48 protein-coding genes (2 of these 48 cut by a window edge) are annotated in these 57,671 nt (G+C 52.7%); 24 read left to right on the forward strand and 24 right to left on the reverse strand.

From position 1 onward, the window contains the following. Positions 1–1,027 carry the 5' portion of a TonB-dependent receptor gene (locus IAD09_05310; GenBank protein HIT81637.1) on the reverse strand. The gene continues 971 nt to the left of window position 1, outside the view, so 1,027 of the gene's 1,998 nt are visible here — the first part of the coding sequence; the start codon lies at positions 1,025–1,027; its stop codon lies off the left edge, out of view. Positions 1,028–1,167: 140 nt separating this feature from the next. Between IAD09_05310 and IAD09_05315 the strand changes: the two genes are divergently transcribed. From IAD09_05315 to IAD09_05335, 5 genes are all read left to right on the forward strand, one after another. After that, entirely contained in the window at positions 1,168–1,671 is a 504-nt protein-coding gene (locus tag IAD09_05315; protein ID HIT81638.1) for a hypothetical protein, read from the forward strand. 44 nt (positions 1,672–1,715) lie between these two features. Further along, a complete protein-coding gene (locus IAD09_05320; protein HIT81639.1) occupies positions 1,716–3,155 on the forward strand; it encodes a tetratricopeptide repeat protein in 1,440 nt (479 codons plus the stop codon). 53 nt (positions 3,156–3,208) lie between these two features. Beyond that, positions 3,209–4,186, forward strand: coding sequence for a flotillin-like protein FloA (gene floA / locus IAD09_05325; GenBank protein HIT81640.1), 978 nt, complete (start codon positions 3,209–3,211; stop codon positions 4,184–4,186). Between the two features lie 232 nt (positions 4,187–4,418). Beyond that, complete coding sequence (locus IAD09_05330) at positions 4,419–6,317, forward strand: Por secretion system protein (protein HIT81641.1); 1,899 nt, start codon at positions 4,419–4,421, stop codon at positions 6,315–6,317. Positions 6,318–6,353: 36 nt separating this feature from the next. Then, a complete protein-coding gene (locus IAD09_05335; protein HIT81642.1) occupies positions 6,354–9,704 on the forward strand; it encodes an Ig-like domain-containing protein in 3,351 nt (1,116 codons plus the stop codon). 91 nt (positions 9,705–9,795) lie between these two features. Here the strand turns inward: IAD09_05335 and pelA are convergent, their stop codons facing one another. The 3 genes from pelA to IAD09_05350 all read right to left on the reverse strand — a co-directional run bounded on the left by pelA (position 9,796) and on the right by IAD09_05350 (position 17,305). Next, entirely contained in the window at positions 9,796–11,919 is a 2,124-nt protein-coding gene (gene pelA, locus IAD09_05340; protein HIT81643.1) for a pectate lyase, read from the reverse strand. 110 nt (positions 11,920–12,029) lie between these two features. After that, positions 12,030–12,878 (reverse strand): glycosyl transferase, encoded by an 849-nt coding sequence (locus tag IAD09_05345; GenBank protein ID HIT81644.1) that lies wholly within the window; start codon positions 12,876–12,878, stop codon positions 12,030–12,032. Beyond that, positions 12,875–17,305 carry a translocation/assembly module TamB domain-containing protein gene (locus tag IAD09_05350; protein HIT81645.1) on the reverse strand — a complete coding sequence of 1,477 codons (4,431 nt, stop codon included), beginning with the start codon at positions 17,303–17,305 and terminating at the stop codon, positions 12,875–12,877. The genes IAD09_05345 and IAD09_05350 overlap by 4 nt, the downstream gene beginning before the upstream one ends. A 139-nt stretch (positions 17,306–17,444) precedes the next feature. Here IAD09_05350 and tsaD point away from each other — a divergent pair, with 139 nt between their 5' ends. The 5 genes from tsaD to IAD09_05375 all read left to right on the forward strand — a co-directional run bounded on the left by tsaD (position 17,445) and on the right by IAD09_05375 (position 20,475). Further along, entirely contained in the window at positions 17,445–18,464 is a 1,020-nt protein-coding gene (tsaD, locus tag IAD09_05355; protein HIT81646.1) for a tRNA (adenosine(37)-N6)-threonylcarbamoyltransferase complex transferase subunit TsaD, read from the forward strand. A gap of 15 nt (positions 18,465–18,479) precedes the next feature. Further along, positions 18,480–19,721: a CinA family nicotinamide mononucleotide deamidase-related protein gene (locus IAD09_05360; protein HIT81647.1), complete on the forward strand. Its 1,242-nt coding sequence runs from the start codon at positions 18,480–18,482 to the stop codon at positions 19,719–19,721. 144 nt (positions 19,722–19,865) lie between these two features. Further along, positions 19,866–20,105, forward strand: a complete 240-nt coding sequence (locus IAD09_05365) for a 50S ribosomal protein L28 (GenBank protein HIT81648.1) — start codon at positions 19,866–19,868, stop codon at positions 20,103–20,105. Between the two features lie 18 nt (positions 20,106–20,123). Continuing rightward, positions 20,124–20,312: a 50S ribosomal protein L33 gene (gene rpmG, locus IAD09_05370; GenBank protein HIT81649.1), complete on the forward strand. Its 189-nt coding sequence runs from the start codon at positions 20,124–20,126 to the stop codon at positions 20,310–20,312. A gap of 10 nt (positions 20,313–20,322) precedes the next feature. Continuing rightward, on the forward strand, positions 20,323–20,475 hold the full coding sequence (locus tag IAD09_05375; protein ID HIT81650.1) for a DUF4295 domain-containing protein: 153 nt from the start codon (positions 20,323–20,325) through the stop codon (positions 20,473–20,475). Positions 20,476–20,817: 342 nt separating this feature from the next. Here IAD09_05375 and IAD09_05380 read toward each other — a convergent pair whose 3' ends face one another. The 3 genes from IAD09_05380 to rsfS all read right to left on the reverse strand — a co-directional run bounded on the left by IAD09_05380 (position 20,818) and on the right by rsfS (position 24,240). Beyond that, entirely contained in the window at positions 20,818–21,660 is an 843-nt protein-coding gene (locus IAD09_05380) for a phosphatidate cytidylyltransferase (GenBank protein HIT81651.1), read from the reverse strand. An 80-nt stretch (positions 21,661–21,740) separates the two neighbouring features. Then, complete coding sequence (gene ftsH, locus IAD09_05385) at positions 21,741–23,822, reverse strand: ATP-dependent zinc metalloprotease FtsH (protein HIT81652.1); 2,082 nt, start codon at positions 23,820–23,822, stop codon at positions 21,741–21,743. Positions 23,823–23,880: 58 nt separating this feature from the next. Then, the gene (gene rsfS / locus IAD09_05390) at positions 23,881–24,240 is read right to left on the reverse strand and encodes a ribosome silencing factor (protein ID HIT81653.1); all 360 of its coding nucleotides are present in this window, start codon (positions 24,238–24,240) and stop codon (positions 23,881–23,883) included. A 192-nt stretch (positions 24,241–24,432) separates the two neighbouring features. Here rsfS and IAD09_05395 point away from each other — a divergent pair, with 192 nt between their 5' ends. Then, on the forward strand, positions 24,433–24,792 hold the full coding sequence (locus IAD09_05395) for a DUF3127 domain-containing protein (GenBank protein HIT81654.1): 360 nt from the start codon (positions 24,433–24,435) through the stop codon (positions 24,790–24,792). A gap of 100 nt (positions 24,793–24,892) precedes the next feature. On the opposite strand, the gene IAD09_05400 is transcribed toward IAD09_05395, so the two are convergent. Beyond that, positions 24,893–25,633, reverse strand: a complete 741-nt coding sequence (locus IAD09_05400) for a hypothetical protein (GenBank protein ID HIT81655.1) — start codon at positions 25,631–25,633, stop codon at positions 24,893–24,895. Positions 25,634–25,955: 322 nt separating this feature from the next. Here IAD09_05400 and IAD09_05405 point away from each other — a divergent pair, with 322 nt between their 5' ends. Next, positions 25,956–26,219, forward strand: a complete 264-nt coding sequence (locus tag IAD09_05405) for a type B 50S ribosomal protein L31 (GenBank protein ID HIT81656.1) — start codon at positions 25,956–25,958, stop codon at positions 26,217–26,219. A gap of 143 nt (positions 26,220–26,362) precedes the next feature. Here IAD09_05405 and IAD09_05410 read toward each other — a convergent pair whose 3' ends face one another. From IAD09_05410 to IAD09_05445, 8 genes are all read right to left on the reverse strand, one after another. Next, the gene (locus IAD09_05410; GenBank protein ID HIT81657.1) at positions 26,363–27,826 is read right to left on the reverse strand and encodes a hypothetical protein; all 1,464 of its coding nucleotides are present in this window, start codon (positions 27,824–27,826) and stop codon (positions 26,363–26,365) included. Between the two features lie 5 nt (positions 27,827–27,831). Continuing rightward, entirely contained in the window at positions 27,832–28,260 is a 429-nt protein-coding gene (locus IAD09_05415; protein HIT81658.1) for a lipocalin-like domain-containing protein, read from the reverse strand. Between the two features lie 167 nt (positions 28,261–28,427). Continuing rightward, positions 28,428–29,123 carry a WecB/TagA/CpsF family glycosyltransferase gene (locus IAD09_05420; GenBank protein ID HIT81659.1) on the reverse strand — a complete coding sequence of 232 codons (696 nt, stop codon included), beginning with the start codon at positions 29,121–29,123 and terminating at the stop codon, positions 28,428–28,430. A gap of 190 nt (positions 29,124–29,313) precedes the next feature. Then, complete coding sequence (locus IAD09_05425; protein ID HIT81660.1) at positions 29,314–30,363, reverse strand: glycosyltransferase family 4 protein; 1,050 nt, start codon at positions 30,361–30,363, stop codon at positions 29,314–29,316. 30 nt (positions 30,364–30,393) lie between these two features. Then, positions 30,394–31,434 carry a glycosyltransferase gene (locus IAD09_05430; protein ID HIT81661.1) on the reverse strand — a complete coding sequence of 347 codons (1,041 nt, stop codon included), beginning with the start codon at positions 31,432–31,434 and terminating at the stop codon, positions 30,394–30,396. Next, positions 31,431–32,876: a hypothetical protein gene (locus tag IAD09_05435; GenBank protein HIT81662.1), complete on the reverse strand. Its 1,446-nt coding sequence runs from the start codon at positions 32,874–32,876 to the stop codon at positions 31,431–31,433. Before IAD09_05435 ends, IAD09_05430 begins: the two co-directional genes overlap by 4 nt. A gap of 163 nt (positions 32,877–33,039) precedes the next feature. Further along, positions 33,040–35,358 (reverse strand): polysaccharide biosynthesis tyrosine autokinase, encoded by a 2,319-nt coding sequence (locus IAD09_05440; GenBank protein HIT81663.1) that lies wholly within the window; start codon positions 35,356–35,358, stop codon positions 33,040–33,042. 30 nt (positions 35,359–35,388) lie between these two features. Further along, on the reverse strand, positions 35,389–36,192 hold the full coding sequence (locus IAD09_05445; GenBank protein ID HIT81664.1) for a polysaccharide biosynthesis/export family protein: 804 nt from the start codon (positions 36,190–36,192) through the stop codon (positions 35,389–35,391). A gap of 254 nt (positions 36,193–36,446) precedes the next feature. Here IAD09_05445 and IAD09_05450 point away from each other — a divergent pair, with 254 nt between their 5' ends. Then, positions 36,447–37,640, forward strand: coding sequence for a glycosyltransferase (locus tag IAD09_05450; protein HIT81665.1), 1,194 nt, complete (start codon positions 36,447–36,449; stop codon positions 37,638–37,640). A gap of 52 nt (positions 37,641–37,692) precedes the next feature. Here IAD09_05450 and IAD09_05455 read toward each other — a convergent pair whose 3' ends face one another. Then, positions 37,693–38,121, reverse strand: a complete 429-nt coding sequence (locus tag IAD09_05455) for an Hsp20/alpha crystallin family protein (GenBank protein ID HIT81666.1) — start codon at positions 38,119–38,121, stop codon at positions 37,693–37,695. Between the two features lie 132 nt (positions 38,122–38,253). Continuing rightward, positions 38,254–38,742, reverse strand: a complete 489-nt coding sequence (locus tag IAD09_05460) for a hypothetical protein (GenBank protein HIT81667.1) — start codon at positions 38,740–38,742, stop codon at positions 38,254–38,256. 271 nt (positions 38,743–39,013) lie between these two features. On the opposite strand from IAD09_05460, the gene IAD09_05465 reads away from it, so the two are divergent. Then, positions 39,014–40,183 carry a DUF1343 domain-containing protein gene (locus IAD09_05465; GenBank protein HIT81668.1) on the forward strand — a complete coding sequence of 390 codons (1,170 nt, stop codon included), beginning with the start codon at positions 39,014–39,016 and terminating at the stop codon, positions 40,181–40,183. Between the two features lie 21 nt (positions 40,184–40,204). Here the strand turns inward: IAD09_05465 and IAD09_05470 are convergent, their stop codons facing one another. The 5 genes from IAD09_05470 to IAD09_05490 all read right to left on the reverse strand — a co-directional run bounded on the left by IAD09_05470 (position 40,205) and on the right by IAD09_05490 (position 45,525). Then, entirely contained in the window at positions 40,205–41,002 is a 798-nt protein-coding gene (locus IAD09_05470; GenBank protein ID HIT81669.1) for a PorT family protein, read from the reverse strand. 31 nt (positions 41,003–41,033) lie between these two features. Continuing rightward, positions 41,034–42,251, reverse strand: coding sequence for a PCMD domain-containing protein (locus tag IAD09_05475; protein ID HIT81670.1), 1,218 nt, complete (start codon positions 42,249–42,251; stop codon positions 41,034–41,036). Between the two features lie 221 nt (positions 42,252–42,472). Then, positions 42,473–43,411, reverse strand: coding sequence for a ribose-phosphate pyrophosphokinase (locus tag IAD09_05480; GenBank protein ID HIT81671.1), 939 nt, complete (start codon positions 43,409–43,411; stop codon positions 42,473–42,475). 62 nt (positions 43,412–43,473) lie between these two features. Continuing rightward, positions 43,474–45,207, reverse strand: a complete 1,734-nt coding sequence (locus IAD09_05485; GenBank protein ID HIT81672.1) for an alpha-amylase — start codon at positions 45,205–45,207, stop codon at positions 43,474–43,476. A gap of 18 nt (positions 45,208–45,225) precedes the next feature. Further along, a complete protein-coding gene (locus IAD09_05490; GenBank protein HIT81673.1) occupies positions 45,226–45,525 on the reverse strand; it encodes a Dabb family protein in 300 nt (99 codons plus the stop codon). A gap of 111 nt (positions 45,526–45,636) precedes the next feature. Between IAD09_05490 and IAD09_05495 the strand changes: the two genes are divergently transcribed. Together IAD09_05495 and IAD09_05500 are read left to right on the forward strand one after the other, a co-directional pair. Further along, on the forward strand, positions 45,637–46,497 hold the full coding sequence (locus tag IAD09_05495; protein HIT81674.1) for an alpha/beta hydrolase: 861 nt from the start codon (positions 45,637–45,639) through the stop codon (positions 46,495–46,497). A 95-nt stretch (positions 46,498–46,592) separates the two neighbouring features. Then, complete coding sequence (locus tag IAD09_05500; GenBank protein HIT81675.1) at positions 46,593–47,120, forward strand: DUF3332 domain-containing protein; 528 nt, start codon at positions 46,593–46,595, stop codon at positions 47,118–47,120. A gap of 207 nt (positions 47,121–47,327) precedes the next feature. Here the strand turns inward: IAD09_05500 and IAD09_05505 are convergent, their stop codons facing one another. Beyond that, positions 47,328–48,362, reverse strand: a complete 1,035-nt coding sequence (locus IAD09_05505; protein HIT81676.1) for an aspartate--ammonia ligase — start codon at positions 48,360–48,362, stop codon at positions 47,328–47,330. A gap of 260 nt (positions 48,363–48,622) precedes the next feature. Here IAD09_05505 and metA point away from each other — a divergent pair, with 260 nt between their 5' ends. The 8 genes from metA to IAD09_05545 form a co-directional block, all read left to right on the forward strand. After that, complete coding sequence (metA, locus tag IAD09_05510; protein ID HIT81677.1) at positions 48,623–49,546, forward strand: homoserine O-succinyltransferase; 924 nt, start codon at positions 48,623–48,625, stop codon at positions 49,544–49,546. Further along, complete coding sequence (locus tag IAD09_05515) at positions 49,543–51,390, forward strand: U32 family peptidase (protein ID HIT81678.1); 1,848 nt, start codon at positions 49,543–49,545, stop codon at positions 51,388–51,390. Before metA ends, IAD09_05515 begins: the two co-directional genes overlap by 4 nt. Before the next feature lie 162 nt (positions 51,391–51,552). Next, positions 51,553–53,076 carry a bifunctional phosphoribosylaminoimidazolecarboxamide formyltransferase/IMP cyclohydrolase gene (gene purH / locus IAD09_05520; GenBank protein HIT81679.1) on the forward strand — a complete coding sequence of 508 codons (1,524 nt, stop codon included), beginning with the start codon at positions 51,553–51,555 and terminating at the stop codon, positions 53,074–53,076. A gap of 23 nt (positions 53,077–53,099) precedes the next feature. Continuing rightward, positions 53,100–54,119 carry a rod shape-determining protein gene (locus IAD09_05525; GenBank protein ID HIT81680.1) on the forward strand — a complete coding sequence of 340 codons (1,020 nt, stop codon included), beginning with the start codon at positions 53,100–53,102 and terminating at the stop codon, positions 54,117–54,119. Between the two features lie 27 nt (positions 54,120–54,146). Beyond that, the gene (gene mreC / locus IAD09_05530) at positions 54,147–54,998 is read left to right on the forward strand and encodes a rod shape-determining protein MreC (protein ID HIT81681.1); all 852 of its coding nucleotides are present in this window, start codon (positions 54,147–54,149) and stop codon (positions 54,996–54,998) included. After that, positions 54,991–55,497: a rod shape-determining protein MreD gene (mreD, locus tag IAD09_05535; protein ID HIT81682.1), complete on the forward strand. Its 507-nt coding sequence runs from the start codon at positions 54,991–54,993 to the stop codon at positions 55,495–55,497. Before mreC ends, mreD begins: the two co-directional genes overlap by 8 nt. 50 nt (positions 55,498–55,547) lie before the next feature. Next, complete coding sequence (locus IAD09_05540; protein HIT81683.1) at positions 55,548–57,371, forward strand: penicillin-binding protein 2; 1,824 nt, start codon at positions 55,548–55,550, stop codon at positions 57,369–57,371. Further along, positions 57,355–57,671: the 5' end (the start) of a rod shape-determining protein RodA gene (locus IAD09_05545; GenBank protein HIT81684.1), read on the forward strand. Its footprint extends 1,135 nt past the window's final position; the window shows 317 of its 1,452 coding nt (coding positions 1–317); the start codon lies at positions 57,355–57,357; the stop codon falls past the right edge of the window. Before IAD09_05540 ends, IAD09_05545 begins: the two co-directional genes overlap by 17 nt.

The raw sequence follows: 57,671 nt of genomic DNA on the forward strand, positions 1-57,671 counted from the left end.
GCCCCAGACGGTCGGTATTGTGGTAATTGTAAGGTACGGTCGAGGGGGAACCCTTTACCAGCTCGAAGCGGTCGAAGTTCTTGCGGTAGCTGATGCTCGACTCTATGAAGAAACGTCCAAAACTTTTTTGCCAACGGAGGGAGGATAGGAAGGTGCGGGTGGCCTCGTATTGGTCGGGATATTTCAGCGAATAGAATCCGTTGGCGCCGAAGTGCCGGGTCTGCCAGCCCGACTGGAAGTCGAAGTAGCCGGCCTGTCGGCTGTCGTATCCGGCCCGCACGAAGGCATTGTAGTTTTGGAAATCGGTGTTGTGGGTATATCCGTCCGAGGCCCGGTAGGACCCGGCGCCAAACAGGGTAAACCGCTCTTTTGTCACGGCTCCCGAGAGGTTGCCATAGGCATAGCCATACTGTCCGCCCGAGGCTTCGGCCCGCACATAGGTGGGGCGCAGCGGTTGGGTGCGGATATTCACGGCTCCGGCAAAAGCGCCGATGCCGGCCGTGCCGTCTTCGATGGCAATGTCCGATACGATGTCGAGGTCGATAGGCAGGGAGTGGCTTTGGTGTCCGGTGCGGGCGTCGGAAAAGTCGATGCCGTTGAGCAGGATGATGGTTTGGTCGAAAGAGCCTCCCCGTATGGAGATGTCGGCTTGTACGCCTTTGCTCCCCCTTTCCCGCAAATCGACAGAAGGGCAGAGCCGCAAGGCAGCCTCGATACTTTGCAGCGGAGCGACCGCCGCCTCGTTTCTGTCGAGAACAGGTATGGGCAACACCGCCGTGCGGGTCGGGGGCAGGATATTCCCCGTCACCACCACTTCGCTGATGTCGAGTTCCTTTACCGAGTCGGTATCGAACTGCTGGGCGAATGTTTCGGTCGGTGTTGAGAGCAAGACGAGCGACATCGAGCAGGAGAGGACTCCGATGACGACCTCCTTGTGGAGGCTCGCAAAGGCGCCGAAGTTTTTTCGGCTCCATCTCCTCCACCGTTGCGGGCAGAGGGCGGGTCTTGATGCAGAATGTTTTTTCATCTTGAAAATATGGATTGTTTAGGTTTGTTACAGTCGGCCGGCGGGCTTGCTCCGCCCCGGCTGTTTCGGGCGCAAAAGTAGGACATATTCTCCGAAAAATCGTTATCTTTACTTCCCCAATGTGAAAACCTGTATCTGTCATGTCTAAGCAAAATATTGTGACGCAGTCGTTTATGATGCCGGCCGGTCTTTATCTGCGCTTGCTGCTCGGCGCGTTCCTGCGCCGTAACTGGGCCTGGGGCATTGTCATCATCTCGTTTTTTGTGGGATTGGGCTATTTTACCGTCAACGCCGTGTATGTGGCCGTGATTCTTTTCTTCGCTCTCATTCCGGCGGTGATATTCCATTTCTTTGTGACACGTCTCACCCGTCCCGACGAGCGGCGTGTCCTGCGGGAGCACACCGCCACTGTCGACGAGGGGGGAATCGTGTTTACCTATCCCGACGGCTTGTCGCTCTACTATCCGTGGGAATCGTTCTCGACCTGCACCTCCAAACGCCATTACTACCTGCTCTCGCTCGGCGACGAAGACCCGCCCTTCCTCTATCTTCCCAAGGGGGCTTTTCCCGATGAGGCCGCCTGCCTGGCCTTTGAGAAACTGGCGCTCTCCATAGAATCCGGCGACGAGAATGGCGAGATTTAAAAAAAAAAGATTAACTTTGTTCCTGAATGTAGCTCCTGTCTGCTATGAAAAGAATCCTCCTTATCGCTTTCCCGTTGCTCTTCTTCTCGCTCTGTGTCGGTGCACAGACCCTCGAAGACGCCCGCAACATGTATCGGGCCGGCCTCTATGCCGAAGCCTTGCCGGTCTTTGAGAAAAACCTCAAAAAGAAGCCCAAGAACCCTTCTCTCAACCAGTGGTACGGTGTGTGCCTGTATGAGACGGGACGCAAGGCCGAAGCCGAGAAATATCTCAAAATTGCCGCCAACGGGAAAATTCCCGAGTCGTATCGATATTTGGCCGGTCTCTGTTTTGAACAATACCGCTTTGTAGAGGCCGTAAATTATTTCACCCGTTATATCGGTTACCTCAATGACCGCAAGGACGATGATGCCGACGGCACCGATTATGAGTTGTTGGCCACGCAGGCCGAGTTGGGCGCCCAGATGCTTGCCAAGGTGCAGTGTGTGCAGGTCTTCGACAGCATGGTGGTGAGCAGGGACGGTTTCTTTTCCCACTACAAACTTTCGTCCGAGGTAGGCTCTTTGCATGATTACGAAGCGTTGCTCGAAGATGAGAATGCCGAAGCAAGTCCGGTTTTCCAAACCCAGCGCCAAGACAAGATTCTCTATGCGGTTCCCGACGAGGAGGCCGGATATGAAATCGTTTCCCGCATTCGCCTGGGCGATGGAAGCTATGGCGAAGAAGAGTCGATTGATGACCTCAACACCTTGTATGACGATAGCTATCCTTTCTTGTTGAGCGATGGAGTCACCTTCTTTTATGCTTCGAACGAGGAAGACCGCACACTGGGAGGATACGATATTTTCATGTCCCGTTACAATATCAATACCGGAGAGTTCACCATACCCGAACAGTTGTCCATGCCTTTCAATTCGCCCTATGACGACTATATGATGGCTATCGATGAAGTGACTCGTGTCGGTTGGTTTGCCAGCAACCGGTATCAGCCCGAAGACTCGGTCTGCATCTATCTTTTCCTCTATGAGACATCGCCCGAGTTTTATGCTCCCGAGGAAGAGGCTTCGCACCTTCGCGTGTTGGCCCGTCTCTCCTCGATAAGAGCGACGTGGAAGGAGGGGGCCGATTATGCTTCTGTGCGGGAGAGAATCGCCCGGATACAGCCACCCGAGAAGAAAGCACCCGTGAAAAATGCCATTGCCTTTGTTGTCACCGACGAGGTCGTCTACACCTCCCTGTCGCAGTTCCGCAGCAAACCGGCTCGTGACCTCTACATCAAGGCGCGGGAGTTGCGTCGGGTCATTGCCGCCAACGAGACCGAACTCCATCGCCTGCGCAAAGACTATGTCGACGGGAAGAACCTCCCCGAGACCGCAGCCCGCATACAGGAGCTCGAAAAACTGTTGCTTACCCTGTATCCTCAACCCGAAGAGTATGAAAAGCAAAGCCGGGAGGCCGAGTTGTCGGTTTGGGATCAGAAGTGACGACTGAACCGGGATAATGCATACGGAACCTTATCATTCTAATATCGCGAAATATGGATTTATTTGTATTGCTCATCGTGGCACTTTGTATCGTGGCTTTGGCCGTGTTTTTCTACTTTGTGCCCTTCTTGTTGTGGATTTCGGCACTCGTTTCGGGGGTGCACATATCCTTGGTCCAACTCTTTCTCATGCGCATTCGCAAGGTGCCGCCCCAAATCATTGTGCGCGCCATGATCGAGGCTCACAAGGCCGGTCTCAAATCGATTACCCGTGACGAGTTGGAGGCTCACTATTTGGCCGGAGGCCGTGTAGAGCGTGTCGTGCATGCTTTGGTGTCGGCCGCCAAAGCCAACATCGACCTCGGTTTCCAGATGGCGACGGCCATCGACTTGGCGGGGCGTGATGTGTTCGAGGCCGTGCAGATGTCGGTCAATCCCAAGGTCATCGATACCCCTCCCGTTGTGGCCGTGGCCAAAGATGGCATACAACTCATCGCCAAGGCCCGTGTGACGGTGCGGGCCAATATCCGACAACTGGTGGGCGGTGCCGGAGAAGATACCGTGCTGGCTCGTGTAGGTGAGGGCATAGTTTCGTCTATCGGTTCGTCCGAGTCGCACAAGTCGGTGCTTGAAAATCCCGATTCCATATCGAAACTCGTTCTCAAAAAAGGTCTCGATTCGGGAACCGCCTTTGAGATTCTCTCCATCGATATTGCCGATATCGACATAGGCAAGAACATCGGTGCCGGTTTGCAAATCGACCAGGCGCAGGCCGACAAGAACATTGCCCAGGCCAAGGCCGAAGAGCGCCGAGCCATGGCCATCGCCCTCGAACAGGAGATGAAAGCCAAAGCACAGGAGGCGCGCGCCAAGGTCATCGAAGCCGAAGCCGAAGTGCCGCGTGCCATGGCCGAAGCCTTCCGCTCCGGGAACTTGGGCATAATGGACTATTATCGCATGAAGAATATCGAGGCCGACACCTCGATGCGTGATGCCATAGCCAAACCGTCGTCCGGCGGTCCGGCCAAGTAAGTTGCTGTTTCCTATCCGATAAAGCAGGCGGCCTTTGGGTCGCCTGCTTCTTTTTTTTGTGCTTGTTCCCATGCTGGTGGATATTTTGTTCGGGGGTGATTTTTTTGAGCGGGGAGAGGTTGAAAATCGTCTTTATTCGGTGGAATTTCTGTTTTTTCTGTTTTTCGTCGGTTACAACAAATCGACAGGAGTTGTAACTTTGGGTAATTCCATTTTAAAAAACAAATACACCATGAAACGCACACACATGATTGTCTCGGCCTTTTGCGCCATCTCCTTGTTGGCGGGTCCTTTATCGGCGAAGACCGTGCACACCATCGGCGATTCGACGATGGCCAACTACGACGAGTCGACTACCGACCAAAGAGGTTGGGCACAGATGTTCCAACAGTTTTTCGACGGGACCATAACGGTCAACAACCGGGGTAAAAGCGGATCGAGCAGCAAAAGTTTTTATGAAGAAAGCGCTTATTGGGCTTCGGTAAAAAAACAGATTGTCGAGGGCGATTATGTCATCATACAGTTTGCCCACAACGATGAGAAAAATAATGGTATGGACGGCGACTCGGTGCGCGCCAAGACCGGCGATTTAACGGTCGATTACCGGGGAACGACGCCACAAGGTTCGTATAAGGAGTATCTGCGACGTTATGTAAACGAGACCCGGGCTTTGGGTGCCACGCCCATACTGGTATCGTCGATGTGCCGCAAATATTTCTCGGGCAACACCATACGCCGCAACGGCCGTCACGACCTCGGCGATTCCTTTTCCATATTGAACGACGATGGTACCATATCGACCGGGAATAAGATTCCCGAGAGCGACCATTCGATGGACTATCCCTATGCCATGAAAGAGGTGGCCGAAGAGATGGACGTGCCCTATATCGACCTTACCACCAAGTCGGCCGAGTTGTTTGCCAGTTACGGGGAAGCCGCTTGTACCGAATTGCTTTTCAGGGAAAACGACGGGACCCACCCCATAGCCTTGGGAGCCACCCTCATGGCCCGCATCGTGGCGCAGGAGATGGCGGCACAAGGTATCCTGGCCGACCATATCCTGCAAAATGCCGATTTGCTGGTCAATCCGACCTCGGTGGATTTCGGGAAAGCCTATACCGGTCAACAGCTGGTGCGCGAAGTCTCCGTTTCGGGTTTCGATTTGACTCCGGCCGACGGGACGGTCACGGTTACGGCCTCGGAGGGTTTCGAGGTGTCGGCCGACAGGGACAATTACCAATCGTCGTTGTCGCTGAGCTATTCGGAGGGCAACCTCGATTATACCCGCATCTATGTCCGCACAACGGTTTCAGGCGCCGGTGAAGTGTCGGGAATGTTGTCGTTCACCAATGGCAATCATACCAAAGACATACCCCTGTCATGCACGGGAATCGAACTCTCCGGGGGAGAAGAGGTCGTTTTGCGGTGGCCGCTCGACAAGGACGACTCCTATATCCTCACCGGGCCGGCAATAGCCGTGCCGCAGAGTTGGAGCGAGATGACGGTGCAGCGATATGCTTCGCCCAATGCCAACACGGTTTGGCCCGACTGGTGCGAGTTTGTAAACGGCCAGCTTACCCAGCGCAACCTTATTGTCGGCGAGGTATGGCCGGCCGGTGAGATAGATGAGGTGTCGACCCGGTACATACAGTTCGGTATTACGGCTTCCGAGGGCACGGTCCTGCATATCGACTCGATCGGTCTCTATGTGTGCGGTGCCGGCGGTAGCGGCATGCGCTGCCGCATCTCATACTCGACACAACCCGACTTCGCCGATGCCACTTCGATAGCCGAGCTCACCTCGGCCATGACGGCCAACACGATGTATGCCATACAATACCAGCCCGTCGTGGAGTTGCAGGCCGGCGAGACGTTGCTCCTCCGGGTTTATCCCTGGTACAGTTCACAGGCTACCGGCAAGACGATATGCCTGAGTCACGTCACTCTGCACGGTGTCGCCTCTTCGGCTTCGGCCATATCCGAGACGACTGTCCCGGGTGCGACTTTGGCGCGGACGCTCTATTATGACATTTGCGGAACCCTTTTGCCTGTCGTCCCTGAGCATGGCATCTATTTCAAGAAAGAGATTTATTCCGACGGGACAAACCTCGTGACCAAACTCATTCGATAACTCCATACAACAAATACACGCTTAAATTTTTACTCCATGAAAAAATGTGCTTTTGGGTGGCAGCTACTTCTGCTGGCTGTCATGACGATGCCCCTTGCGGCATCGGCGGCTTCCGGCGAATGGTATATCCACTGGCCACTCGATGAAGGCGTGGCTGTCCACACGGCTACGCGTAGCGACAAGTCGCTCTTTGCCTATGACATGAATGCTACCGGCAGTAATGTCCCCTATTTTGCCATGCGGGAAACCAACGGCATCAAGTTTACCCAATTCCAGCCGGTGACACAAAGCTCATCGCCCACCGAGAATGATAAGATAACGTTCACGTTCAAACCGCAAGTGGGTGTGACCTTTACCCCGACCCGGGTTTCGCTCGATGGTTGCCGATATGGCACGAGCGGCGGCAAACTCGATATTTATTTGGTATGTGGCGACCAGCGCATCAATTTGGTAAAGGGGGCGAATCCCAATCGCAATGACGACACGTCGACCTATTCCTTCGATGTCTCTTCCATTACCAACACCACCGAGGAGATGACGGTCGAAATTTATCTATACGGTTTGGCGGCCAACAAGCAGGTGGGGTTGGCCAATATCAAGGTCGCCGGGACATTCGAGGGTACCCCCGAAAGTGTGCCGGTATATGGTATCTCGGTGCAAACCAATCTGCCCGATGCCGGAATTATCAGGCAGGCGCCCGTGGGTGATTCCTTCAACGAAAATACCCAGATAGCCCTCGAAGCCGTTGCGAATTTCGGTTACAGGTTCCTCAACTGGACCAATGCTGCGGGCGACGTGGTGGCCGAAACGCCGGCATTTACCCACACGTTGACGGCCGATGCCGCATTCACGGCCAACTTCGAAACGGTAAACATCTATACTCTGGACCTGACCATCGACGGGGCTCCCGATTATATGGTCTCGCTCTCCGACGAAGGGACGATGGTCGATGGCAAGCGCATGTATGAAGAGGGAACAGCGTTGCAATTAAATGCCACGTCGGGCGTGATTTATACCTTTACCAATTGGGAAAATGGCGCGACCTCCTCGACCCGGACCATGAAATTGACCGAAGACGCGAGCCTTACGGCCGTGTATAGCCATGTGCCGTTTATTTGTGGCTGGGATTTTTATAAGGCCGGTTCGGGAAACCGTGCAGGCGACATTTACAACGACTCGCAGAATGCCGGCATGCTTGTCTTGCGCAAAGCCGACGGAACCACCGGAACCTGGCTCGACCGCAGCGCTTTGAGCAGCAATCCTACCTACGAGAACCGCTACGCCATCGTGAATTGGAAACCTCTGGCCGACCGCTACTATTATGAGGCTTCGTTCTCGACGAAAGGATATTACAATATCCATATACAGTCGTCCATGTTGCTTTCGTTCAACGGCTATTCGGTGCAAAAATTGCAGTATTCGCTCGACGGTGAGACCTATAAGGATTTTGGCGAGATAAATATCGTCAATCCCAAAGTCTGGTATGACGACGACAGTGCCTTGCCTGCCGAAGCCGAGAACCAGGAAAAGATCTATGTGCGGTGGATTCCCGATTATGATTCGCCGCTGGTGGGTACCGAAACGACAAGCGACGGAACGGCCATGTCGGGCATCTATGTCCTGGCCGACCAACTCCTCGAAGACGATTCCGTTGCACCGCAACTCCAATCGTCGATTCCCGCTGCCGACGCTGTCGATATTACGGCCGACGGCTCTATCGTGCTCAATTTCGATGAAATCGTGAAAGAAGGCACGGGCAACTGCACCCTCAATGGCCAAGTGCTCGACGATGTCACGTTTAGTGGCGCGACGGTTATTTGCCGGTACCACAATCTCGACTATAACACCCTCTACACGGTGAATATCCCTGCCGGAGCCATTGTCGACCGTTCGGGAAATGCTTTTGCTGGCACCTCTTTCTCTTTCACGACCATGAACCGTCGCCAACCCGAAGCCCGTCTTTTCGATGCCGTGGTGGCACAAGACGGTAGCGGCGATTATGCCACGCCGGCCGAAGCCATCGCTGCGGCACCGGCGGGACGCACTTCGCCCTGGCTCATCTTTATTAAAGAAGGTTATTATAAAGGACACATCGAGATACCTGAAAACAAACCGTATATCTATCTTATCGGGCAGGACAAGGAAAAGGTGACCATCACCGACGATGTGCTGTGTGGGGGCGACAATGCCGTGCACGTCAGTGTGGGGGCGTCGGTAGTATGCCAGGCCTCCGACTTTTACGCCGAGAACATATCGTTTGAGAACGAATACGGTGTCGTGCAGAATAACGGCCCGCAGGCTCTGGCCATGTTCTCTAATAATGACCGTATCTGTTTCTACAACTGTAAGTTGCGCAGTTATCAAGATACCTATCTTACCTCGACCAAGGCTGTCGATGACCGTCACTATCTGAAAGATTGCTTTATCGAAGGCGCCGTGGATTTTATTTATGGTGGAGGTGACGTTTATTTCGACGAGTGTACGCTGAATATCGTGCGCACTTCCGGCGGGTATATCGTGGCGCCTTCGCATTCGCCTGCGACAAAGTGGGGGTATGTGTTCTACCGCAATCGGATTACGGCACCCACCCGTCCCACGACGGCAACCGATGTCTGGTTGGGGCGTCCCTGGCACGACGCATGCAAGACGGTATTCTTGTATACCTGCTCCGAAGTTACCATTCCGGCCACCGGCTGGTACGAAAGCATGGGAACGATTCCGGCCATATTTGCCGATTACAAGACGACCGATGCCGAGGGTAATCTGCTCGACCTGAGCAATCGTCGCGACACATATTATTATGTCGACGACAGCGGGCAGAAAATTTATGGAAAGGCCAAAAATGCGCTTACCGATGAGGAGGCCGCGACATATACCTATGCCAATGTGTTGAACGGCAGTGACTACTGGAATCCTCGGGAACTGATGGAGGCTGTCGATGTTCCCGAGGGGCTCTCCTTCACGGCCGACGACAAGCTCTCCTGGACGGCTGTCGACTATGCCATGTGCTATGTCGTGCACTGCAACGACCGGGTAGTGGGCTTTACCACGGAACCTTCTTATGCGCCTGAACAACTCTCCGATACCGACGTCTATCGCGTGCAGGCCGTCAACGAGTATGGCAGTCTGGGACAACTCTCCGAGCCGCTCTCGAAAAGTTCTTTTTGCGCACCGGCCGTTGCCGATGATGCTTTCTCGATGTTGAGTGTCGAGGGGGGCGTGACTTTCCGGGGTATCCTCCCGGGGGCGCAGGTCGAGGTTTTCACCCCCGGCGGAATGATTCTCCTGTCGCGGGTGGCCACGGCGTCCGACCTTACCGTGCAGCTTCCCTTGCGCGGTGTCTATTATGTGCGTGTAAACGGTCTTACTCGGGCTTTCGTCTATTGAACAGCCTCACGATCTGACATTGAAAAAAGCTCCCACCCTGTCGAGGGTGGGAGCTTTTTGTTTCCTCTCCGGAGCACCGGTTTGGGAACCTTTAATAGGCGAGAATATTCCACAAATCGCGTATGCGCTGTTCGGGGTTCCATTTCCCGTCGAAGGCCCAAGGCGCTGTGATGCCGTGGAAAGCGGGAGCCCCTTCGGCATCTTGCAGGTTGTCGTTCAGCCAGCCGCTGTTTCCCCCTTCACGATAACAGCCATAGTAGTAGGTGCGTTGTCCCCAAGGGCAGGGGTCGAGCACTTTGTCGGTGTAGGCATAACCGATGTTGTTGTCGAGAATCTTGTCCGACATGCGGCAATGTATGAGGAAGAATTGCGAGTCGTGGTGGTAGCGGCCGAGAACGGTGGGCGACTGGGCGTCGAAGTAGGAGTTGGTGATGACCAGTTTCTTGTTTTTGTCGCCTCTGCCGTCGTGCCAGATGATGGCTCTGCCGTCGCCATAAAAGCGGCAACGTGTGGCGTAGCACCAGCCGCGCGGACAGAGAAAATCGACACCGGGACACCGCAGGTAAAGGTCGGCGTGATAGTACATGCCGTCACCGCCCCGGGCCCAAAGGGCGAGGGCGTCGTTGCCGTCGGCCCATACGTTGCAGTTGATGATGATGGTGCGGGTGGCGCGTCCGAAGATGGCCATTTGGTGGGTTGTCGTCTTTTCGACGGTCGTGCCATAGTTGTTATACACGGTCAGCCCGCTGATGACGCAGTCATCGGCGCCTTCCTGCAACACGATGACGCCGTTGCCCACGGGTTTGCCGTTATACTCCTTGATGGTGCGGGTCTGGGCGGTCTCGGCGTAGACGATGACGGTGCTGTCGCGTTGTTCGCCCACCAATACGATGTTGGGGCGGTCGATGATGACTTTCTGGTTATAGGTCCCTTTCCGAATCAGCACCTTGAAAGGAATCGACTCGTCGGCCGGGGCTTTTTCCAGTGCGGCTTGTATGCTTTCGCCCGGATTGACAATGATGTCGAACCGGCTTCTGTCGATGGTCGGCCAGCGGTACATGTCGATGAGGCCGGTTTCGTTGGCGCCCGGTGTGTCGAGGCTCACGGGAACTTTGTTTTGGGGGTCGTTCTTGTCGGCCCAACGGTCGTAGAGCTCATACAGTTCGGCCGGACGACCGTTGTACCAGCTGTATCCCATGCGGCGTTCATACCCTATTTCTTCGAGTCGGCGGCGGGGTATGCCGTCGCGGTCGCATACATAAGGCTCGCTATATATCAGGTCATAGTACCGGGCCCATATCGGAGCGGCTTGCGGGTCCTTGACCAGTTGGGGCGTGCGGCCTTCTGCGTTTCTTCCCCAACGCTCATAACGGAGCCCCGTGAGTTTATAGCTGTCGAACCATCTCATGGCGCCGTGAACGGCTGCCTTTATTCGGGCGTCGGGGTGAGGCAGCGACATGAGCAGGGCCACGATGTGGGCGCTTTCCTGGGCACAGTACGATGGTAATTCGTAGGCGCGGGCCGAGGCGGGTTTCAAGGTCACGTTGTCGTATTGTTGGCACCAGACGGTCGGTTTGCCGTCGACCGTGATTTGCGTGGCAAGAATACACTCTATGCCTTTGTCGAAAGCCTGCTTGATGCGTTTGCGCAGCGATTTGTCGGTCAGCCCCTTGTCATAGGGTTGTTGCTCGGTCATGATGCTGCGCAGCAATTCCAGGGTGTTGACCATGGCGTCGTCGTTGAATGTGATGTGGTATTGATACCCCCGTTTTTCGGGCCAGAATTGCGGCCAGCCGCCGTTTTCATACTGTCCGCTGAGCAGATATTCGACTCCCGCCCTGAAAGCGTCGCGATAACGGGTCTCTTTTGTTTCCCGGTAGAGGCGGGCCAGATAGGTCATTTGCGAGGTCGTGGCGTTGTTGTCGATGGTGGAGTCGTTGCGACGGCTTTTCTCCTTGATGACCGCTGCGAGTTCTTCTTGGCTCATGTCGCGGGTCATGTCGATGTTTTTGGGCCACCCTCCTGTGCATCGTTGGTAGGCGATTATCTGGTCGCCGATGCGGCGGGCTTCTTCGGTCTTGAAAAATGCCGGGTCTTTCTCCCGCAGGGAGATTTTTCTCCCGGGAGGTTGTGCGGTGGCCGGGGCAAATACCAGTAGGGCACACAGCAGATTTACAGCCAGACAAATCTTTTGAATGTTTGAGTGGGGTTTCATGGTAAAAGCGATTTTTATTTCAGCAATTAGATGCCTGTCATGCCCCAAAGTTTAATCGGAGGCATTTTTTTATGTCGTTTTTTGAGGACGGGGGGAGGTGAGGTCGTGTGTCACGATTGCGGCTCTTTGCGCAGAATGGTATGAGGGTGGTCGGTGAGAATGGCGGCCAGGTCGGAAAAAGAGCTGTAATAAGTCCCGTAAAAGCGACGGGTGCGTGCCAGTGTGTATAATTCGACGACTGCCTCCTTCATGCCTTCGACCGAGCGCCGGTCGGCTCGACTTGGCGAGGTAAGTATGCGTGTGCCGAAGTGGGCATGGAGTTGTTCCTTGATGGTCTCACTGTCGGTTGCCAGGTAAAAGTGCGTGTCGGCATCGTTTTGTACCTCTTGCTCCATTTGTTGCAGGAAGAGGGTGGCCGGGCTTTCGGCGATGGCGACGGTGTTGTCGGTGCGGCGAATGTGCAACCCGATGGTGTTGGCGGGGAATGTCGAGCAGCGGCGTTCGATTTCGGCGGCGATTTCATCGGTAGGCACGAATAGCTCCCTGAATAAATGATTGTCGGTTGGGAAGAAGGATAATCCGCTGGCGATGAGTGATTTCCCGCTGGATACGAGCGACACCGTCTCTTCGGGCCGGTCGAGCAGGGCGGGCAAGCAGGTATCGTCGAGCCGAGGGGCAAAATGCCGCCGCTGGTATATCGAGGGGAGATAAAAGTTCCTTTTCAGCGGTACGTTATATTTTACGAGGGCATCGAAGCGACTGCATTCGGTGAGGTTGATGGCGTGGCCCAAGGGGCGAAACAATGCGTGGAAAGGAGCATTCAGGTCTTTGTTTCTCAACCAGATGACATCGAGACCCATTTCCGTGGCCCGAGCCAGAGCATATCCCGCCGCAATGGCACGCATGCGGTTGGCCAATCCTCCCAGCGGGACGAGTGTGATTTTCTTCTCGACGGTCATGGCGTCTTTTTTTCTGTATTGTTTTTGCGGCGGCGCAACCACGAGAACCATTCGCTCCACTTGTTGAACTCCTTGCGGTACATGATACCGACGCCCTGCGTGGTGAGTGCCGATTTCACATAGTAGTTCTTGTCGTTGTAATGGTTGTAGGCTTTGAGCCGAATGTTGCCGCTTTTGTTCAAGAGGTATTCGAGGTCGAAGTCGCCGATGAAGGTGTTGTTGTTGACGTCATTGTCGCGGTAACCGATGTTGCCGTTGATGATGAGCCGGTTGTTGAGCAGCTGGCTCGACAGGGCCACTTCCACTTCCACGTCGGAGAAGTCGCCTTTCTCGCTGCGCAGGTTGGTGCCGATGTTGATGTTTTCGTTGATTTGTCCCAACAGGTTGTTGAGCTGGCTCGAAAGTGCCGACGAGGCCACCGATACCAGTTCGTTGTTGTTGGTCTGTCCCACGTTCATGTAGTCGGGCGTGTAAAATTTGTTGAGGGCGAGCAGGTAGATGATTTGCCGGTTGACCATGTCGTCGGAACTGATAATACTGCGTATCCGGCGGTCGATGTCTTGCGTGACGGTGGGGAAGTCGAGGTCGAACCGGAATTCGGGTTGTTGCAGATTGCCGGTGAGGTAGAGCATGGCCCGCACGGGTATGGTCGTGCGGTTGAGGTCGGGTTCGGTGGCAAAACTTTCGTCAAGGTCTTCGAGGTTGGCCGTGAGGGCATAGTAGGCTTCGATGTTGAGCCCGGCATTTTGCGGGGCGCCCGAGAAAGAGATGCTGCTGCCGGTTTTTATGATAAAGTCCTTGGTGATGAGGTCTTGCAGGCTGAAATTGTAATTTCCCTTGTCGACGGTGTAGGTGCCATACAATTTCATGTCGGAGAAGGTGTTGTATTCGAGCCGTATGTTGCCGCTGCCTGTGGCGTGTATCATGTCGCCGGTTGCGGGGTCCATGAGCAGGTTCATCGACATTTGCGGATTGACGTCGATTTGCAGGTTGAGCGAAAGTAGGTGTGACGATGTCTCGGGCAATACGATCGGTCGGGGCCTCTCTTCTTGGAGCGTGTTTTTGTTGGGGTTCCGGGAGCGGTCGACGAAGGTGATGAATTGGTACTCTTCGGCTTCGGCGTTGTCGGAGAGTACAAACGTGAATTTTGACCGTTCGTTGGTCATCATGTTGATGTCGATACCTGTATATTGCGTGTTCCCTTCGATGCTTACCGAGCCGCTGCCGTAGACTTTTCCGTAGTAGACATCGTTGTCTTTTTCGGTCGTGTTGTAGACCAGCATGTCGTTTATGTCCGATGCATTGAGGACGTATTCGATGTTTTTGAAGTTTTTGTGCCGCATGATGCCGTTTACCCGTCCCAGGTGGTTGTCTTCTCCCGCCAGTGTCATGTTGTCGATGATGATGGCGTCGGGGGTAAGGCGTATCGAGTCGGAGATGTAGAAACGGGTGTTGAGGTAGTCGATGCCGAATCCGAATCGGTCGACATAGGCCGAGCCTTTGACGTTCAGGGCTTTGAAGCGCCCGTAGAAATTGATTTTACCGGTAGCATGGCCGTCCACGTCTTTGAGAATCTTTTCGGTGAACGGATTGAGAAATGCCAAGGAGATGTGCCGGGCATCGAAGTGCAGGTTCAGGGAGTCGCGGGTGGGGAAGATATAGCCGTCGACCCGAGTGTCGGGGTATCCATCTTGTGAGACGGTTCCTTTGAGGAGAATGCCTCGGTTCTCATTGTCCCAGCGGCTGAACAGGTGCAGGTCGCCAAATTCTGCGTGGTTGTAGGAGAAATCCTTGACCGAGAACTCTTTGGTGCTGAGACGGGGCGTGCCGTTGAGCAGGTCGGCAACGACAATGTCGCCGGTGGCTTGCCCGCCGAATACGACGTTTTTCAGATTGAGGGCTTCGAAGATGTAGTCGAGGCTGAGGTCGTTGAGGGAGAGGTTGAGCATGTCCGAAGGCTCTTTCGATACCGTGCCGTCGATATGCAGGTATTGTTCTTTGTGGCGTACTTCGATGCGTCCGATGCGTCCTTTGCCTTCGGCAATGTCGATGGTGGCCGGGAGAATTTGCCATATCGAGTCTCCGATGATGACTTGTGTGGGCAGCACGTCGATGTGGAGTCCGACGGTGTTGTCGCTGTCGAGGAGACGGGCGCAGGTACTTATCTCACCGCAGAATGTGGTGTCGCCGTTGTTGCTCCAATTGATGCGGGACAAGATGTTGTTGCCTTTTATGTCGGTATCGAAGGAGATACCGGTAAACTGCCCCTTTTTGTTGTAGGTCTGTGTGCGCAGGGCAAGACTCATGAGGGAGTCTTTGCTGTCGATGTGTACTTCGTTGTTGTAGAGGTGTTTGGTGTTGAACATGAGATCGGGGGCATCGACGCGTAGTCCCAGCTTTTGGCTCTCCCCGTCGAAAAATCCCGATATTTGCATGGGCTCTTGCAAGGTGACCGGCAATTTCAAGGTCGAGGAGAGTTCAACGCTGTTCTCGACCACGAATCCATAGCGGAAGTTGTTGTTTCCGTCGGACGGTTTCCCTTTTTTGTCGGCCTTTCCGGTGGGTAAGTCGGGCAAGTAACGGGAGAGTAGTCCCATAAACTGTTCTTTGAGTTGTTTGAAAGAATAGTTGCCTTCGATGCCGCCGTTGATGAGGTCGGAGGTGATGTGCAGCCGCTTGATGCTGTCGTTGTTCTCGGCCGTAACGGTGAATTCTCCTGTCGAAAATGTTTCACCCTCGTTTTCGAAACTCAGCGTGTCGATGACGATTTCGCCTTCGATATTGTCGATGTGGTCTCCGTAGAAGTTGCTGGTGACGTTGAAACTGGTGGTCGATTGTGCATATTGCGGGGCCAGATTCAATTCGCCCAGTTTTATGTCTTGTCCCTCGGCAAAGACTCTTATCACGGGGCGGGCGTCGAAGAGGTCGAGCATGCCGATGAGGTGCAATTTGCCGTTAGGGTCGTTGATTGATACGATGCCGTCGTAGTTGGTGTCGTTGTAATTGCCGCTGAGGACAATGTTGTGGTAGGTATATCCTTTGAAATCGACGTGGTCGATATTGCCTTCGATACGACCCCACAAGCTGCCGCCGCGGGTTTGCTGGTTGAGGTTGAGTTTGATGTCGAGGCCGACATTTCCCAAAAGCGGCTCGATGGCAAAAAAACGGCCTATTTCGAAATCGGGTGTTCTCAATTCCCCGTCGAGGGTAAACACGTCGATGCGTCCTTCGGCCAAGATGTCCATGCCGACATGTCCTTGTATCTCTCCCAGTTCACAAGAGAGAGTTCCATTGGCGTTCAGTCCATCAGGACTCTTGTCTATTTCTCCCTCAAATTGCCAATGCCCCATCGGTGTGAAGCGCTGGGCGAGAGCCGGGCGTTCGGGCAGAATCTCTTGCAACAGGCGGGGCAATACGGTGGGGCTTGCCTGCAACTCTTCTATTTTCCCCGAGAAAATAGTCTTCCCGGGTCGGGCGAGATGGCTTGCCGATGCCTCGGCCGAGAGGGTCAGGTCGCCTTTCCCGTAGTTGATGCGCAAATTCCCGGTAAGGTTGTCGGGCGTACCGCGCAAATGGGTCTCTATGGCCATGGCCGTAGAGACGTTTTTCAGCCGGGGTACGAAGGCACCCAGGTCCGAAAGCGTGATGTATGAATCTTGTATCTGTATGTCGATGTTGCTGTTATGGAAAAAGTCGCGTGGCCTGTCATACGACAACAGGTCGGTCGATGTCTTTTCCATCAGTATGTCGGTATGGGGTAGTGTGATTCTGAAATTACTCAGCACGACATTCTCCCTGTTGCCGATGAGTTTGGCTCCGAATTTGCGCAGGGAGAAACCCGATTTCTCCTCGAAACTGATTTTCCGAATGTTTATGTTGATAGAGTCTCTTTCCAACGATTTGAGGGAGACCGTTGCCAGGAAGTCGCTTACAGCGACATGGTTGGGGTCGAAAAGCCCGGCGCCGCGGGGTGCTTCGGAGTGCACGTCGTAGCGCAACGTTCCACGGCGGGCGAGAATGGTGTTGATTTGAGAATGAAGGTCGATGGCCGACGTCCCCTCTTTTTTGAATCGGTCGAGAATAAATTGCAGGTTGAGGGGGGCGTCGGGCGTCTCGCGTTGCAGCGAAACCTCAAAATCATAGAGTTGTACGGTCGTGAAGACAAGCCGCCTTTGCAACAATTCCTGCAACGCCACGCCTGCGATAAGCCGTTGGGCATGGAGCAGCGTGTCGCCTTGGTTGTCGTACAGGCAGAGGTCGGAAAGCTCGATTTTGTTGAACGGGAATACATGGCTGGCACCAATGGTGAGTCGGGTGCCGAGCAGGCTCGATAGCTCGTCTTCGCCCCAGCGGGTTATTTTTTGCTGCACCGAGGGTATGTTCAGCAACAGGTAGGCGGCTGTTACCGAGACGATAAATATTGTCAATAGGCTGACAATAAATATTTTGATGAGCCTAAATAGATATTTCATACACCAATCAAGGACAAATTTATGATTTTTCGCAGAATAAATAAGTATATAATTCTTTTTTATTGTGTAATTTCGCCTCACAAAAAAATAGCGTATGAGTATTACCGTTTTAGGCATAGAATCATCGTGCGATGATACCTCGGCTGCCGTTATCCGCGACGGAGTGATGTTGTCAAACGTCATCGCCTCGCAAGCCGTGCACGAGGCATTCGGCGGAGTGGTTCCCGAGTTGGCGTCGCGTGCCCATCAGCAAAATATAATCCCCGTGGTATCCGAAGCGATTCGCCGGGCGGGAATCGACAAGTCGTCGCTCGATGCCTTGGCCTTCACGCGTGGCCCCGGTCTCATGGGGTCGTTGTTGGTAGGAACCTCCTTTGCCAAGGGGTTTGCTTCGGCCCTCGACATTCCGCTCATCGACGTCAATCACTTGCAGGCCCATGTCATGGCCCATTTCATCGACGTCGAGGGAGAGGAAAACCGTCACCCGGCGTTCCCCTTTATCTGTCTGTTGGTCTCGGGCGGCAATTCGCAAATCATTCGGGTCGACAGCTATAAACAGATGACCGTTTTGGGACAGACCATCGACGACGCTGCCGGCGAGGCATTCGACAAGTGTGCCAAGGTGATGGGACTCGGCTATCCCGGTGGCCCTGTGGTCGACCGCCTGGCCAAGGAGGGTGACCCGAAAGCCTTCCATTTCAGCAAGCCCCATATCCCGGGATATGATTACAGTTTCAGTGGGCTCAAAACCTCGTTTCTCTACCTCCTGCGCGATGAGTTGAAGAATAACCCCGATTTTGTCGAGCAGCGCAAGAATGATTTGTGTGCCTCGTTGCAGACAACCATCGTGGACATTTTGATGGACAAGCTGCGTCGGGCCGTCAAGGATACCGGCATCAAGGAGGTCGCCGTTGCCGGAGGCGTTTCGGCCAATTCGGCGGTCAGAGGCGCTTTCCAGGACCATGCCGCGCGTTATGGGTGGAACGTCTATCTGCCTCGCTTCTCATTTACGACCGACAATGCCGCCATGGTGGCCATTACCGGTTACTACAAATATATCGACAAGGATTTTTGCTCCATCGACCTGCCTCCTTTCGCCCGGGTGGAGCTGTGAAAAACAGAAGATGCCATGCATGTAGAAGTGATTGCCATCGGCGACGAGCTGCTTATCGGTCAAGTAACCGATACCAACTCGGGGTGGATTGCTCGTCAGCTCAACCATGTGGGTTGGGAACTGACCCGGGTTACCTTGGTGCGCGACCGCGGTGACGAAATAAAACAAGCCGTGTCGGCGGCCTTTTCCCGGGTATCGGTCGTGTTGATGACCGGCGGACTGGGCCCGACCAAAGACGATATTACCAAAAAGACCCTCTGTGAACTTTACGGCTGTGCCATGCACCGCGACGAAAAGGTGCAGGCCATGAACGACGAACGGTTTGCACACAAGGGTTTCACGATGAATGCCTTGACTCGTGACCAGGCATGGGTGCCCGATGCTTGCACGGTGATATACAATCCTGTGGGGACGGCTCCCGTCATGTGGTTCGACCGCGACGACAAGGTGCTGGTCTCGATGCCCGGGGTTCCCTCGGAGATGCAGTATGCCGTCACTCATGGCGTGTTGTCGCGCCTGAGAGAACGGTTCTGCGACCATGCCTCGGTGCATCACGCCACCTGTTTGGTAAAAGGGTACACCGAGTCGGGTTTGGCGATTGTCCTCACCGATTTTGAGAACGAATTGCCCGAAACGGTGCATTTGGCCTACCTCCCCAAACCCGGGGTCATACGGCTGCGCCTTACGGCGACTGGCGGTGACGATAAGGAAGTAGCCACCCTTCTCGACGCGCAATTCCAGAAACTCCTGGCCATACTGGGAAGCCATGTCTTTTGCAAGGAAGATGCCTCTTTGGCCGGTGCATTGGGGCTTATCTTGCAGGAACGGAACCTGACCATCGCCACGGCCGAGAGCTGCACCGGCGGCAACATCGCCCACGAGATAACGTTGGTTCCCGGTTCTTCGGCCTATTACAAGGGCAGTGTCGTCTCTTATGCCAATGAGGTGAAGGAGTCGTTGCTGGGAGTCTCGCCGCGAACCATTGAGCAATATGGCGTGGTGAGCCGTCAGGTTGTCGAAGAGATGGCCCGGGGGGTACAACGTCTGTTGCATACCGATTGTGCCATAGCCACATCGGGTATTGCCGGCCCCGACGGCGCCACCCCGGGAAAGCCCGTGGGAACCTTGGCATTGGCTGTGGCCTGCGGCGACAAGGTCGTTTCGACCCGGATAACGGCCGGTACCCAGCGCGAACGCAACATCGAGCGTTTCACGCATACGGCCCTGCTGCACATGGTCGATTTGCTCCACCCCTGACGAGGTGCGAGGGCTCGTTTCGTGGGAGAAAAACAATTTATTTGAAAGAATTTACGAATAAAATTTGGAGGGTATTTTCAAAATCGCTTACTTTGCACTCTGTTTTGTAAACACCCCTCGGAAATAATAAAAATAGATACAGAGATGTCGAAGATTTGTCAAATTACGGGAAAAAAAGCCATGGTTGGCAACAATGTATCCCACTCGAAAAGACGTACCAAAAGAAGATTTAACGTCAACTTATTTACGAAGAAGTTCTATTGGGTAGAACAAGATTGCTGGATCAACTTGCGTATTTCAGCTGCCGGTCTCCGCACCATCAACAAAATCGGTTTGGACGCAGCCCTCAAACAGGCAGCCAGCAAAGGTTATTTGAACGCTTAAATATAAGAGGACCTGAACATGGCAAAGAAAGCAAAAGGTAATAGAGTACAAGTAATTCTCGAATGCACCGAACAGAAAAATAGTGGTCTGCCCGGCATGTCGCGTTATATTACCACCAAAAACAGAAAAAACACCACTGAGCGTTTGGAGTTGAAAAAATACAACCCCATTTTGAGAAGAGTAACCATTCACAAAGAAATCAAATAATTAAGGACCCATGGCAAAGAAAACCGTCGCATCGCTTCAAAAAGGTGAGGGCCGTACCTATTCTAAGGTGATTAAAGTTGTGAAATCGCCCAAGACCGGAGCCTATGTGTTCCAAGAAGAAATGGTGCCCAATGACAAAGTAAACGAAGCTCTCGCCAAATAAGAGAGACTCTCGATAGTTACAGAGAAAAGGCAGCGCAATCGCGCTGCCTTTTCTGTTATCTTGTGGAAGTGAGAGGGGGGCTTCCGGCTATTTACTACCCTGTCGTGGTCGCTGATGAGGTCTGAAATCCACAATCAAGAGCCCATGATAGCTTCCCCATGGGGCTCATATAGCAAAACCGCAATCGATGTGAGAGGCGTTTATGAGTGTCTCATTCTTTGTGGAGACGCATATTGCAACCCCTCTTTCTTTGAATATCATTTGCCGGATAAATAAAAAATCGGATAGGCGCGCGACGGTTGTCGGGGCATATCCGATTCTTATTTTCCCAACCGAAAATAATCAGGCTACGAACAAATAGAGGTAGATGACTGCGGCCGGAGTGGCGAGGAGTACGCTGTCGAGCCGGTCGAGCAGTCCGCCGTGGCCGGGCAGTATTTGCCCCGAGTCTTTTACTTTCAACGTCCGTTTCAGCAACGACTCGCACAGGTCGCCCCATGTCGAGAAGATGGCGACAACGGCACTCAGACCTATCCATTGCGACAAGCTGAGGAATGAGCATTGGGTCGACCATACCCAACCGGCTGCCAAAGTGAAAATTACACCCCCGATAAATCCTTCCCAGGATTTCTTGGGCGAGATGCGCTCAAAGAGACGGTGTTTGCCGAGCAGGCTTCCCACGACGTAAGCCCCGGTGTCGTTGAGCCATATAAACGTGAAGAAGGCGATGACCATCAGCGCGTTGTAGGGCATCAGGAGATATTGCGGTTCGAGGGGCGGGTAGGCGATGTAGCTGAGCAGACCCAAAGGCAATGCCACATAAATCTGTCCCATCAGCGAGAGGCTCAGCGATTTTATGGGGTTCTCTTCTTTGAGGTAGAGCCGCACGATGAATGTGTAGAGCAGGTAGATGATGTAAGGGCTGAACAGGTAGATGCCCGGTATCCCGGGCTGCATGTTGGGCAGGAGAAAGAGTAAGCCAACCAAATAGGTGCCGCCCAATATGTCGGCGTATAGGGTCCAGCGGGAGACATTCCCGTTGACAAGACGGTAAAATTCGAGCAGGCAGAGGATTGTGGTGATGAGAATGAGCCCTCTGAACGATACTTGACTGAACCATGTCGCGCCTAAAATGACGGCGACAAACAAAACTCCGGTAATGGTGCGGGTAATGAGATTTTTCATGGTACCTTGTTTTGTGGGTTTGACGATGATATAAAAACTACCGCAGCACGCCATACATGGGCGTGCTGCGGTAGAGGTGGTTACTGTGCTTTGTCTTCTTCGGGAAGAGTCGTGTCTTCGGCTTTCGTTTCGGTGTGGCTGTCTGCGGCATAGCCGTTGTCGGCTTTCGTTGCCGAAGCAGAAGATTCCTCTTCTTTCTCTTGTGCTTCCTTGTTCTTTTCTTCGATGGCTTTTTGAGCCTCTTCGTTCACTTTGAGAATCTCTTCGCTGCGCGAAGCCCACGGCCGTTTGCCGAAAATCTGCTCTACGTCCTCGGTGAAGATGACTTCGCGTTCGATGAGTACCTGCGCCAGTCGGGCGTGGCCGTCGGCATGTTCGAGCAGAATTTTCTTGGCTCGCTCGTATTGCTCGTTGATGATGCGGCTCACCTCTTTGTCGATGATGCGGGCGGTCTCTTCGCTATATGGTTTGGTGAAGCCATATTCTTGGCCGGTGGAGTCGTAGTAGGAGAGGTTGGGCAGTTCGTTGCTCATGCCGAAGTAGGCAACGATGGCATAGGCTTGCTTGGTCACCCGTTCGAGGTCGTTGGCGGCACCGGTTGAGATGCGGCCGATGAACAATTCTTCGGCGGCGCGACCGCCCAATGTGGCGCACATCTCGTCGAGCATGGCCTCTTTGGGGGTGATTTGCCGTTCCTCGGGCAGGTACCAGGCGGCACCGAGCGCTTTTCCGCGAGGGACGATGGTCACTTTTACCAAGGGGTTGGCATATTGCAGGAACCAGCTCAGGGAAGCATGGCCGGCCTCGTGTATGGCGATGGCGCGTTTCTCTTCGGCCGTGGTGATTTTTGTCCGTTTTTCGAGTCCGCCGATGATGCGGTCCACGGCGTCCATGAAGTCTTGTTTCTGAACCCATTGCTTGTGCTTGCGGGCGGCGATGAGGGCGGCCTCGTTGCACACGTTGGCGATGTCGGCTCCCGAGAATCCGGGAGTTTGGCGGGCGAGCAGGTCGATGTCGACCGAGTTGTCGATTTTTACGCCGCGCAGGTGCACTTTGAATATCTCTTTCCGGTCGTTCAGGTCGGGCAGTTCGACATAGATTTGGCGGTCGAAACGTCCGGCACGCAGCAGGGCTTTGTCGAGAATGTCGGCCCGGTTGGTGGCTGCCAGCACGATGATGCCGCTGTTGGTGCCAAAACCGTCCATCTCGGTCAGGAGTTGGTTCAGGGTGTTTTCCCGTTCGTCGTTCGAGCCCATGTTCGGATTGCGGCCGCGGGCACGTCCCACGGCATCGATTTCGTCGATGAAGATGATGCAAGGGGCTTTTTCTTTGGCTTGGCGGAAGAGGTCGCGCACCCGTGATGCGCCCACGCCGACAAACATCTCGACGAAGTCCGAACCCGACATCGAGAAGAACGGTACGTTGGCTTCTCCGGCCACAGCCTTGGCCAGCAAGGTCTTTCCCGTTCCCGGAGGCCCTACCAGCAAGGCTCCCTTGGGAATTTTTCCTCCCAGTTCGTTGTAGCGTTTGGGGTTGCGCAGGAATTCGACGATTTCTTCGACTTCCTGTTTGGCTTCGGAGAGCCCGGCCACATCTTTGAATGAGACTTTGGTCGCTCCTTCCTTGTCGAAGAGTTGGGCTTTGGCTTTGCCTACGTTGAAGACTCCTCCGCCGCCACCGCCACCGCCGCCCGACATGCGGCGCATGATGATGAACCAGAAGACAAACAGCAAGATGATGGGACCGAACGACCAGAACATGTCGCCGAAGTCGCTGCTCTTTTCATACCTGATTTGCGTGTTGAATCCCGTCTCTTCCTTCCATTTGCTCACCTCCTGGTTGAAGGTGGCGGCATCGGGTATGTTCACATACAGTTTGGGGGTACGACCCAGTTTCTGGGTGTCTTTTGTACCGAATACCTTTTGTGCCGTCGTGTCGGAGAGGAAGGCTTCGAGGTAGTCTTTATTGGTGTAGACGGTGATTTGCTTGATGCCTCCTTCGCGGGCGATTTGCTCAAACTCCGACCAGGTGACCTCTTTCGACGATGAGCCGTCGTTCATGTAATAGACACCTATGAGAGAGAGAGCTATGATGGCATACATCCAGTAGAGGTTAAACCGGAATGTCTTTTTATTTCCTCCTTGGGGGTTGTTGTTTCCCATAAAAAAGTGTGTGTGGGGGTTGGGTTAAAATGTCGTTTTGCTTATTTCAAGACAAAAATCATTCCACGTCGGGCAGTGCTGACAATTTGGCATCGTTCCACAATCCTTCGAGGTTGTAGAAGCGGCGGGGTTCGGGCTGGAACACATGCACATATATGTGCCCGTAATCGATGACAATCCACTGCGAGTTTTTGTAGCCGTCGTAGTTGAACGGTTTCACTCCGATTTTTTCGAGTGTCGTTTCTCTCACCGAGTCGGCGATGGCTGCCACTTGTGCGGGTGAGCCGCCTTGGCAGATGATGAAATACTGGGCCGATGCGGAGTCGATGTTCGTCAGGTCGACGGTAACGATTTGTTTGCCTTTTTTTTCTTGGATTCCTTCGATGATGGTTTGTATCAAATTTTGGTTTTCTTCCATGTAAATAATTATGCAAATTCTTTATTTGCAAAGATAAATCGAATTTCCAAACTGTGAATATCTTTCGCCGATTTAATCGAGATTTTTAGATATATTCTATCTCTTTGTTTATCTTTTTAAGGAAACAGCCGGTATATCTCTGTAAAATATTGTTACCTTTGCCTCACATAAATCATTTAATTCTTATTTCGTATGGAACTGAAAGGCCGTATCATTCAAGTCATGCCGTTGCAGAGCGGCATCGGCCAGGTGAGTGGAAAAGAGTGGAAAAAGCAAGAATATATCTTGGAAACCCAGGAGCAGTATCCGCGTAAGGTATGTTTCCAGTTGAGCGGGAATCGCATCGAGCAATATCCTTTGTCGGTGGGCGAGGAGGTTATTGTCAGTTTCGACCTCGAAAGTCGGGAGGCAAAAGGCCGTTGGTACACCGATGTGAGGGCTTGGAAGGTCGAGAAGGCCCAGCCGGCGGCACCGGCCGCAGGCGGCGACATCGTGCCTCCGCCACCTGTCGATTTTGCGCCCGATGACTCGACGAGCGATATGCCCTTCTGATGCGTTTGCTCGCGGCAGCAAAAAACGCCTCTCCGCATGATGTCGGAGAGGCGTTTTTTTGAGTCGATGGTGCCCGGTTTCGGCGGTTGTCGGGCCTGAACTATTCGGCCAACAGGTCGTTTTGCAGGTCGGGCAGCATCGGGGCGAGCTTCTGATATTCTTTGGTCGACAGCCATGCACTGAGGGCGTTTGCCTGCTCTATGTTGTGCAGGTCGCTGCCCAAAAATTCGATCATGCCGTTCTTGCACAGCCACCACGCCACCTCTTTGGCACCTTTGCCGTAGTAGCCGGCCAGCGAGAGAATATTCACCTGGAAGTGGCACCCGTTGTTGTGCAGGTGTTGATAGACGGCTTTGTCGGCGTGGTAATAGCGGTACCGTTCGGGGTGTGCCAAGACGGGTTGGAACCCTTTGAGCATGAGCTGGAAAAGGATTTCGTCGAGGTCGATGGGCGCCTGCATGAACGAGTTTTCGACCAGAAGGCGCTGCCCCGGCAGCGGAATAAAGGCCGATACGCCTTCTTGGAGCAGTGTCTTGAAATGCTGGTCCATGCGGTACTCGGCCGAGTATCGCATTTCGAGGTCGATACCCTCCTGTCTCAATTTTTCTTGGAGAATGTTGTAGGCGGCATCGATGCTCTCGCGGGTGTTTTCATAAATCTCGTCGATGACGTGCGGGGTGACAAAGATGCGGCTTATGCCCCAGGATTGCAGGGCACGGGCAAGAGCTACCGACGATTCGGGGTCGGGCGACCCGTCATCGATGCCGGGTAATATGTGCGCGTGCAGGTCGGTATGGTAAAACAGCCGGCCGGCTTCTTTCTCTTTATGAAACCATTTCATGAGATAGTCGTTTGGTTTTGGCGTGGGGCAAAGATATGTTATCGACACACTTAACCCCCTGAAATCATATACAAAGGTAATACAAAAGTGGTACCGAAACAAATTCGTGTGGCCGGTGGTGTTTTCTTTTTAAAGCCTTTCGACATGTCGGTTCTACGGCTTGCCAAAGCAATAGTATCAATACATGGGTGGCGGCTTTTCTGTAAAAAGAAGAAAAATATTTTTGTAAATCAAAAGTTATGCGTACATTTGCAAGCCATTATAAAAAATACGCACGTTTTACCACCGTGCTTTGATTTGTAAATATATAAAAAGATATACAATGAAAAAAGGAATTCACCCCGAGAATTATCGTCCGGTAGTATTCAAAGACATGTCGAACGATGAGATTTTTATTACCCGTTCCACGGTAGCTGCCAAAGACACTATCGAGATTGACGGTGTAACCTATCCGTTGGTAAAACTTGAAATCACCAGTTCTTCACACCCCTTCTTCACCGGTAAACAGAAACTGGTCGACACGGCTGGTCGCGTAGACAAGTTTATGAGCCGTTATGCAAAACACATGCAGAACAAAAAGAAATAATCTGTTCTTACCATAAAAACGAAGCGGGGCGAAACCGAAAAGTTTCGCCCCGCTTCGTTTTTCATTGTTGGCCTTTGATGAGAAAGCGTGTGTCCGCTTCTTGGGGGAGTGAAATGTTGCCGGGGTAGACCGGGGGCTCTTTTTCAGAACAGGCGCCCCGACTTGCGTACCCCGATTTGCAAGGCCCAGTTGTTGCCGACCAATGTCCCGCCGTCGGCTGCCGCACTGAGACCAAATCGCCAACCCTTCAATGCCTTTGGCGCATAATGGACTTCGAGCAATCCCGAGAATCCTTTTTCCATTTTTACATAGGGAACATATTGGTTACCCCAACCTCGTTGCAGGGAGGCCAAGAAACGGTAGTTGAACTCTCGGGTTATGTACCCGTCGATGCCGATGTGCAGTGCTTCTACACGGGAGCTCTTGAATCCCAGGTAGCCGTCGCCGTTGTAGCCGGGCGAGAGCAGGAGCGGATTGCCTATCGTGTGGCCGCGGTGTACCCAGCCGTTGTAGACGGCATGCCCATAATACCAGTCGCCGGCACTTACCTGTATAGGTATCTGTTGTGTCTTGTCATACAGGAAAGGCCCGCTTTGGTCGCGGGTTTCGAGAAACTCCACCACCACGCCACCTACAATGGGATAGGCTTGTTTGCTGCGGTACTCGATGCCCCAAAGACCGTCGAACTTGTTGCGGAATATCATGCCCGAGTGGTCGTCGAACGGGTGTTCGTGGTAGATGCGTCCCTCCCAGTTCTTTTGTCGGGTACCCACGGCAAAAAGGTAGGAGCCGAGGTGGTTGCCCGTTACATTCACCTGGTCGATGCCGGGGGAATCTTCACCTCCGGCCAGCGGCACGAATACCTTGAAATATTGTATGATGTCATCGGGGAAATCACAGATTATCTTATTATTTCTATATGTTTTTCCGCCGAACTGGGCGGCCATGTCGATGCCCACGATGCCGTAGTAACGTTTACTCGTTTTCCCGAAACGTAACAACAGGTACTTGCGGTGGTAGAGCAGTCCCCGGGTGTAGTTTTGGCCGGCTCCGTGTGTCTGGTATTGGTATTTGTCATCGACGAAGCGTCCGTAGGCGAGTTCTCCCTTGATTTGTACCGTTCCGTGGGTCCACGGGAAATTGACAAAGTCGGGAATCCCCACACGCACCTGAGGTATGGGGCGGCTGTTTCCGCTCCACACCCAACCGCCGCTGCTCAATGCCTTGTCCCACAGCAGGGAATATTCTTCCTTGCTGCCCACCATGAGGCCGAGTGCCAGAAACCGCAACTCGGCATAAGCCTGTTGCACATAACCCGGTATGTCGTCGTTGTAGGAGGTCATGGCGTCGAGTCCGAATCCATAGGAGAAACGGCGTGAGGTGTCGATGTCCTGAATGACCGCAGCCCGCAGATAACCGGTATTGGGCGTGAACGATACGGTCCCGCCCCGGTTGTTCATGAGGTAGAACGGGGTGTATTCGCCACCGCCGGCTATGATGTTGGCTTCGACACTGTAATCGAGTTTTATCTTTTGAGGCTGTCCGCAAAGCGGGTGGAAGGCGAAAGCCAGGGTCAGCGCGAGAAGGAAAGAACGGAACCGTGTCATGGCGACTAAAATTTATGGAAGAAGTACAGGGTGTCACGGCACGACAAGGTGAGATTGCGGCGTGAGACCTCGTCGATGCGGAATCGCTTTTCGCTTTTCCCGCCGAAGTGATAGGGAGCCTCTTTGAGGTTGAACTGGCTGACCGAGGGGAAGGTTATCGACAGGGAATCGCCCGCAACGGTGTATAGCCCGAACAGCCGGTTGCTGCCGTTGCCGACGTTGCGCTTTTGCAATTCAAACACGCCACGGTCGAAACAGTAATAAATGGAGTCGTTGGTAAAGGTCTCTCCTGTCGGATATTCACAATCCCGGAATTGCCAACGGCCGTAGAGTTTGTCTTCTTCGCTTTTTTGGCAACTCGACAACCCGAGTATCAGCAAGAGCGCACCCAGTATAAACAAAATGTAGGAGGTGAGCTGTTTGTCAAATTTCATATCACACTTCGTTATTTGTGTGCCCGGTGTTTTCTGGGGAGAAGTGGTTCACCCCGTGAGGCACGAAAAACATGAGTCGCTGCAAAGGTAATGATATGTTTCTATACTTCGGTGCAGAATCGTTGCATTCCTGCGGCGAATGTCCCTCATGCGGTGGTCGTGAAGAATTACAAACGGTTGGTGTAGAGGCGCAGGGCAAATCTCACATACGGCCCGATGCGGGTGATGCGGGCCGGTTGGGCGATAAACCGCCACAGCCATTCGCAGTTGATGCGTTGCAGCAGTTTCGGAGCCCGTTTGAAGTGGCCCACATACAAGTCAAAACTACCGCCCAAGCCTTGATAGACGGCCTTGTGCACGTTCAGCATCTCTTCCATGAGATATTCCTGGCGCGGAGAGCCCATCGCCACGAATATGTAGTCGGGTTTCTTCTCCGCGATGAGGTCGAGTAACTGGGCTTTTTCGGCGTCGTCTTTGAAAAAGCCGTTGCGGTATCCGGCGATGTTTATGGCGGGGAAGTCTTTTCGCAATTTGCCGACGGTGGCCTCGATGACTTCGTCGGTCGAGCCTATTAGGTAGATGGTTGCCGACGGGTGGGCGGCGATGATTTTCAGCCACAATTCACAGCCGGGAAGTCTGACGGCCTTTTCAAATCCTTTTTTCTGCGCAGCCTTTACGGCTCCCATTCCGTCGCAGTAGCCGATGTTGCTGTTGATGATTTGTTTCAGGCGGTCAGAGGCTTTGACGACTTTCTCGGCATTGACGGCTACTAAAATGCCTTTGTGGTTGTCGGCGTGAGTTATGAGTTGTTCTTCGGAAACGAAAGGATATACCTCTATTCCGTTCATCGAAAATTTTTCCATTCGTTTGTTTCTCAGTGTGTTTTTATGGTAAAAAGTCCACGGAGCAAGAGCTCCGTTTCATATTTCCAAAGGTAACAAAATTGTTTCGGTGATGCAAGATCGACAGTAGGAAAAATGTCAATGGCAACTTCTGCTTTCTTGCTTTTTTGTTGCATAGTCATTACATGTTGAAAAACACTGCCGACCGCGGTTACAGGTAGCGGGAATAGAGTTCGGTCAGTTCGCGTTCGATGTTTTCAGGGAAATATTTCTTGCTCATTTCTTCGGCTGCGTGAGACATCGTGGCGCGTGCTTCGGGGTGGTCGATAAACCATTGTATCGCAGTGGCAATACCATCGATGTCTCCGGCGTCGATTAGCCGGCCGGTCACTCCCTCGGCGATGATTTCGGGTATCGACCCGACGCGGGAGGCCAATGTGGGCATGCCGTATGACATGGCTTCGAGAATCGATATGGGCATTCCCTCGAAATAGGAGGGGAGCACATATACATCTCCGAACGTGAACAACCGGCATTTTTCTTCGCCTGCCACGAACCCGTGATAGTCGAGCATGTCGGCAATTTGCCATCGCTCGGTTTCTTGCTCGAAGGCTTGCATGTCGCCCAGACCGCCGATATGTAACTTTACTTTTCCCGATAATGAGTCTTTGTGTTTGCCCAAAGCCTGCAACAAATCATAGAACCCTTTTGGTCGGGTGAGGTTTCCCAGGAACACGAGATGCAGCAGCCCGTCGTCTTTTTTTTCGCCCACCTTTTGCGGGGGCAGTATGATGTTGTCGATGATGTCGATGTGGGGACAGCCGAGATTGTGATAAAAATCTTTCCAGGATTCACTCAGCACGATGAGCGAATCGCATTTGAGAAGGGTGCGCCGGATAAACTTCGGGCAGGTGTTGATGAAGTGGACGAAGTGTCCGCTGTGCATGTGGCAGAGAATCTTCACGTCGAAAAGCCGGCAAATGGAAATATAAAGGCTTTTGCGGTAAAACGATTTCCCGCTGGCGCAGTGAAGATGCACGATTTTGACCTGCTTCCGCAGGAGTAAGACGAAGAGTTTCACGGCGGCCGACAATCCCGTGAGTTGCCTTGCCAGAAAATGCTTGCTGTTGCTGGTCGGGATAAACCGGAAGGTCTCGAAAATCTGGGCGTAGGCATGCAGCACTTGTGCGATTCCCCCTTTGGGATTGTGGTAGTCGACGCCCATCGTCAAGATGTGTTTTGCTATGGTATTGGGAATCATGGTAGGAAGGTGTAGGGTAGTTATGGTGTGTCAGGGAGTTTGGTAGGCTTTGATGTAATTCTGTGCCGTGGCGGCGATGTCGAAATGGCTAAGGGCGAATTCCCGGGCCGGATATGTCTTTGCCAAGTATTCGGGATAGTGTTGCATGATTGCGGCTATTTTTTCGGCACACATCTCGGCGTTTCCCGTTTCGAAGGAGGTCCCGTATTTTCCTCCATCGATGATTTCCATGGGGCCCGGTATGTCGGGTATGAGTACGGGAACGCCGGCGCAAACGGCTTCGGCAATGGTGAGCCCGAAACCTTCTTGCCGGGAGGGGTGCACGAGCAGTTGGTACTCATGCAGGTGCCGGTAGATATATTTCCGGTCGCGGGCGCCCAAGAAAGTCACCTGGTTTTCGAGCCCGAGTTCACAGGCAAGACGTTTCAGCTCGTCGGTATCGGGCCCGTCGCCGATGAGGTCGGCCGACCAATCGGTGAGGTGGTGCCGATGTATGAGCAGGTGCAGGGCTCTCAATAAGAGGTCCTGACCCTTTTGGTGCATTTGTTGCCTCCCGATTTGCACCATGCGGAACCTGGGCGTCTCTTCGTTGCCGGTCTTGACCGTGATGTCGGTGGTTTTTATGCCGTTGTATATGACTTCCGACGGTCGATGATAGCGCTGTTGAATGTCTTGCGCTACATATTCCGAGATGGAAAATATCTTGTCGAACCGCTTCTGTTGCATAATGTCGATGCCATTGGTGTGTGCCGTGAAGAAGTATCTGGCTTTTTTCAGCCGGACAAGAGCCGGCATGATGTGGTGGTTGTGTATGTGCACGACATCGGGGCTCAGGCGGTAGAGCAATGCGTTGAGCCGGAAAAAGGGGTATGGGTTTTTGGCTCCCAGTTTCCGACCGATGATGTATTTCTTGATGCGGGAATCGATTGTTTGCAGAAGCCGTGCGTCGTTTTCTCTGTTGATGATGACCAAAGCCACCTCTTCGCTTTCGGCCTGGCGGTTCATGATGTCGATGACCATGGTCTCTGACCCGCCTATGTTGAGGTTGTAAAACAGATGTGCGATTTTCATGACGGGAGATTTGACGTTTCACGTTGGGCATTTTCTTGTTTGGCGGCGAGCAGTATGGCTCCTGTGGCGAGACCCAGTAGCAGCAAACTTTGGTGCGAAATGAGTCCGCCAAAACCACCAACGCCGAAAATCGAAATACTTACCAGCACGATGAGATAGGAGCGACTGCAAGGCAAGGGTTTGAGCACCCAAAAATAGATGGCCAAATAGTAAAAGGCTTGTAACAGGAAACCGATGAGTCCGGCATCGAGAATGGTCTGTATCTGTGTGACTTCGACGCGGGCAACCGATTCTTCGCTTTTTGTGACGTCGGAGTAGAATTCGTTGGTGATAACAAACTGGTTGTTGGTCGTGAGTTCGTCATGTAAGAAACCGAATCCGGTATATTGTTTGCCGCTCGACAGGAGATGGTCGATTTTGGGAAGAATCTGAGCAATTCGTCCCGTTCCGAATTTAATCAGCAATTCGGGGTCATCAGGGTTCTTGAACACCTCGAATTGCTCGACCAACTGTTGTATGCGCAAAGAGCCGCCGATTGCCCGGTCGACATAGAAGCCGGCAATGAATATGAGAATGCCGATGCCTATGTATTTCAAGGTTTTCATTACACTTCCCGTGAAGAACAGGGGTGTGAGTAGAATACCGCCTATGATGGTGAAAGTGCGACAAGAGATGAGCGCGAGGAGAAACACGATGATGTGTTTGAGTTGCAGGGAGTAGTATTTCATCACGGGGAAAATGCACAGGGCCAGCAGGTAAAGTCCCGGGGGATATTTGCGGGGGAAACTGCCCGGGTAGCAATAAAACTTGTAGTAAGTCGAGTAATAACCCGAGTAGGCAAAGGTGCGCGGCACCAGTATATTTCCTCCGAAGATGAGGCCGTCGATGATGTAGAAGATGCAGATGATATAGGCGTAAGTGATGATTTTGCGGTAGAAAATTTTGATGTCGAAATCTTCCCGGGCGAAAATCAGCAGCGGGAACATGAAGTAAATGATACCCCAGTATTCCCGCATGCGGCGTATCTGTATCATGAGTGACTCGCTACTTAGCAGGGCCAGTGCGAAGAGAACGGCAAAATACCCTCCCGTAAAGAGCAGCAACTTGTTCAGCGTTTTGTCGCGACGGTATATCACAATGGTGATTATCGACAGTAGGAGCGCAATGTCCATCCACTTGAACGGGAATGTCTCACTCTCGTCAAAGAACCCATAGCTACCGCACAAAATGGTGAATTGTATGAGAAAGTCGTAGCGGTTGCGCAAAAAGGTAGAGAAAAGCACGACCGGCAACAGCAGGTAGGCGACGGGACATTCCAATCCCAAAAGAGTGAGGGTAATCAAGAAAATGAATGCCGAGAACAACTCTTGGGGAAAGAGCTGCAAGGGCTCTTTCTCCGAATCGTCGCGTTTTACGGTGGGTGTATACAGGTCGGTAATCATTCTTGTTCTGTCTTTCCGAAATTAGGCTAACCTCGTTTCCCCGGCTCTTGTATCGGCGTGCGATATTGTCGAGGGTATATGTGTGCCGCGTTGTCGTCGGCCCTTTCCTTTGAGAAATAGGACGGACAAGTGTGCGACAGGGATAATACCGAAAATTCCGCGTTTATCCTTTTGCCTTTCTTCCGTAGCCGTACCCTTGTTGAGCCTCGGTGCCGTTGAGGATAATCGAGACTTTCCCCAATCGTTTTTCGGCCGCAATGCGGTTGACATAACGGATATATTCTTTCTTGGTGTAGTTGGCGCGGCACACATACACGGTCGTGTCGGCGATGCGGGTGAGGCTGAATGTGTCGGCCACCATGCTCACCGGAGCCGAGTCGATGATGATGTAGTCATAACGTTCGCGCAGCTGCATGAACAGTTCATCGACACGTTTGCTGAGCAGCAATTCTGAGGGGTTGGGCGGAATAGGACCCGCCAAGATGATGTCCAAACCCTTCTGTATGGCGTCGGTAAGGGTGATGTCGGCCAACGAGGTGTGGGTGTCGACCAGGAAGTTGGTCAGCCCTTTGGCGCTGTGCAGGTTGAGATAGGTGCCCAGTTGCGGGTTGCGTATGTCCATACCGATGAGCAAGACCCGCTTGCCCAGCAGAGCCATCGAGACGGCAAGGTTGCTGCTGATAAATGATTTCCCTTCGCCGCTGATGCTCGATGTGACAAGTATGACTTTTTCTTTGCTCTCGCCGTTGAGCATGAATTGTATGTTGTTGCGTATCAACCTGAAAAGCTCTGCAATGGAACTGTTCTCTCCTTCCCGAATGACGATGCGGTCTTTGCTCTTGTGTGTGCAAATTTCTCCGAGGACAGGTAGCGAGGTAAGTGCTTCGAGCTCATTGCGGGTTGAAAATTTGATGCGTAGCAAATCTTTGAGATAGAGATAGACGATGGGAATGATGCCTCCGATGAGAAGCCCGATAAGCAGGGTGATGATTTTGGGCGTGCTGATGGGGTCGGTCATGTTGTAGGCTTCGTTCACGATGGAGCCTTTGGGGGTGGCCATTGACTGTGTCAGTGCATTCTCTTCTCGTTTTTGTAACAGGAAGAGGAAGAGTTCCTGCTTGATGAGCTGTTGCCGTTGCATGTCGATATATTCCCGCTCCTGGGTGGGCATGTTTTTGATGCGTTCGCCGAATTTGTCTTCTTGGGCGAGAAGAGTCTTTTGCGAGATGTTCAAGCTCTCCTTGATTCCGTCGAGGGTGCTCAGCACATTTTCACGGGTGGCATCGATTTGCTCGTTGAGTACGGCCAATGATTTGTTGTCGCCCTTGGCGGCAAGAGCTATTTCCATTCTTTTCAACACCAAGGCGTTGTATTGTTGAATAGCTGCTGCCGAAGATTCGTCGGAGAGGCTGGGGTTGAAAGGTATTAGCGAATAGCGGTTTTTGTCTTGACGGAGGAACTCTTCGATGATTTCGACCATTTGATTTTGGGCTTCGAGTTCGATTTGTTTCTCTTTCAAGGTGGTGTTCTGTTCGAGAATGATTTTGGCTTCGGTCTCTATGTCGGTGAGGCTGTTTTTCTTCTTGTACTCTTCGATTTGTTTCTCGGTTTGGGTCAAGTCTTGCATGACCAGTTCCACGCGTTCGTCGATAAATTGGGCTTTGAGGCCGGCCTCTTGGTTTTTCTCGTCGATACCACGTTCGTTATATACTCTGATGATGGTATTGAGCAGGTCTTTACCCCGGTCGATGTCGGTCTCGTGGGTTTCGAGGTGAATGAGGTTGGAACGTCTTTCGGGTATGGAGATGAAGGTGTTGGTATTTACGTCCTCGGCAGCTTTGTCATAACTGCAAATAGAAATATTGGTAGCCAGTTTCTTGCCGGGAACATAATGTTCGGTGCTGTTGAATACGAAGTTGCCATATCGGGTGGGGACAATCATCGGGAAGCGGTCGCTTTTTACCTCTTTATGGCCTTTGAGAGGTTTGCTGGGCTTTATGACAATGTGTCCGTCTTTGTCGATGCGCACTTTGAATTGTATGGTGGTGCTGAGGGTGTCTTCGACCGATGGGGCCGCATAGATTTCGATGGGATATTCCCGATACAACTCTTCCTTTTCGAGCAGGCTGTGGCGAAGTATGTGTTTCTTGTTCAACCCCAAATCCTTTACCACTTTGCGCAGGGTGGAGTGTGCCGATACCATGTTGATTTCGTCATCGACTTTGCCGCCTCCTCCCACGAGATTGCCAAAGGAGAAACTTTTCAGCATGGCAGTCTGCATGCTGTTCCCTCCGCTTTCTTCGCTGATGAGTATGTCGGCCTTTATCAAGTAGACGTCTTTTTTTATTTTAAGGTAGGCGAACGTGATGGCTCCGCAGACGATGATGGAGATGGCAAACAGATACCAGTTTTTGAGATATTTCTTGATGAGACCCGAGAAATCGAAGTCTATCAGTGCACTGTTTTTATCGAAATTTTCCATGAATATCTTGGGTATATTGAAGCAAGGTGATTACTTGACAAATAATGCGATAATGAGAGAGGCGATAACCGATACGCCACTGATTATGGTCGAAATCATCGACACGTTGAATTGCTTGTTGCTGTTGTATGTTGAGTTGGACTTGCGGTATTCATTGGGCTCGACATACACGACATCGCCTTTTTGCAGATAGAATCCCGGCGAAGAGAATACGTCGGGACTGGTGAGGTCGACCCGTATGCCGGTGAGTTTGCCCTCTTCGGTTTCCCGGGTGATGAGAATGTTGTCGCGGCGGGCGTAGATGGTGAGGTCTTTGGCCAAGCCCAGGGCTTCGAACAGCGACAGTCGTTCGTTGGGTATTTCAAACGTGCCCGGCATGGTCACTTCTCCCAGTACGGTGATGTTATTGGTGAGTATCTGCACTTTTACGATGGGGTCGGTTACAACCGATTCCAATTCGGATTTGATATATCGTTCGAGTTGCGAACGGGTGAGACCGGCCGCTTTTATGCGTCCCAGCGAGGGAAAGTCGATGTACCCGTCGGCGTCGACGAGGTAGTTTTGCAACGAGGGGGTGGAGGAGACCAACGTTTCTCCCGGTTTCAGCGAGTTGGTCACGGGCGGATTGTAGAGGGCTACCGCTTCGGGATTGGCCGCAGAAACGGTGATGAGCAGTGCGTCGTTGGTGTTGATGGTGGTGGCGATTTTCTCGGCCAGTTGGACAACATCGCCCGATTCCAACCCTTGCACATAGGTGATGTCTTTATAGGATTTGCACGAGTGAAAAAAAACGGCTGAGAGTAGCAGCAGCGTAATAGAAACTTTTTTCTTCATGAAGTATCTGTGTTTTCTGTGTTCGGCATGCAAATATAGCCCCTTTGGGTGTTATTTGCAAAATATGGCTTTTATATTTCTAAACGGAGAATTCCTCTTTTTGTTGTCCTGTGTTTTCCCGATATGTGTGAGCCGGCCGGGAATTGTCGTCACCCCATGAGATTCCTTGTCGTGTGTTTTTCAAAAACGCGTGATTCTGCTTGGGCGGCTCGTCGGGATTGAGTATTTTTGTGTCGCCTAAATGCGCATGACCTATGATGTTTGAATCTTTTGTCGATGCCCTTATGCAGCCCGTGAATCCCGGTGTGCTGGTGTGCGGTGTCGTGGCTTTTCTCCTGATGCTTTTCCTGCTCTATGTCGATGTGGCCTATTACGCCCGGGTGCTGCGGGCCAGCCGCTCCGACGCGAATATTCCCGACGAGGGGCAGTTGCCTTCGGTTTCACTGATTGTCTATGCTTGTGACAATGCGGCATCGTTGCGTCGGAACTTGCCCGAGCTTTTCGCCCAGGATTATCCCGATTTCGAAGTGGTGGTGGTCGATGATGCTTCGACCGACGAGACGCGCGACCTGCTTCGTCTCTATGCCGACCGTTTCCCGCGACTCTATTCGACCTATGTTCCCTCCGATGCTTGTGCGTTGAGCCGTAGGAAACTGGCTATTACGTTGGGATTCAAGGCGGTGCGGAATGAGTATGTCGTGCTCCTCGATGCCACTTGTCGTCCGGCCTCACGTTATTGGTTGCGAAACATGATGCGCCGATTTTCCGATGAGGTGGGTATTGTATTGGGTTATACGCGTTTCGAGTCGGAGCATGTGGGGCTTTCTCGTTATGCGGCCTATGACCGTTTGCTTTTTGCGGCGCGCTATCTGTCTTGCGCGTTGCGGGGAAATCCTTACATGGGCGAGGGTACCAATGTCGTCTATCGCAAATCGCTCTTCTTCGACCACAAGGGCTTTTCCCGCACATTGAATCTTCGGTATGGCGATGATGACCTTTTTATCAATGAAGTGGCGACCGGCCAAAATACCCGAGTCGAACTATCTCCCGAGAGTCGGGTCGATGCTGTTACCGATGATGCCGTTACGCTTTGGCGGCATACCAAACTTCGCTATCTCTTCACCGCTCCTTATTTGCATCACAGCCGGCGGGGACTCTTTCTCTTCGAGCAATGGTCGGTGTATCTTTTCTATGCCGCTTTGGGGGGCATGTGGGTCATGCAGCCGTTGCACCCGGTGGTATGGTTTACGACTCTTTTGCTTCTGTTGTGGCGGGCGCTCATGCAGACGCTTTTTTACAAGCGGTTGGCTCGTGCATTGGATATTCCTTGCCTGGGCTTCCGGGTTATGGGCTATGAATGGTTGCGGCCGTTGGTGGGTCTTAAAGAGGCTTTATCGGTGCGTCGTCGTCGGGAGGAGAACCGTACTTGGGGCAGCATGAAAGTGTAAAAAAAGGGACGCCCGTGCGGGCGTCCCTTTTTCTTTATTCCGATGGATTGACTTATTTGATGGCGATTTTCTTGGGCTCGGTGCTCTCGGCCGTTTTCTTTTTGGGAATCGCTATGGCGAGCAATCCGCTTTCATATTTCGCCTCGATTTTCGCCTCGTCGATATTTTCGGGAAGCAGGAGCGTTTGACGGAACTGGGTGCAGGAAAATTCCCGACGGATATATTTCCCTTTTTGTGCTTCGTCCTCTTTTTCCTTCTGTGTGTCGACGGTGATAATCATGTGGCCGTTTTCATCGATGCGCACGTTGATGTCTTCTTTTTTCAATCCGGGTACGGCCACTTCGACATGGTAGGCGTTTTCGTTTTCCATGATATTGACGGCCGGTACCGCCGAACGGTTCTTGGTAATCCATTCGTTGCCGAAAAAGTCATTGAAAATCGACGGTAACCATCCATGCGTTTGGGTTTTGGTAGGTGTCATGTTATTTCCTCCCGATAATTTGGTAAAACAATGAAGTTGATATTCTCCGGCGAGGCGCAAGGTCTTGTCTCGCGTCTCGTTTCTCAGGTAGAACATCTCGGGAAGGGAAAATGTTTGGTTGCCGGTCGTCGGTTACTTGTCGTTTGCCGTCGACGGACTTGTGATGGCAATATCGTAACGCAGCAGGTTGAAGGTAATCTTGAAGGGGTAGCTCGACTCGATGCTCTTTCCCGTGGGCGGGGTCAGGTAGTAGTAATATTGCCGGTTCTCGTCGAAGCTGTCGATGGTAAATTTCTTGGTCATGCCCGGGAGAATCTCTTCGTCGAGGACGATTTCGCGGTAATCGAGCATCTCATCTTGGGGCGTTTTATACACGAGGCGCAGTATGATGCGGGTGACCGTTTCCCGGGTTCGGTTTTGCACGATAAGCGATTCCTTTTTCGACGCGAGGGGTTTTTCAAATCCCAGTATCATGATGGCCTGGTCAAATGGAATTTTCCTTTTTCCGGCCGATTGCTCTATGGGAACAAGAGTGTTGCCCGAAGTCGATGTTTCGAGCGGTTGACCAATGACAATGGCGCTCCATAGGAGGGAGAGGGTGAGAATGGCGGTGCTTTTCATACGAGACAGACAAAAGGTCGGGTTGGTAATAAAGATTCTTTTTCGATGTGGTCGGAGCAAAGATAGTGAAAGGCGAGAGCCGAAACAAACGGAACAGGAAGTTTTCGTGTCTGTCTATGTCGGGTTGTCATCTCCCTTCTTCGAAAAGACCGGAAAATCCGGTGGCGGTAAAGATGCTTGTCTTTGCGCTTGGCGTGACGCGCGTATTCTTTGGGCGAAAAGCCGCCGAATATCTTTTTATCATTATCTTTACGACATCAAACCACTACTGATGAAAGCATTTTCGATTATACTCCTTTTCCTCTTTACGTCGGTCGCCCCTGCCATTTCGCAACAGCCGGTGCAGGTGGGCGCCGATCGTCTCGAAACCTGGTTGCCTCGTCTCGAAGGGCGCCGGGTCGCTTTGGCCGTGAATCATACCTCTTTGTTGTCGGGCACATCAACCCACTTGGCCGATACCCTCCTGGCCCGCGGAGTGCGGCTTGTCGCCCTGTTTGCTCCCGAGCACGGTTTGCGTGGCCGGGCCGATGCCGGTGAAGTCTTGTCCGACGGACGTGATGTGCGCACCGGTTTGCCGGTCTATTCCCTTTATGGAAAAAACAAGAAACCGACCCCTTCCCAGTTGCAGGGGGTCGATGTGGTGATTTTTGATATTCAAGATGTCGGAGCGCGTTTCTATACCTACATCTCTACGCTCTATTATCTCATGCAGGCTTGTGCCGAGCAAGGAGTCTCCCTTTGGGTGCTCGACCGGCCCAATCCCTGTGATTATGTCGATGGCCCTGTGCTCGAAGACTCTTTGCGCTCCTTTGTGGGAACCCTGCCCTTGCCGGTGTTGCACGGGCTTACCGTGGGGGAGTTGGCCTCCATGATTCGCGGGGAGAATTGGGGAGGAACGGCCGACGTGGACCTGAACGTAGTGCCTCTTGTCGGGTGGCGTCACGGCGAGCCTTATTCGCTGCCGGTAAAACCTTCGCCCAATCTGCCTAACGACCAGGCGATACAGTTCTATCCTTCGCTTTGCTTTTTCGAGGCCACCCGGGTGAGTGTGGGGCGTGGAACGTATATGCCTTTCCAGGTCATTGGTTATCCCGACTCGACGTTCGGCGCTTTTACTTTCACGCCGGTGTCGTTGCCGGGATATGACAAGAACCCGTTGCAGCGCGACCGTGTGTGCTATGGCATCGACTTGCGCGACTCGCTTCCGCCGCATGGGCTGACCCTCCGTTACCTCCTGCGCTTCTTTCATCTCTCAGGCGGTCGTCCCGATTTCTTTTCGAGCCCTTCGTTTTTCGACAAGTTGATGGGCAACAGCGGGGTGCGTCGGGATATGCTGGCCGGCAAGAGTGAAGCCGAAATACGAGCTGCTTGGCAAAAAAAATTGACGGCGTACAAGGAGTTGCGCCGTCAATATTTACTTTATCCCGAAGACCGCAGGTAACGGGACTATGCGGTTGCCTGGTTAGAAAACGTAGGCAAATCCCAAGTTGAGATATACATTGTACATTTTAAATCCTACGGCGGTAAAATCGCTTGGGAATATGGGTAAGAGTCCCCACGTCAAATCGGCATAAATCGAGAGGTGCTTGTAGGCGACAAACTCGGCGCCGGCATCTATGCCCCAGTCAAATTGCCTGATGTCCGACGAGAAGTCATAGGGAGCATCGGTTTCGAGTTTCGGCTCGGTGGGGTGGGTACGCATATATCCGTTTTTGGCTTCGCCATCGAAATTCCCTCTGAGCAGGAATGAGGCAAATATTCCGGCTTTCAGGGTCCATCTCTTGGCTGGCCGGTAAGTCGCTTGCAGGGGTATCGTGAGGTATTGGTTGTTGACTTTGGTTACCACATCGCCGGTGTAGATGCCTTCGATGTAGCTTCCGTCGTTGAGCAGCTTGATGGTGTAGTTCTTGACGGTGGCGTTGGTCTCCATGCCTTTGGTCTCGAAACGTATGCCTAAGTCAAGACCCCATTTGGGGGTAAACCAGCGAATGGCATCGCCGCCAATCGATAGCGAGAGGGTGGGCCCGAAGGCGTTGATTTGGCGTATCTCGGCCGGAAGTCCCATGGGGGAGGTGCCTCCGATATTGAATCCGGCTTTTACACTGAATTCATACACTTTCGAGGATTTGTATTCCTGATATTTTTCCGACAGGGCCTTTACGGGCTCTTCCTGGTCCAGACCGGTTGCTGCCGTTGCGGTTCCCGGCAGGAAAAGGACGCATGCGACGAGCAGGTGGCGGTATGTAAACTGTTTTTTCATCGGGCGTTGGGAGTGAGGGTGAAACAGTTGTTTAGTTTTTGTAATGTATCGTGAGGTCATCGATGGTGAGCTCACTGTCGATGGCGCCTTCGAAGAAGTCGCCGTAGTAGCTCGAACAGCAGACGATGGTGAGGCTGTATTCCTGCTTCTTCAACCGTTCGGGATCGACAAGGGTGAGGTAGTCGACATTTTCATCTACGCCCTTGAAGGGGATATTTATGAATTTCCATTCTCCGTTGGTTCCTTGTTCCCACTGGCGATATTCGGCATTGTCGCAGGTGTGCAGGTTGGCGATGGCGATGATTGAAGAGCTGGTGAATACGTTCGAGCCGTCGAGGGTCGGTATGTTGAGCGGGTTTTCGGCCTTGGCCTTTACGTTGTCGAAAAAGACGGCGTAGATGGCGCAGAAGTCGGGGGTGCCTTCACGGGTTTCAAAGACGTCTCCGGTGTGGGCATAGGTGCCGGGCTTGTATTTGAAATAGAGTTCGAAGGAGGTGGGTATCCGGTCGCAAGGGTATCCGAAGCGGGTCGCTTTCAACGGTTCCGACATGAGGTTGATGCCTTTGCCCGAGAACTCTCCCAGGAAAATGTTGCCGGCTGCAATAGGTTTGCCGAGGGTGGCTCCCAGTGAGCCGGTTTTGCGGGTGACGAGCCTGGCGGCCTTGCTGCCGCTGTGGGCATTGTCGGTCGAGAAGGTCGGGTATTCTTTGGCTCCTTTCCCGCTGGCCACGGCCGAGAATCCCAAATTACCGCTATCCCACAGGTAGAGGTCGATGTCGGGGTAATGTTCGGTCGTGCCGTCATCGTTGGATATGGTCATGCCGTGTTCGTAGCATTTCTCGTATTTGCCTTCGAGGGCCCAGTATTCAAATCCGAAGTTTTCGGGAATTTCGGTCGGGGTATATATGACGGTGTAGGTTTTGCTGTACTGTTGGTCTTCCGATGTCACTTTTACATGTTCGATGTGTACGGCGTCCCGGTCGTTCTTGTCCTCTATGACGTATGTGGCACCTTCTGAAACGACGTAGGTGGGATTGATTTCCTCCGCAAAATCGTCCGATTTCCGTTTCATCGAGACGATGGCCCGGTTACGGTCTATCTTGGTGTAGGTAATGAGGTCTTCCTGGGCGACGACGATGTTTTCGATGTCGCATTCGACGTTGGCCTTTTCCTCCTTGATGCAACTTGCCAAAGGGACAAGTAGCAGGGCGCTGCATAGGAAAAAAAGACGACGATACAATACTTTCATAAATGTGGGTTTGTGTAAAATAAATTGGCCGTTCTCTCCAAAAGGTCTATGTCGGAGAACTTTCATATGGCTTTTTTTTGATTGAAAAGCGCTGCAAAGGTACGCTATTTTTTTATAGTACCCCAAACTATACTTGAAAAACTTTTAGAATATCAATCGGTTTTCGACGGTAAAAAAGCTCCGCTCTCAACGGGAGCGGAGCCAAAGTAAGGGGATATGTCTTAAATGATATATTGCGAACTGATGGACTCATTTTCGTAGACGCGACGTATCGTGTCGGCAAACATGTCGGCGATGCTGATGATGTGCACTTTGGGGCAATCCTTGTAATAAGGAATGCTGTCGGTGAATATCATCTCGGTCATTTTCGACTCGGTCACGCGCGAAGAGGCGGGGTCGGACATCACGGCGTGGCTGGCAATGGCCCGTACCGAGAGAGCGCCCTTGCTGATCATCAGGTCGGCGGCTTTGGTGATGGTGCCGGCCGTGTCGACCATGTCGTCGACGAGAATCACGTTTTTGTCTTTTACGTCACCGATGACCGTCATGCTCTCGACTTCATTGGCTTTGGCGCGCGATTTGTGGCACAATACCAGAGGCACACCGAAGTATTTGGCATAGGAGTTGGCGCGTTTCGAACCGCCTACGTCGGGCGAAGCAATGACCATGTCTTTGAGTTTGAGGGATTTGATGTATTCTCCAAAAACGGTTGAGGCATAGAGGTGGTCTACCGGGACGTTGAAGAATCCTTGGATTTGGTCGGCGTGCAGGTCCATCGTGATGAGGCGGTCGATACCGGCGACGCTCAGCAGGTCGGCGATGAGTTTGGCGGCGATGGATACACGCGGTTTGTCCTTACGGTCTTGGCGGGCCCAGCCGAAATAGGGAGTCACGGCGATAATCGACTCGGCCGATGCCCGTTTGGCGGCATCGATCATGAGGAGCAACTCCATCAGATTGTCGGAGTTGGGATAGGTCGACTGGATCAGGAATACTTGGCAGCCGCGAATCGACTCTTCGAAGGATACCGAAAATTCACCGTCAGCGAAGTGCTGAATGTTCATTTTTCCCAATTCGCAACCCAATGAGTTACAGATTTTTTCGGCCAGATAACGGGTGTTGGTTCCGGCGAAAACCTTGAATGGCGGTCTCTGGATCATTTTAATTCTTTCTTTGGAAAGGTTTTTGATATTCTGTTGCAAAGGTAGAAAGAATATCGTTATTATGTGTTTGTTGTGTCGCTTTTTTTCGAGCGCGCAGGGGCGGTTCTTATTTTACATTTCCACACGACGGCGCCATAGGCCTCCATGGTGGCTTCGAAGCGGTTGTCGGGGGAAATGTTTTTTACCTGTTTTTCTCCGCTGAGCAGCTCTTCGCATTCGTAGTTGTCGGGCTTTATGAGCCAGCAGTCGAAGGCGTGTTGTGGAATGCACACCCTGATGTTGGCCGGCCAGGCGTTGAAGTTGGCGGCAATCACCAGCAATTCGTTCTTGTGTTTCCGCATGAAGACATAATTGTGCTTGGCGTCGAATTGTTCGTTGTCGAAATTGACATACATCAGGTCGAAGAACTCTCCTTCGCGCAGGGCGGCTTCTTTGTTGCACAATGTGAGCACCTGTTGGTACATGGTTCTCAACCGCTTTTGGTCGGGAGTGAGGCGCTCTTCATTGCAACGGCCCTTGTTGTACCAGCTGCGCACCGAAGGCACGCTCCAATAGTCAAAAATCGTTGTGCGCCCGTCTTGCCCGCTGAATCCTTCGGCGTCGGTGGCCGTTTCGCCCAGTTCTTGTCCGAAATAGAGGAGGAACGGGTTCCGGTTCATCATCGCCGAAACGATAAGGGCCGGATAGGCTTTGAAGGGGTCGCCGGCATTTTGGGGGGAGGCTACTCGTTGTTCGTCGTGGTTTTCGAGGAAGTTCACCATGTCGGTGTTGATGCCTTCGAGCGATTGCCAGCAGTGGCTGATTTGCAAGGTCGAGGCATGTCCGCTCACGATGTTGCGCAGGAGGTCATAGAGCCCCACTTTGTCGTAGAGGTAGTCGAAGTGGCCGTTGTGCAGGTAGTTGCGGTATTCACAGGGGTTATATACCTCGGCGATGAAGATAAGGTGCGGGTAGACTTGTTTGATTTGAGGTATCACCCAACCCCAGAACTCCACCGGGACCATCTCGGCCATGTCGCAGCGGAAACCGTCGATGTTTTTCCCGGCCCAGAAGAAAAGTATGTCGCGCATCTTTCCCCAAGTGTCGGGTATGGGGTCGAAGTTGCGCCGCATGCAGTTGAGGTAGTCGACACCGTAGTTGAGTTTCACGGTCTCATACCAGTCATTTTGTCCCGGGGAAGGAGAGAAACAATCGTTGCCGGTTGCCTTGGCGGGATATTCGTGGTAACGGGTTTCGCCTTCGCCTATGGAAAAATGGGGTGCGAATTCCCGGTTGGGGATATAGTAGAAGTTGTTGCGGGGGGCGAAAGCCTGGTCCTTGTTGTCGTCGGCCCCTAAATCTCTGACTCCGTCGGGCTTGGCATCGGAGTGGTAAACCCGGGCCACATGGTTGGGAACGAAGTCGATGATGGCTTTCAGCTTGTTTTGGTGGGTACGTTCGATGAGGGCTTCAAACTCCTGCATGCGGGCAGGAACATTCACGGCAAGGTCGGGGTCGATGTCGTAATAGTCTTTGATGGCATAAGGTGAACCGGCTTTTCCTTTTACCACATGCGGATTGTCGGGGGTGATGCCGTAGGCCGAGTAGTCGGTCTGGGTGGCATGTTCGATGACACCGGTGTACCATATATGGGTACAGCCCAATCGGGCGATTTCGCGTAAGACTTTCGGGGTGATGTCGTTCAGTTTTCCGACACCGTTTTCTTTGAGGCTCCCGTTGGGTATGCATCTCTCTTGCGTGTTGCTGAAAAGACGCGGCAGGAGTTGGTAGATGATGATTTTTTCTTGTTTCATACGGGCGGGAAAGTTGGGTCAGAATATATAGTCGACGCAGGCGCGTGCCTCTTTGGCCTCTTTGATGATGGCTGCGGCCGCGAGGTGGGCGGGGTGGTTGGCGTAGTGGCGCAGGTCGTCGAACGTGTCGAATGTGGTGGTCAGGGCAATGTCGAACGACTCCTCGGGGTTGTCGTTCAGCCCCACTTCGATAGAACGCAGGCAATCGATTTTTCCCGACAAGGCTTCCAACGCTCTTTTGAAGTCTTGTTTCAGAACCTCTTTTTGGCTGGGCTCGATGTCGTTTTTCAATTTAAATAGGACGATATGTTTAATCATGATTCAAAATTTTGTAATTTCGCACATGGCTATCTATGCAAAAGTAATTGTTTTTTTTGAATTTTTCGCGAAAACATTCTAAATAAGAAAACCATGAACATCAAGAAAAAAATGTTGGCTGTGATGGCGGCACTCTCGGTCGGTGCGGCATCTTGGGCCCAAGAGCCGCTGCGGATTCCCGTGTGGCCGAACGGCCCGGCCGAAGACAATGGCATTACGGCCGAAGAGAAAATCACCAAGGAAGGCCGCGTGGTAAATTCCCGCACGGCCGAGCTTTTTGTCTATTTGCCTGCTCCTGAGAAAAATACCGGAGCCGCGGTAGTAATCTGTCCCGGCGGCGGATATGCCCGTCAGGCCATGCAGCACGAGGGAACGATGTTTGCCCAGATGCTCGTCGACAAAGGTGTTGCGGGCATCATTCTCAAATATCGCCTGCCCAACGGGCATCATGCCATACCCCTGGCCGATGCCCAGGAAGCCATGCGCGTGGTGCGCCGGCATGCCGATGAGTGGAAGATAAACCCGTCCAAAGTGGGAATTGCCGGTTTCTCGGCCGGCGGTCATGTGGCCTCGACGCTGGGTACCCACTGTGACTCGACATGCCGTCCCGATTTCATGCTCCTTTTCTATCCCGTAGTAACGATGGGAAAGCTCACGCACGCCGGTTCTCGCGACAATCTCCTGGGCGACCAGAAGAACGATGCCGCCCTTGTCGCCCGTTATTCCAACGAGCTGCAGGTTTCTGCCTCGACTCCGCCCGCGCTCTTCCTGTTGAGCGATGACGATAAGAGCGTGCCGCCGGCCAACAGCGTGCAGATGTATCTGCGCATGAAGGAGTTGGGTATTCCTTCGGCCATGTATATCTTTCCCGAAGGCGGGCATGGCTGGGGGTGTCGTCCAACCTTTGCCTACTATGAGCAGTGGACTCAGTTGATGTGGCGCTGGCTGAAAAATCGCCAATTTATCCCATGATTTTTGAATAAAAAGAAAAAATAAAGGCTTCGAGATGATAATTCATACGAAGAAATCGTTACCTTTGTTATCGTGTAATCTTTAAACTTTATGTTATGAAAAAGAAATTGATTGTGGCTTTGGCCGTGCTTGTAAGCGGGAGCTTGATGTTTTCTTCCTGCATCGGTTCATTCGGTCTGACCAATAAGGTCTTCTCCTGGAATAAAAGCGTGGGAGAAAAATGGGTCAATGAAATCGTGTTTGTCGCATTCTGTATTTTGCCCGTATATGAATTGACGGTTATTGCCGATGCTTTGGTTATCAACTCGATCGAATTCTGGTCGGGCTCGAATCCTTTGGCCGACAATGTGCGTCACATCGAAGGTGAAAACGGCGACTATCTTGTAGAGTCGAATGCAAATGGTTATGTGATTACCGATGAAGCTACCCAGGAAAAAATCGAACTCACTTACAACAGCGAAGAAGATTCGTGGGCAGTCAACGGCGTTACCTTCCTCACGTTTGTTGATGACAACTATGTAAACGTTTATGCCGGTGACGGTGAAATGATGCAAGTAGAGAAATCCGAGGCCGGTTTGATGGCCTACAAGGCCGTGGCCAACTCTTACATGGCTTGCAAATAAATCAATTAGAATAAGATTTTAGAAAGAGCGCCGGCACAACATGCCGGCGCTCTTTCTGTTCTGCATTTAAATTGTCCTTTCCCTGTGTGGCTTCGGGGTATAGCTCCGGGATACATGGAACATATACCCCGAGGAATTTCCCGATATGCAGGCGGGCCGCAAGTTTTTCGCACTTGCGGCCCGCTTTCGATGGGATAAGGGATAATCTTAGATAAGGTAGATGTTGTGTTTCATGCACTCGGCAATCTGTTCCTCGGGCCAGATGCTGGCCTGCACCTCGCCGATGTGTGCCTTTTGCAGCAGATACATGCACAATCGCGATTGGCCGATACCTCCGCCGATGGAGAGGGGCATGTCTCCGCGAATGAGCGCTTTGTGGAAATCGAGGTTCAGACGGTCGGTGCAACCGCATATTTCGAGTTGCTTGCGCAGGGCTTTTTCGTCGACGCGGATACCCATCGACGATATTTCGAACGGGCACTCCAAGACGCTGTTCCACAAGATGATGTCGCCGTTGAGGCCGTAATACCCGTCGGAGTTGCGAGTGGTCCAGTCGTCGTAGTCGGGGGCACGACCATCGTGAGGTTCGCCGTTGGAGAGTTTGCCGCCGATGCCGATGATGAAGATGGCTCCATATTTGCGGGCTGCTTCATATTCCCGGGCTTTGGGTGAAAGGCCGGGATACATTTGCAACAGTTCTTCGGAGTGGATAAAGACGATGTCTTCGGGGAGCATGGGGGTGATGTGCGGGTGTATCTCGTAGAGCTCGGCTTCGGTGTCTTTGAGAGCCTTGTAGATTTTGCGCACGGTGTTTTTGAGGTAGTCGAGATTGCGGTCGTCTTCGGTGATGCTTTTCTCCCAGTCCCACTGGTCGACGTAGAGCGAATGCAGGTTGTCGAGTTCTTCGTCGGAGCGAATGGCGTTCATGTCGGTATATAATCCATATCCCGGAGCGATGCGGTAGGCGCCGAGTTTCAGCCGTTTCCATTTGGCCAGGGAGTGCACCACTTCGGCTTGTCGGTCACCCATGCATTTTATGGGGAATTTTACGGCTCGTTCCACGCCGTTGAGGTCGTCGTTGATGCCGGTGCCCGAGAGCACGAACAGGGGGGCGGTAACACGACGAAGGTTAAGGTTCTTGGCTAATGCACGTTGGAAACTGTCTTTCAGCCCTTTGATGGCTTGCTCGGTTGTTTCGGGCAACAGTTTCGGCGTGTAGTGTTTGGGTATGATTAGAGACATAGGTATTGTGTAATTATTTGTATTTCTGTTTGTTTGTAATAACTGTGCGGTTTTTCTCTTGAAACGGCTGTAATCGCTTTTTGTTTATTTCTCGGCAAATATAGTTATTTTGTCAATAATAATAGCGATTTTTTAATCTTTTTGCTATCTTATTAAAAAGATTGATGAGATATTTGCTCGAAAAGACCTTTCGGGCCGCTCCGTTATTTTACATTTTCCTTTTTTTTTATACTTTTGTGCTTCGAAAAAATGATGCAGATATGCCGTTAAACATACCTTCGAAATTGCCGGCTGTCGAGATATTGAAGTCGGAAAATATTTTCGTGATGGATTCTTCCCGGGCTTCGACCCAGGACATACGTCCGTTGCGTATCATTATCCTCAATCTCATGCCGTTGAAGATAACGACCGAGACCGACCTTATCCGTCTTTTGTCGAACACGCCGTTGCAGCTCGAAATCGATTTCTTGAAAATCGCCGGACATGTTTCTAAAAATACGCCGGTCGAGCACATGATGGCATTCTACAAGGAGTTTTCCGAGGTGTGCCGGCAGCGTTACGACGGCATGATTATCACCGGGGCGCCGGTCGAGCACATGCCGTTCGAGGAGGTCTCTTATTGGGACGAGGTCTCTACCATATTCGACTGGGCCCGCACGCATGTGACCTCGACCATGTATATCTGTTGGGCGGCTCAGGCCGGGTTGTATCACCATTACGGCATACCCAAATATCCGCTCGACGAGAAACTCTTCGGGGTTTTCAGCCATTCGATTTCCCCGGCGGGGAAAAACTTGCCCTTGTTCCGAGGGTTCGATGATGAATTTTTTATTCCGCACAGCCGTCATACGGCCATTCATGCCGACGATGTGCGCCGTTGTCCGGAGTTGTCGATTATGGCCGAGGGCGAAATTTCGGGACCGGCGGTTGTCATAGCCCGCAATGGACGGGAGATTTTCCTGACCGGCCACTCCGAGTATGCTCCCGATACGCTCGGCAATGAATACCGCCGAGATTTGGACAAGGGGTTGCCCATAAAAATGCCGCAGAATTATTTCCGCGACAACGATCCCTCGCAAGCTCCGTTGGTACGCTGGCGGGCCCATGCCAATCTCCTTTTCTCGAATTGGCTTAACTATTACGTCTATCAGGAAACGCCTTATAATATCGAAGATATTAGATGATTCAACCCCGGAAAATCGAGTTGCTGGCACCGGCCCGGACGGCCGACATCGGCATCGAGGCCATACTCCACGGCGCCGACGCCGTCTACATCGGAGGTCCGAGTTTCGGAGCCCGGGCGGCTGCGGCCAACAGTGTCGGAGAGATTGCCCGGCTGGCCGATTTTGCCCATCGTTACGAGGCCCGGGTGTATGTCACGTTGAATACGCTGCTTTATGACGAGGAGCTCAAACCGGCTGAACGTCTTATCGGAGAACTTTATCGTGCCGGCATCGATGCTCTCCTTGTGCAGGATATGGCTGTTTTGCGTCTCGACATACCCCCCGTTGCCCTGCATGCCAGTACACAGACCGACAATCGCTCGGTCGAGAAAGTGCGCTTCCTCCATGACGTGGGATTTTCCCGTGTGGTGTTGGCGCGCGAGCTTTCGGGCAAGGAGATTTGCTCCATTGCCGATGCCGTTCCCGTGGAACTCGAAGTTTTTGTGCACGGCGCCCTGTGTGTCAGTTACAGCGGGCAGTGCTATCTGAGCCGCGCCCTTTCGGGTCGCAGCGCCAACCGGGGAGAGTGTGCCCAATGCTGCCGCCTGCCCTATACGCTGCTCGATGCCGACGGGCGGCCGCTCATACGCGACAAGCACCTGCTTTCGCTCAAAGACATGAACCGCTCCGACCGTTTGGAGGCATTGCTCGATGCCGGAGTCACCTCGCTGAAAATCGAAGGCCGTCTCAAAGACCTTTCTTATGTGAAAAACGTTACGGCCTGGTACCGTCAGCGCCTTGATGAGCTTTTTGCCCGCCGTCCCGAATATCGGGCTGCATCGGCGGGGCGGGTCGAGTGCTTTTTTGAACCCGACCCCCGAAAGAGCTTCAATCGCGGCTTTACCCGCTATTTTTTCGACGGCCCTTCCGAGAAGGGTTTGGGGTCGCCCGATACGCCCAAATCTCTGGGAGAACCCTTGGGACGGGTCTTGGCCGTGCGTGGCGCCTCTCTCTCGGTCGAGAAAGGTGCTCCCCTGCACAATGGCGATGGGCTCTGCTTTCTCAATGCCAAAGGCGTTTTCGAAGGGTTCCGGGTCAATCGGGTCGAGGGCACGACGCTCTATCCGCTCGAAAAACCTTCGCTCACACCCGGTACGATGCTTTATCGCAACTACGACCATCTCTTCGAACAGCTGTTGCAGAAGAAGAGCGCCCGGCGCCGCATTGCCGTCGACCTGCTGTTCTATGAGATTCCTCGCGGATTTGCGTTGAAGGTCACCGACGAGAGCGGCTGCTCGGCTGTCGTGGCTCGATGCTGGGAAAAAGAAGAGGCGCGCACCCCGCAGGACGATAACCAGAAAAAACAACTTTCGCGTTTGGGTGACACCCCGTTTGAGGCGCGTTCGGTTGCCATATCGATGCGGGGAAAGAGTTATTTTATTCCGTCGTCGCTGTTGGCCGATTTGCGACGCGAGGCGATAGACCGTCTCGTGCAGGTGCGTCAGATGGCATACCGTCGACCCCGTCGCCGGGGAGAGGCGGCGGTCGCTTATCCGGCCTCGTCGCTGAGCTACCTGGGCAATGTGTCCAATGCTTTGGCGCGGGCGTTCTATCACGCTCACGGCGTGGAAAACATAGAGCCGGCCTACGAGTGCTTGCCGGTGGAGGAGGGGGCGTTGATGTTTACCCGCTTCTGCATCAAAAGGCAATGGGGGAAATGCCCGCGCGAAAAGCGTTCCGCGCAAGACCGGGAGGGGTGGAAAGAACCTCTCTATCTGCAATATCGCGATACGCGGTTGCGCCTCGAATTTGATTGTGCCCGCTGTCAAATGCGCCTTTACCGGGTGACGCCGTCCCGAGGGTGATGGTGAAGATTCTGTCGGCCTGTCTTGCAATATTTTGGACAGGGGGTCGGGGCGAAATAAAAAAAAAGAAAAACGATACTTTTTTGTGCTGAAAAATCTTTGTGATTTGTTGGCAAAATCACTATTTTTGTGACTCCAAAAAAAGAACAAAATCACAACGATATGGCTGAAAATAAGAAAATCAAAACCGCACTGGTATCGGTTTATCACAAAGACGGACTGGACGAGATTCTGAAAAAACTGCATGGCGACGGCGTGGAGTTTATATCGACCGGTGGTACACAATCATTTATCGAGTCGCTCGGCATTCCCTGCCGCAGTGTCGAAAGCCTCACGGGCTATCCCTCGATATTGGGCGGCCGCGTGAAAACGTTGCACCCCAAGGTCTTTGGCGGCATACTCAATCGTCGCGAGGTAGAAGGCGACCGGGAGCAGATTGCCGAATATGAAATTCCCGAAATCGACTTGGTTATCGTAGACCTTTATCCCTTCGAGGAGACGGTGGCTTCGGGAGCCGATGAAAGTGCCATCATCGAGAAAATCGATATAGGCGGCATCTCCCTCATTCGTGCCGCTGCCAAAAATTTCAAGGACGTCGTTATCGTTGCTTCCAAGGCACAATACGCTCCTCTGCTCGATATGCTCAACGAGAAAGGTGCCAACTCTTCGCTCGAAGACCGTTACTGGTTTGCCAAGGAGGCATTTGCCGTGTCTTCGGGATACGACACCGCCATATTCAACTATTTCGATGGCGGAAATTACTCGGCCTTCCGTGCCGCCTGCAACGACTCCAAACCGTTGCGTTATGGTGAGAACCCCCACCAGAAAGGATTCTTCTTCGGCAACTTCGACGACATGTTCGAGCAGCTTCATGGCAAGGAAATATCCTACAACAACCTGCTCGACATCGATGCGGCGGTATCGCTCATCTCCGAGTTCGATGAATTGACATTTGCCATACTGAAACACAACAATGCCTGTGGTCTCGCTTCGCGTCCCACGTTGCTCGAAGCCTGGAAAGATGCCTTGGCCGGTGACCCCGTATCGGCGTTTGGCGGTGTGCTGGTGACCAATGCCGTGGTCGATGCCGCTACGGCCGAGGAGATAAACAAACTCTTCTTCGAAGTCATCATCGCTCCCGGTTATGAGCAGGCCGCTCTCGATATTTTCTATCAAAAGAAAAACCGTATCGTGCTTGTGCAGAAAAAAGCACCCGAAGCCACCATACAATTCCGTTCGCTGCTCAATGGCGTGCTGATGCAAGAAAAAGACTTGCACCGGGAGTCGCCCGAGGAGTTGAGACAAATCACCGAAAAAGCTGTGACGCCGGAGGAAATCGAGGACTTGTTGTTTGCCAACAAGATTGTGAAACACAGCAAATCAAACTCTATCGTTTTGGCCAAGGGCAAACAACTCTATGCCAGTGGCGTGGGACAGACGTCGCGCGTCGACTCGCTGCGTCAGGCCATCGAGAAGGCCAAGTCGTTCAATTTCGACCTCAAAGGCGCTGTCATGGCTTCCGATGCTTTCTTCCCCTTCCCCGATTGCGTGGAGATCGCCCACAAGGAAGGCATCGACACGGTAATACAACCCGGCGGCTCGGTACGCGATGACCTTACCATCGACTATTGCAACCAGAACGGCATTGCCATGGTATTTACGGGAATCCGTCACTTCAAACACTAATCTTTTCCAACCTACGACAAAATATGGGATTTTTCTCTTTCAATCAAGAAATAGCCATTGACTTGGGCACGGCCAACACGATTATTCTCTACAACGACAAAATCGTGGTCGATGCCCCTTCCATGGTCGCTCTCGACAACCGCACGGGTAAACTCAAAGCTGTCGGCCATGAGGCACAGGCCATGTATGGCCGCGCCCCCGAAAACATTCGCGTGATACGTCCGTTGCAGAACGGTGTGATTGCCGACTTCAACGCTGCCGAGCAGATGATGCGCGGCATGATGAAGATGGTCTCCATGCGCAACACCCTCTTCTCTTCGTCGCTGCGCATGGTCGTGTGCATTCCGTCGGGCAGTACCGAGGTTGAGATTCGTGCCGTGCGCGACTCTTCGGAGCACGTTGGCGGCCGTGATGTGTATATGATTTACGAGCCGATGGCCGCCGCCATCGGTGTGGGTATCGACGTGGAAGCCCCCGAAGGCAACATGATTGTCGACATAGGAGGCGGTACCACCGAGATTGCCGTCATCTCCTTGGGCGGCATCGTCACCAACAAGTCGATACGCGTGGCAGGAGACGAGTTCAATGAAGACATTCGCGAGTATATGGGTCGCCAGTACAACATCAAGTTGGGCGAACGCACGGCGGAGTTGATAAAAATCAATGTCGGTTCGGCCCTGAACGAGCTCGAAAATCCCCCCGAGGATTATATCGTGCACGGCCCCAACCGCATGACCTCTCTGCCCATGGAGTTGCCGGTAACCTATCAAGACGTGGCGCATTGCATCGAAAAGTCGGTTTCGAAAATCGAAGCCGCCGTGTTGAGCGCCCTCGATTCCACGCCTCCCGAGCTCTATGCCGATATTGTGCGCAACGGTATCTATCTCACCGGTGGCGGGGCATTGCTCCGAGGTCTCGACAAACGTCTCACCGACAAAATCGGCATCGCCTTCCATGTCGCCGAAGACCCCTTGCTCGCTGTTGCCCGCGGAACAGGTATCGCCTTGAAAAATGTCGACAAATTTTCTTTCCTGATGCGCTGATGGTAAAACCGGGACAGACTATTCCGAATGCGTAAACTGTTACAATTCTTCCTGCGACACAGTTCGCTATTTGTCTATCTCTGTTATGCGGCGCTCTGTTTCATTCTGATTATGGGTTTCAACCCTTACCAGCAGAGCGTCTATTTCAGTTCAGCCAGTCGGGTGGCCGGTAGCCTCTATGCTCTCTCGGGAGCCGTTACCGGATACTTCGGATTGCATAAGGCAAACGACGAGCTATTGGCTCAGAACGGTAAGCTCCAAGACGAGCTTGCCGTTCTGCGTAATACTCTTGCGCTGTATCAAGTGCAAGACACGCTTTCGCCGCGGTCGTTGCCGGTGTTGCAAGGTGACACCTCGCATAGGGCCATTGCCCAGGTTATCAATAACAGTATTGCCCGCAAAAACAACTACATCACCATCGATAAGGGAATGCGCGACGGCGTTTTCCCCGAGATGGGGCTCGTCGACCATAACGGCGTCGTGGGGGTCATCTCTTCGGCGTCGGACCATTATGCCGTGGCCCTGTCGTTGCTCAACCCCAATCTGCGCATCAGTTGCAAAATCAAGAACACGCAGCATATCGGTTCATTGGTTTGGGACGGCAATGATATTTCCTGTGCCGGCTTGGAGGAGTTGCCCGAGTACATCGATGTGCAGGTGGGCGACACGGTGGTGACCAGCGGCTATTCGGGCGCATTTCCCGAAGGTCTTGTCGTGGGCTATGTCGAAGATGCCCACAAAGTGAAGAAGAACAATTTCTATGTGCTGACCGTGCGTTTGGCGGCCGATTTCCCGGCCTTGAATTTCGTGCGTGTTGTCGAGCACCGCAAACCGGCCGAACAGGTCCGACTCGAAGAGGAGGTGCAGCATTATGAATAAACATCGGTTATGGCGCATGGCCGGCGCCCTCTTCATTGTCCTGTTGCAGATACTCATGTGCAACCGCATCGCCCTGTGGGGCGTTGCCACCCCCTTTGTCATAGTGTATCTTTTCTTGAAGATGCCATCGGGCGTGAAACCACATTTGGCGATGACTGTCGCATTCTTTGTCGGCCTTCTTGTCGATTTGTTTACCAACACGCCGGGCGTATATGCCCTGGCCTCGGTCACGGTGGCATTCCTGCACAACCCCTTGCTCATGCGTATCCAGTACCGCGACCGGGGTGAGGAACGCTATGTGCCCTCTATGGCCACACTGGGCGTGTGGCGGTATGCCCTTTTTGCTTTTCTGCTGACGCTGATTTTCTGCATCGTACTCTTCTGCGTCGAGTCCTTCTCGTTCTTTGCTCCGGCATTTTTGGCGGCGCGCATTGTGAACAGTACGCTGTTGACGCTTATTGTCATATTGGTTGTCGATTTGCTGATGGAGAAAAAATAGTGAGAAAAAATTATACTTACGAACGGCGCAAATATATCATCGGGGGATTTATGCTCCTGGTCATTCTCTTTTATGTTTCCCGTTTGTTCTCGCTGCAAGTGCTCGACAACGAGTACAACCAGTTGGCCGACAACAATGCCATCTTCACCCGCATACAATATCCGTCTCGCGGTCTTATTTATGACCGCAACGGCCGTTTGGTGGTCGACAACCAGCCCGCCTATGATCTCATGGTTATCCCCCGCGAAGTGCAACCTTTCGATACCCTCGATTTCTGCCGCACGCTGGGCATTACCCGTCAGGAGTTTGACGAACGCTGGAACAACATGCGCAACCGTCGGCTCAATCCCGGATATTCTTCGTTCTCGCCCCAACGATTTTTCACCCGACTTACGGTCGAGGAGTATGGACACTTGCAGGAAAAACTCTATCGTTATCCCGGATTCTTCATTCAGAACCAGTCGATACGGCGCTATAACTACGATGTGGCGGCCAATGTCCTGGGAAACATACGCGAAGTCTCCGAACAGGAATTGCGCAACGACAGCTATTACGTCCAAGGTGACTATACGGGCGATTTGGGGATAGAGAAATCTTATGAGAGTTATCTCCGTGGCGAGAAAGGGCAGGAGGTCTTCCTCCGCAACGCCTACGGCCGCATCAAAGGACGATACGAGGACGGGGCTTTCGACCGCGAGGCTGTGCCCGGCAAGAACCTGACCCTCTCCATCGACATCGAGTTGCAGCAATATGGCGAGATGCTCATGCAGAACAAGGTGGGAGCCATCGTGGCCATAGAGCCTTCGACCGGGGAGATTCTCGCACTGGTGTCGAGCCCCACCTACAAACCCTCGTTGCTCACCGGCCGCGAGCGGGGTCGCAATTATGCACAACTTTTTGAGAATCCCTACAAGCCGCTTTATGACCGTTCCATCATGGCCACATATCCGCCCGGTTCTACCTTCAAGCCCACGCAGGCGCTTATTTTCCTGCAAGAAAAGGTGGTGTCGCGTTACACGGCCTATCCTTGCAACATGGGTTTCTATGCCCGAGGCATTAAGGTGGGGTGTCATGCCCACGAGTCGCCCATCTCGGTCGTCCCGGCCCTGTCGACCTCGTGCAATGCCTATTTCTGTTACGCGTTCAGGTCGATGATTGATAATCTCGATAAGTACGGCACCACTTATGATGCCTTCGAAACCTGGAAGAAGTATGTCGTCGACATGGGTTATGGCTACCGCCTCGGAGTCGATATGCCGGGGGAGAGCCGCGGATTTATCCCCAACAGCGATTTTTATGGCAAGATTTATGGCTCCAAAGGGTGGAAGGGCATCACGGTGATTTCGGTATCCATAGGCCAAGGCGAAGTCTTGGCTACGCCTTTGCAGATTGCCAATTTGGGAGCGACCATAGCCAACCGGGGATATTATTTCACCCCCCATGTCGTGAAATCGGTGCAAGATACCTACTTGGGCGATGAGTATACCACTCCGCATTATGTGGGGGTCGACCCGGCCTATTACGAGATGGTTGTTGAGGGCATGCGCATGTCGATGGTGAAAGGTACCTGTCGCATCGGCGAAATTCCCGGGGTGGAGGCATGTGGCAAGACCGGTACGGCACAGAACCCCCATGGCGACGACCACTCGGCATTTATGGGCTTTGCCCCGCGGGAGAATCCGCGCATTGCCATTGCCGTCTATGTCGAGAATGCCGGTTGGGGGGCCACCTACGGTGTGCCCATCGGCAGCCTGATGATGGAAAAATATTTGAATGGCGAAATCGCTCCTTCGCGCAAATGGCTCGAAGAGCGCATGCTCAACGCCAACACGATGATTCAAGAGGAGGAAGAAGAGAATGTCGCGCAGGAATAATGTTTGGTATTCGCTCGACTGGTACACGGTCGCGCTTTATCTCTTGCTGGTCTTTTGTGGCTGGATAAGCATCTATGCGGCCAGTTACGATTATGAGACGACGTCGACGATATTCAGCCTCGACACCCGTTCGGGCAAACAGCTGTTGTGGATTTTGCTCTCGCTGGTTATCGCCTTCTGTCTGCTCATGACCGAGCCGCGCACGTTTGTTTCGCTTTCCTATCCGCTCTATATTGTCTTTATCCTGCTGCTGGTCGTCACCATTTTTGTCGCGCCCGACATCAAGGGCTCCCATTCGTG

Source organism: Candidatus Caccoplasma merdavium (genome assembly GCA_018715595.1).
GTDB lineage: Bacteria > Bacteroidota > Bacteroidia > Bacteroidales > UBA11471 > Caccoplasma > Caccoplasma merdavium.

Coding starts and splice junctions, on each gene's coding strand:
- IAD09_05315 (HIT81638.1), top strand. CDS start 1,168: ATGTCTAAGCAAAATATTGTGACGCAGTCGTTTATGATGCCGGCCGGT.
- IAD09_05320 (HIT81639.1), top strand. CDS start 1,716: ATGAAAAGAATCCTCCTTATCGCTTTCCCGTTGCTCTTCTTCTCGCTC.
- floA (HIT81640.1), top strand. CDS start 3,209: ATGGATTTATTTGTATTGCTCATCGTGGCACTTTGTATCGTGGCTTTG.
- IAD09_05330 (HIT81641.1), top strand. CDS start 4,419: ATGAAACGCACACACATGATTGTCTCGGCCTTTTGCGCCATCTCCTTG.
- IAD09_05335 (HIT81642.1), top strand. CDS start 6,354: ATGAAAAAATGTGCTTTTGGGTGGCAGCTACTTCTGCTGGCTGTCATG.
- pelA (HIT81643.1), bottom strand. CDS start 11,919: ATGAAACCCCACTCAAACATTCAAAAGATTTGTCTGGCTGTAAATCTG.
- IAD09_05345 (HIT81644.1), bottom strand. CDS start 12,878: ATGACCGTCGAGAAGAAAATCACACTCGTCCCGCTGGGAGGATTGGCC.
- tsaD (HIT81646.1), top strand. CDS start 17,445: ATGAGTATTACCGTTTTAGGCATAGAATCATCGTGCGATGATACCTCG.
- IAD09_05360 (HIT81647.1), top strand. CDS start 18,480: ATGCATGTAGAAGTGATTGCCATCGGCGACGAGCTGCTTATCGGTCAA.
- IAD09_05365 (HIT81648.1), top strand. CDS start 19,866: ATGTCGAAGATTTGTCAAATTACGGGAAAAAAAGCCATGGTTGGCAAC.
- rpmG (HIT81649.1), top strand. CDS start 20,124: ATGGCAAAGAAAGCAAAAGGTAATAGAGTACAAGTAATTCTCGAATGC.
- IAD09_05375 (HIT81650.1), top strand. CDS start 20,323: ATGGCAAAGAAAACCGTCGCATCGCTTCAAAAAGGTGAGGGCCGTACC.
- IAD09_05380 (HIT81651.1), bottom strand. CDS start 21,660: ATGAAAAATCTCATTACCCGCACCATTACCGGAGTTTTGTTTGTCGCC.
- ftsH (HIT81652.1), bottom strand. CDS start 23,822: ATGGGAAACAACAACCCCCAAGGAGGAAATAAAAAGACATTCCGGTTT.
- rsfS (HIT81653.1), bottom strand. CDS start 24,240: ATGGAAGAAAACCAAAATTTGATACAAACCATCATCGAAGGAATCCAA.
- IAD09_05395 (HIT81654.1), top strand. CDS start 24,433: ATGGAACTGAAAGGCCGTATCATTCAAGTCATGCCGTTGCAGAGCGGC.
- IAD09_05400 (HIT81655.1), bottom strand. CDS start 25,633: ATGAAATGGTTTCATAAAGAGAAAGAAGCCGGCCGGCTGTTTTACCAT.
- IAD09_05405 (HIT81656.1), top strand. CDS start 25,956: ATGAAAAAAGGAATTCACCCCGAGAATTATCGTCCGGTAGTATTCAAA.
- IAD09_05410 (HIT81657.1), bottom strand. CDS start 27,826: ATGACACGGTTCCGTTCTTTCCTTCTCGCGCTGACCCTGGCTTTCGCC.
- IAD09_05415 (HIT81658.1), bottom strand. CDS start 28,260: ATGAAATTTGACAAACAGCTCACCTCCTACATTTTGTTTATACTGGGT.
- IAD09_05420 (HIT81659.1), bottom strand. CDS start 29,123: ATGGAAAAATTTTCGATGAACGGAATAGAGGTATATCCTTTCGTTTCC.
- IAD09_05425 (HIT81660.1), bottom strand. CDS start 30,363: ATGATTCCCAATACCATAGCAAAACACATCTTGACGATGGGCGTCGAC.
- IAD09_05430 (HIT81661.1), bottom strand. CDS start 31,434: ATGAAAATCGCACATCTGTTTTACAACCTCAACATAGGCGGGTCAGAG.
- IAD09_05435 (HIT81662.1), bottom strand. CDS start 32,876: ATGATTACCGACCTGTATACACCCACCGTAAAACGCGACGATTCGGAG.
- IAD09_05440 (HIT81663.1), bottom strand. CDS start 35,358: ATGGAAAATTTCGATAAAAACAGTGCACTGATAGACTTCGATTTCTCG.
- IAD09_05445 (HIT81664.1), bottom strand. CDS start 36,192: ATGAAGAAAAAAGTTTCTATTACGCTGCTGCTACTCTCAGCCGTTTTT.
- IAD09_05450 (HIT81665.1), top strand. CDS start 36,447: ATGATGTTTGAATCTTTTGTCGATGCCCTTATGCAGCCCGTGAATCCC.
- IAD09_05455 (HIT81666.1), bottom strand. CDS start 38,121: ATGACACCTACCAAAACCCAAACGCATGGATGGTTACCGTCGATTTTC.
- IAD09_05460 (HIT81667.1), bottom strand. CDS start 38,742: ATGAAAAGCACCGCCATTCTCACCCTCTCCCTCCTATGGAGCGCCATT.
- IAD09_05465 (HIT81668.1), top strand. CDS start 39,014: ATGAAAGCATTTTCGATTATACTCCTTTTCCTCTTTACGTCGGTCGCC.
- IAD09_05470 (HIT81669.1), bottom strand. CDS start 41,002: ATGAAAAAACAGTTTACATACCGCCACCTGCTCGTCGCATGCGTCCTT.
- IAD09_05475 (HIT81670.1), bottom strand. CDS start 42,251: ATGAAAGTATTGTATCGTCGTCTTTTTTTCCTATGCAGCGCCCTGCTA.
- IAD09_05480 (HIT81671.1), bottom strand. CDS start 43,411: ATGATCCAGAGACCGCCATTCAAGGTTTTCGCCGGAACCAACACCCGT.
- IAD09_05485 (HIT81672.1), bottom strand. CDS start 45,207: ATGAAACAAGAAAAAATCATCATCTACCAACTCCTGCCGCGTCTTTTC.
- IAD09_05490 (HIT81673.1), bottom strand. CDS start 45,525: ATGATTAAACATATCGTCCTATTTAAATTGAAAAACGACATCGAGCCC.
- IAD09_05495 (HIT81674.1), top strand. CDS start 45,637: ATGTTGGCTGTGATGGCGGCACTCTCGGTCGGTGCGGCATCTTGGGCC.
- IAD09_05500 (HIT81675.1), top strand. CDS start 46,593: ATGAAAAAGAAATTGATTGTGGCTTTGGCCGTGCTTGTAAGCGGGAGC.
- IAD09_05505 (HIT81676.1), bottom strand. CDS start 48,362: ATGTCTCTAATCATACCCAAACACTACACGCCGAAACTGTTGCCCGAA.
- metA (HIT81677.1), top strand. CDS start 48,623: ATGCCGTTAAACATACCTTCGAAATTGCCGGCTGTCGAGATATTGAAG.
- IAD09_05515 (HIT81678.1), top strand. CDS start 49,543: ATGATTCAACCCCGGAAAATCGAGTTGCTGGCACCGGCCCGGACGGCC.
- purH (HIT81679.1), top strand. CDS start 51,553: ATGGCTGAAAATAAGAAAATCAAAACCGCACTGGTATCGGTTTATCAC.
- IAD09_05525 (HIT81680.1), top strand. CDS start 53,100: ATGGGATTTTTCTCTTTCAATCAAGAAATAGCCATTGACTTGGGCACG.
- mreC (HIT81681.1), top strand. CDS start 54,147: ATGCGTAAACTGTTACAATTCTTCCTGCGACACAGTTCGCTATTTGTC.
- mreD (HIT81682.1), top strand. CDS start 54,991: ATGAATAAACATCGGTTATGGCGCATGGCCGGCGCCCTCTTCATTGTC.
- IAD09_05540 (HIT81683.1), top strand. CDS start 55,548: ATGCTCCTGGTCATTCTCTTTTATGTTTCCCGTTTGTTCTCGCTGCAA.